We start from the raw sequence: 57,671 nt of genomic DNA on the forward strand, positions 1-57,671 counted from the left end.
CAACAAGCTTTTACTGATCCCCGCATAATTCATCACCGAACCAACCATGATAAAAAAGGGAATAGCCAACAATGGAAATGACTCTGTTGAGCTAATAAAGCGCTGCATTACCAAGCTGACGGGAATCGAGTCATTAATAAAGAGAAAATACACCATTGCCGATGCGATCAATGAAAACGCAATGGGTATATTCAATAGAAACAGAACAAAAAGAATGAGGATTGGAAGATAGCTTTCCATTAATCGTACCTACTTAAAAGAGCGCTTTAGAGAAGCGATATCGCTGACGATGAATCGAACCGTGTGGATTGCCATCAATGAAAAACAAAGTAACAACACACCATTGATAGCAAAATATGACATGCCCATCACTGGCGTTACTTTGTTGGATAACATCAGGTATTGATAACTCAGAACAGCCATCAAGATGTTCAGAGTCAGTAGGAAGAAGGAAACACATAACCTAAATGGTATTTTTGCTTTTTCTGGCAGCATGGCGACCACTACATCCACCCCCATGTGAAGCTTGTGTTTGTAACAGGAGCTAATCCCTAAGTAGACAGCCCAGATAAAGCAAATAACCGACAGCTCTTCACTCCACGGGACAACAAAGCCAAATCCATAACGCAAGACGACGTTAACGATAACAACCAAAACGGTGATCGAAATAGCGATAGATGCGAGGATTTCTTCAATATTTTTCAATAAAAACAAAAGACTTCTCCAATGAAATACCCAACATCACGTCGGTTACTTCAGGAATAAAACGGCCTGAAGGAAATCAGGCCGTCTTCATTAACGAATTAATCTACATTCGCAGAATTACTGTGCCGCTCGAATCGTTTCCAACTCTTTCATGATCGTTGCGTGTATACCTTCGCTCCATGTTGGGAACTGGTTGTACACATCAGCCGTCAACTCATTAAACTCGTCAGAGTTCACTTCATTGAAGGTAACGCCTAGCTCTTCAAGTTTCTGCGTGTATTCAACATCAAGCTTAACCAGTTCTGCAGTATTAGATTCAGCGCCTGCTTCTAACTCTTCATTGATGATTTGCTGTTGCTCTGGCGTAAACTTGTCCCAAAGAGTCGGTGAAATGTAGATACCAACCGTACCTAGGAAGTGTTTAGTCAAAGACATATTCTTCGCTACTTCATAGATTTTGGTTGAGTACATAGTCAAAATCGAACCTTCAAGACCATCAACAACACCTTGCTGAACACCTGCATAGGTTTCAGGGAATGGCAGAGAAGCTGGAGCCGCGCCCATTGCTGAAAGCGTGCTAATAAACAGCTGACTTTGTGGAACACGGATACGCATCCCTTTCATGTCTTCAGAGTTCACGATCTCTTTATTGGTGATCATATGACGGAAACCAAACATGTAGTCGGCATTCAATACTTTGATGCCTTTCTCTTCGGCTTTAGCCTTTAGGCCAGCGACAAATTCAGTGTCCATCATCGCTAAGTATTCATCGTAAGTGTTGTACAACATTGGACCAGCCAGTGCTGCAAAGTCCGGTACGTAATCACCTAGGTAAGTCAAATCTTCTACAGCAATCCAGTTTGCGCCGTTAACCACTTGTTCCAAGTTATCTTTGTAAACAGGTAATTGACCGCCTGGGAAAACTTTAATGTTTACCGAACCATCGGTTCTTTCTCTAATTTTGTCGGTCGCTTTAATGAGCTCTTGCGTTAACAGTTCATTTTGAGTGAACACAAGGCTCATGTTGATATTGATCGGCTCGTCTTTAGCGTCCGTTCCAGCCTTGTCAGCTTCACCACAACCAACAAGCAGCGTTGCCGCCATAATTACTGTACCTAATAGCTTTTTCATTTTTTATCACCTTTTCGTGGCTATCGTTTTCTAAATATAGAGGGTGTTATTAAGTTTTCGTAGAGTATGTAAGTGAATTATTACATTCATATGAACATTATTCTTACCTATTTGAACATTGTGAGTATAAGGTCTCACTATTGTATAAACTCTGTACAACACATTTAAGCTAGCTCTCATTTAAAATAAGTAGATATAGCGGATAGATAATATATCTGTAATAAAGTAGAGCTACTGTTTCCTGAATTTTCAAATGAACATCGAGATTGAATTATGATCACAGGCCACCGCGGTGCCGCTTCTTTAGCACCAGAAAATACGTTAGTGAGTATTGAACAAGCAGCGAAAGCTGGTGCTAAATGGATTGAAATTGATACCCAGTTAAGCGCTGATGGCACCCCTATGGTTTTTCATGATAAGACGGTAAATCGTTGCACCAACGGAACGGGCAATATTGCAGACTTAGGTTTGACCGCACTCAAGGCGTTAGATGCTGGCAGTTGGTTTGGTAGCGAGTTCGCGGGGACAACTATTCCGACGTTGAGTGAAGCGCTCGACAAGTGCCTAGAACTCGATGTGACTTTGAACCTTGAGATCAAAATTTACGACGATAAGGCTATCCAACCTTTAGTTGAGAAAGTTGCCGCACTGATTGAACAAAAGCAGTTCCCTATTGAAAAGCTACTCATCTCAAGCTTCAAAAAAGACGCACTAAGCCTTTGCCAACAGATGATGCCAGAGGTTAGACGTGGTTTTATCTGCGAAGTGTGGAACAATTTCAGTTTGGAGTCCCTTCAATCGCTCGATCTTTACAGCATTCATATTGACCACCGAATTCTTGATGAGAAAACGGCGAAAGCGATCAAAGATTCAGGCGCAGTTCTTAAAATATGGACACTGAACGATCCTCAATTGGCGGCTAAATATTTCAACCTTGGTGTCGATAACATCATCACCGACGTACCAAACCAATTTTAGTGAGCTTCTATGGAACTGAACCATCGTCAGAAAGAAATACTCGCAACGCTTAAGGCTAATCAAGATATACAGATCGACCACTTAGCCGAGTTATTTTCTGTCACCACTCAAACCATTCGTCGTGACGTAAACCACTTGTGTGAGCAAGGCCTAGCGCGAAGAGTACACGGAGGCGTCAGCTTGCCTACTACTCTCACTAATACTAGTTATCGATTCCGTGCTGGTGTTGAATCAGAGACAAAGGACAGTATTGCGATGGCGGTTGCCGACGCGATACCTGAAGGTTCAACCGTCATGATAGGCATTGGTACGACCGTCACTCGTATCGCTCAATATTTATTGGCTAAACCAGCGTTACGAGTGATCACCAATAACCTACAAGTAGCCCGTATACTCGAAGCAAATGAGCAAATTGAAGTGTATTTGGCTGGCGGTTTGTTCAGGCGAGAACACCAAGACATGGTGGGTAGTAGCGTGGTCCACTTCTTTTCCGACTTTGAAGCTGACATTGGCATTTGTGGTTGTGGCTCTGTAACAGACAGTCATTTCGCCATGGAACATGAGCAGGTTGAAGCCGACCTTTCAAAATCAATTATCAAAAACAGCCGTGAAAGCTGGCTCGTCGCCGACGCAAGTAAATGGGGTCGTTTTGCTGCGCTAAAAGTGGCATCACTGGAGCAGTTTGATCGTATATACACCAATAAAAGCCAGTTACCTTCGGAGCTCAATGTAAACTTAGTAGAAGATAACGAAGCAAACGCCTAAATACAACAAAGCCTAGCATCACCACTAGGCTTTGAAGCTTACGCATAGTGGGTATCGGACAAGATTACATCCCAACGAAGAAGCTGATCACCAACGCGTTAATTAAATCGACAAAGAAGCCACACACTAATGGCACCACGATAAATGCTTGTGGGCTTGCACCATAGCGATGAGTCACAGCAGTCATGTTAACAATAGCTGTGGCTGTTGACCCCAGAGTGATACCTCCAAAGCCTGAACATATCACCACCGAGTCGTAGTTTCTTCCCATCAAATAATAAACGACAAACACAGTAAACAGCAGTGAAAGCAAGATCTGAATACTCATGACAACAGAGATATAGCCAAACAGCCCGTCAAGATCCCAGATACGCAGCCCCATCAATGCCATGGTCAAAAACATACCCAAGCAGATGTCAGAGATCATTGCTAAGCCTTTACGGCCTTGTGCAATTTTCTCTTGCGTGCGACGTTTCTTGAACAATGCACGACCAATATTGCCGATTAGGATACCTGCGATTAAACAGCTAACGAATAACGGCAGTTTCAAACCCATTGAGTCAATAACTTCACTTAAGCTATAACCAAGCATGAGAGTTAAGTTTAGGATTAACCACGCCCACAGAACGCCGTAGTGGCTTAGTTCTGTTTTTGTTTCACTCTCTTGGTATGCACCAACCGTCACTTCTTCTTCATTAGAAGGGCTTACTTTGTGTTTATTGAGTAGGTAATTGGCAATCGGGCCACCAATCACACACGCTGCAATCAAACCAACCGTGTTTGAAGCGACACCAAGTTCTAGCGCGTTAGCAATTCCAAATTCTTCCACAAACATTGGCGCCCACGCTAACGTTGTTCCTACACCGCCTATCAAACTAACAGAACCGGATAGCAAACCAGCTTTTGCATCCATTCCAAAGCCAGACGCGACTGCCATTCCGACTAAGTTTTGCAACACGATAAAAATGGCAGCAAGACACAGTAGAATAAACAACGGTCGCCCACCTTTAATCAGTGTTTTAATATCCGCTTGGAGCCCGATACCAGCAAAAAAGTAGAGAAGCAAAAAGTCTCTGACATCGAGGCTAAAGGTAATTTGGATTTCAAAAATATAGTAAAGCGCCGCAACGGTCGCGGCACAAACAAAACCACCAATCACAGGCTCTGGCAGGGAATACTTTCTTAATACTTCAGATCGCTCAATCAAACCTTTACCGATAAACAGTAACGAAATCGCGATCGTAAAAGAGAGCATTGGAGAAACTAGGGTTTCTGTCATGGGGCAATGGATTCCTAATAGTTAGATTATTGATAATATTGCGTACTATTAATAATCTAGATCCACGCCAAAAAATCAAGCATTTATCGGTGACAAAAACGGCTAATATAGATCAATTTACGTAAGTATAAATAGAATAAATAACTACTAAGAAATGATTAAAGAAAGTCATGTTAGGGAAGTATGAAGTTAGTGTGGAATATAGGGGCTCTGAAACGAGAAAACCCCAGCATTTCTGCTAGGGTTTTGAATAGTGGTGGAAGGATGGGGATTTGAACCCCAGATACGCTATAAACGTATACTCGCTTTCCAGGCGAGCGCCTTAAGCCACTCAGCCATCCTTCCACAAATTGTGTGTTGAGCATGTCACTCAACGAGGCGCTACTTTATTGATTCTGCTTGCTTTGGTCAAGGGGCATTCTCAAAAAAAGTGCCTTTTTCGGTTTGTTCGATTACAAATTAACTCATTAGATCAAAAACAAACCAAATTTCATTCTTTAGCTGCACTTACGCTTGTTGCTTTTCTTATGCTTGTTGATAGTAGCCTGGAACTCGAAACCATTTACGACACATATCTAGGAAGTAGCCGTAAAGTACGCCCATACCGCACGAGATAACTGCATTACTGGTTACAGCCGTAACGATTTGGTCGCCTGAAGCACCCACTGCCAATAAAATTCCCGCATACACAGGAGACTGGAATAACACGTATGCCATCAAATCAGACAAGTTTTTCATCAATGAGCTTTGTGAAAGTTTTGCACCATTGCGCAAGAACCAATCACGAAAAACGCCATAAGGCCATGCGATAGCAATGTTTACCGGAATAGATAACGTTCGAGAAGCAAGAGATTGCTCAAACGTCATACCAGAAATAAACACTTCTACGATCATGCCAGAGATAAAACAGAAAACGACCATAGCAAATGTATCCGCAGCTGCGTTTCGAATACAAAATGGACCACGAGACTTCATTGACGACAAACCTAAAATATATCACTGCTTAATTAGTGATTTAGTAACATATAAACAAGGTACTTTCGCACCCGCCCAGATAATGTCGCTATTAAAACACAAGATTAGTAGTCATACATTCCAAATTAAAAATCAAGTTGTAAATTAACAACCAAAAACCACTTAAAAAGCAGTCACTTCCACCAACAAATCACATCAAGGTCAAATAACGGGCAATTCGTCGTTTACTTTCTGTAATTAAACAACAACTAGGCCATAGGCAGATTGACAGTAATGATATTAATAACATCTTGAGTAGGAGGAGCGCCCTGAGAAACCTGCTCTAAAGCCTTATCCACTTGGTAAGTCAGTTCAGCATTGTTCATAGGTTTGACATGAGCACGTAAGCTCTCTAATGCAAGTTGAATTAACTCTAGGTTGTTATCTTCAAGTGCCACATAAAGTGTCACTAACAACTCTTCTGTATTGTCTTTGTTTCGTAGGTCAGGTTTAGGTAATGACTCGCTTTTGCTTTTCGAATCACGTTGTTTTACTTCTTGGCTTTCGAGATTATCCACTTTAACTTCATGGTATTGGTAAAGCTTATTTGAATAGCGAAACAACGCATCATCAAGTTCACGCTCATCAATCGGCTTAGCGATAATATAATCCACACCCGCTCCTAGCATACGCTCACGAGTCTCTTTAAAGACATCAGCCGTACAACCAAACACCAATACCGATGACACATCGCCTATCAAAGCGCGAATCGCAGTAGTTGATTCAACACCATCCATCACAGGCATATGGTTATCCATGAGCACCAAATCAAAGCGCTCAGCAACCACGGCTTGTATCGCAAGCTCACCGTTTTCAACACTCTTACAAGTAAAGCCTTTACTGCTCATGAAGGTTTCAATAATCACAGTATTCGTTCGGTTATCCTCGACGATCAGTACCTTTAAGCCTGAGTAGTCCAACTTTTTATGTGGCAAACTCTCGATTTCGCCTGGCTGACAAGGCTGAATCTTCAGGCGAACATCAAAGCTCGTACCTATCCCTTCTTCACTGGTAACGGTAATACTGCCATCCATCAACTGGGCAATTTTCTTGACAATCGCTAAGCCAAGACCAGTACCACCAAAACGCCTTGTAGTGGAAGACTCCGCTTGTTCAAACGGTTTAAAAATACGCTTTTGAGCTTCTTTAGAGATACCTATTCCGGTGTCACGAACTCGAATACTCAGGTAGGTGTCACTTCCCTCTACGACTTCTTTCAAGTACACCTCAACAAAGCCTCTGGATGTGAACTTCACCGCGTTGTTCAATAAGTTAAACAAAATTTGGCGAAGGCGAGCTTTATCTGAGAAGTACCAACGCCCCGAAGGCACCTCAGAGTACACTTTGAATTGAAGCCCTTTCTCGGAAGACAATGTGTAGTAGACGCTGTTAATACTGCCGATGATCGAATCAAGCGGGAAACGCGTTTCATCAAGATCCAACCTGCCCTGCTCGATTTTCGAGAAATCTAAGATCTCGTTGAGTAAGGTCATCATATGATCGCCGGACTCATACAAACTCTTGAGATGCTTCTCTTGTTCAGAATTTAGAGGCGTTTTTAATAGGATCTGAGCTGTACCCAGCACACCATTCATAGGGGTACGAATTTCATGTGACAGGGTCGCAAGGAAAGCCGTTTTTGCATTGGTGGATGCCTGAGCTTTAACCTTTTCCGCTTCGAGATAAATGGTCTTTTCGTTGAAGGTTTTAATCAAATGGCCGATTTCGTCATCACTCGAGTAATCCACATCAATGATTTCGCCGGCTTTCGAGCTATCAACCTGTGCGGCAATCTTTGTGATTGGACTAATCAAATAACGGTTCAATAAGTAATACCCCGCCATTACACAAAGTAGTAATAGCGGAACAATACCGCCCTCAATACTCATGACCTGACGAAATACTTCGTCTGCCACCCGTGATTTGGAGTTAACCACATCCACTTGCCAGCCGAAATCACCAAATTGATTACTGCTTATGTAGATGCCTTCAACAAGGTTAAAGTTATGCGAAACCAACACTTGATTGAGCTTATCTCTAAGAGTAATGCCAAGGTTGTATTCTTCGGCGTGGTTCTTAATAAAGCCAAGCAGCTCTTCGAGCGAGAGATCCACCGTCGCAATACCAGCAAAGGTTCCGTCGTAGTAATAAGGTGACGAAGCCGTAATCATTCGAACGTGAGTATAGGGGTCGATATAGACATCACTCCAAGAGATGGTTCCCTGTGGCTTGTCTACAACTGAGGTATACCAATACTCTTCGTGATAAGGGGCATTTTTAGGATTGTTGTAAGAGAACAGCTGATCAATCGTACCATCGTCAGCTTTGTTGAAAAAATAGCTATTTAAGAGCTTGTCAGAATCCAGCGCATAAGGTTCAGGCCAAATACCAGCACTGACGATCGTGTCATCGCTCGCGGCTAACATCGACTTAAATAGCGGGATAACATCTTCACCTTTACGATGTGCTTGAGCAAAACCAACTAAACTACCGACAAAGCCTTGAGAGCTGCTGAGTGGCTCTGTAATCAAGGCGGATAACAGTTGCGTACGCAAGTCGAGGTTTTGTTGTAATTTGGCGCGCACAGGGGATTCTACGACGTAATACGTCACACTACCGACAATGGCAATAAACATCGCAAGGTATAATCCAAGCGCTACCATGCTTTTCTTCTTAAGAGACGACCGTATCTGCATAATTCTTTTAATGTTTTCTTTTCTGTTAAACCTAGTGTTTATCATCCATGACATCAAGCCTTTTTAGATTGAAGCTTGATTGGCACAAGTTCATTGGTACTATAAGCGCAAATATGTTCCCTTTTACGGTACCTTACTTTGACTTTACAAGATATTCTTGCGCTTCCAGAGTTGGAAGGAAAGCTAATAACAGAACACAAAACAATGGGCTTTGTCACTGCAATGGCAGCGGCACCGAATGTGTTAACCCCGCATGAGTGGCTACCGTTCTTATGGGGCGGCGAAGAAGTCGCGCCTTTTACGGATGGAGAACAGCTAGAAAGCTACATTGAAGTTATCATCGAGCTTTGGAATAAAACCCGCCCTGAACTGATTGAAGGCACTTGGGTTTGGCCAGAAGCTTGTCAATTAGACGACGAAGAAGTGGTTAACACCGCTGCCCGTGATTTTTGTGAAGGCTTACTTCAAGGTTGGCAGGTTGCCCGTGATGATTGGGAAACACTGATGCCTGAAGACAGCGAAGACAATGCGCTGGTTGGCGGTGTACTGCTTTCATTGAGTATGCTTTACGATCCAGAAACCTCAATCGCAACGCTTGCTGAGCAAGGCATTGAAGGTCTAGAGCAGTTCGAAGAGATCTTTAACGCTGTGCCTGTCATGCTTTGCGGTCTAACTCAGCGTGGTATTGCACTGGCTGAAGCTCAATAACAGTTAGTTTTATGCATACCCAAAAGGCCTCGCTATGAGGCCTTTTCAGTTTTTAGACGAAATGAAAATAGAAGCTTTAGAAGCCTTTCCAATCAAAATGATCGATTCGTTCATCGGCAATATAAAACAACTTAGTCCCACTGCTGACAACTTGATCAAGTTCTGGGTTGAGTTCAATACCACTCCCCGTATCAATCGCGATAAGCGTTGCTTGATACTTCTCTTTAAACACAGAGAAAATGGGCGCAACCGTAACAGGCTCAGAATTCTCTGGGTAATAGGTTGAGTACTGTGTCATGCCCCGTGTTGAGCTCAATAGCTCTTGATGAAGCGCACTTGACCCGGGGTCTACTGCAGCCTTTGCTAGCATCTCTGCACCCACCGCTGGAATACATTCTGAGTTAGGGCAATGCTTGTGCAGCAAGTCGCTCAATGCTTCATCTTTAAAGTAAACAAGAAGGTGTGCCTTAGGGTTTCGGTTTGCACAGTAAAGTGCAGCAGACAGAGTAATGTCGTCTTCTGGGTTATCAATCAAGATGCAACTTGCAGACTCAATGCCCGTTTTCTCCATCTCTTTGCCATCGGTGTAGCTGTTTACTTTAACGAAGTTGATTTCACCGGGTAACGGGTTCTCGATATCTGAACGCGTACATAACACGATTGGTCGCTTACCCGTTTCTTCGTGTTGTAACATGCGTATGAGGTGAATGGTTCTTTGTTCATTCCACCCTAACATCAAAATGTGGTTATCCACTCTAACTCTCCTTTTTCCTAGCAAGCCCGCTCGCCAATATTCAACACCTTCTGTCGCCACTTTACCGAGTAACGCGGCGAAAAGGCTCAACCCGCCTGGAATCACAAATAGAATAACGATCCATTGCCCCGCTACCGTGGTTGGGGATAAATCACCATAACCAACGGTAGAAGCCGTCACCACCAAGTAGTAAGCGAATACAGTAACCGAACTGGTTAAATCTGTTTCACCCGCCAAATACAGCATCGACCACGATAGAGCGATGTAGCCAAGAAAAGTGAACAGTAAGTTTTTGCCATTCAAAACAAAGATGTTTGCTTTGATCCAGCGTTTGAGTTGTAACCAGATTATCATTCGAGCCTCTAATCTTTTCCTCTTACTTACATGCTAGAAAAAATACGCGATATCAACAAGATGTATCATCAGAAAAAGATACATAACCACAGGATTGATATTGGCGGCCTATACTCAGGTACAAAAAAACCAGCACGATTGGCTGGCTTTTTATTGGTTAGATAAAAGAACGGCTTACGCGTTACCTTTTACCTGCACGTTTAACTGCTCTGCAAAATCTAGCATGCGGTTCAATGGAATAAGAGACTTAACGCGTAATTCGTCAGAAACGAAAATTTCGTGTTGCTCACCACCATTCTCAAGCGCGTTTTCAATCGCTTCAAGGCCGTTCATTGCCATCCAAGGACAGTGTGCGCAGCTACGACACGTTGCACCAGCACCCGCTGTCGGCGCTTCAATCAGCTCTTTTTCAGGAACCAATTGCTGCATCTTGAAGAAGATACCTTTGTCTGTCGCAACAATCATCTGTGGATGAGGCAGTTCTTTTGCTTTCTTGATCAGTTGGCTTGTTGAGCCTACAGCATCAGCCAGTTCAACCACGCTTGCTGGTGATTCTGGGTGAACCAAGATAGCCGCTTCTGGGTATACCGATTTCATTTTCTTCAAAGCATCAGCTGAGAACTCATCATGAACGATACACTCGCCTTGCCAAAGCAACATGTCGGCGCCAGTTTGATTTGCGATGTAAGAACCTAGGTGACGGTCTGGACCCCAAATAATGGGTTTGCCTTCAGCGTCTAGGCTTTCAACAATTTCTAAAGCGATGCTCGACGTAACTACCCAGTCTGCACGAGCTTTAACAGCTGCAGAGGTGTTCGCGTATACAACCACGGTGTGGTCAGGGTGCGCATCACAAAATTCTGTAAATTTGTCAGCTGGACAACCAAGATCAAGTGAACATTCAGCTTCAAGCGTTGGCATTAGAATGCGTTTGTCAGGCGTCAGAATCTTCGCAGACTCACCCATAAAACGAACACCAGCGATGATCAAAGTGCTTGCTGAATGACGGTTACCGAACTTAGCCATTTCTAAAGAATCGCCAACGAAACCACCAGTTTCTTCAGCCAGAGCCTGAATTTCAGGATCCGTGTAGTAGTGTGCAATTAGAACTGCATCTTTTTCTTGAAGTAGTTTTTTGATGTTCGCGATGTGGGCCTGTTTCTGAGCGTCGCTCAATGGAACTGGCTTCGGCGGAAACGGGTAAACTGTATCGATTTTATCTAGTATATGACTCATTGCTCTTGCTCTACGCAACTTCTTCCGAGAATCCGAGTATTCTACACAGGACAGCGATTGGGATCAAAAAGGATTGGTTGCAAGCGGTGACTAGCTAATGCTTAAAACGCATAAACAAGGCGGTACGTTGGCATCACTAACAAGATGAATAAACACTAAACGGAAGAAAACAAGTATAAAAAAGAGGCGCATAAGCACCTCTATTTTGTTTTATAAGTGGGTTTTAGCCACTTTAGCCGAAGCACTGTTTGGATGCTCGGTAACGACTTGTTGGTAATATTTTTTAGCCTGCGTCGCATTGTTGTTGCGTGCAGCTATATCACCAAGCTTAACCAGTGCATCTGCTCTCTTGTTTGAGTCTTTGTACGACACAACAGCGGCAAAGCTCTTCACTGCTTCTTTATCTTGCTTCTTAGCGAAATAAAGCTGTCCTAACCAGTAGTGTGAGTTAGGTGTGAAGGTAGAATCTGGGAAGTCTTTTTGAAACTTTTGGAATGCGGCAATCGCACCCGTGTAGTCTCGTTGCTTTAGAATCATATCTACAGCGTTTTGATAAGCGGTTTGCTCATCTACATCAGTACTGAACGTACCAGAAGCATCTTTAGAGCCTTCGCTCGCTGCCACTGCTACCGTTGCGGTTCCTGCTGTTTTCACCTCACCTCTTACGCGGTCTAGTTCAATGAACAGTTCGCGTTGACGCTCTAGCATTTGCTTCATATCGTAACTATTTCGTTCTAACTCACCACGAAGTTCACTGATCTCCAGTGCCATGTCGTCGATTTGCTGTTGCATTTGAAGCTGAACAAGGTTGCGATTTTGAAGCAGGCGTTCTAAACGCTCAATATCTGATTCGTTAGATGCAGATGCTGCTCGAGAGGAAGATGATGAATTGGTTGCGGTGCTATTGAGATCGGATACTGGAGCTGGTGCAGCGAACGCAATGTTCGCTGCACTTGCCAGTAACGAAAGCAAAATGACTCGCTTTGTGTTACTGAACATGAGGCAATTCCTCAATTATATAATCTACTAAAATTAGTAAACTAGTACTGCGCGACGGTTTTTAGCGTACACATCTTCAGATTGACCTAGAAGAAGTGGCTTCTCTTCACCGTAGCTTACGATAGAGATCTGGTCAGCTTGAACACCTAGAGCTTGTAGGTATTTCGCTACAGCTTGTGCACGACGCTCGCCAAGTGCGATGTTGTACTCAGGAGTTCCGCGCTCATCAGCGTGACCTTCGATAGTAACGTTCATGTCAACGTTCTTAACTAGGTAAGCTGCGTGAGCTGCTAGCATTTCTTCGTAGTCGCCAGCGATAGTAGAGTTATCGAATGCGAAGTAGATTGTTTGAGTTTCACGTAGCGCTTGCTCTTTAAGCTCTTGCTCAGACAGTTGACCGTTAGCGTCAATTGGCGTTACAACAGTTGTGTCTACGTTGCCTTCTGAACCTGAAGTTGTTTGGTTGCTTTCTGTACCAGATGTTGCAGATGTTGCTTCATCAGTTGAGCTACATGCCGTTACTGCCATCACTGGTAGTGCAATCATCAAGCCTTTAAGAACTTTGTTAAGTTGCATCTTTTTTTCCTTACGTTATCAAACTTAGTTTCTACAGCCGACTAAGTGCTATAGATAGTTAAATGCCACAATAGTTAACACTATCAATAGCTAATAGAATGTATCACTTTACCTAGAGGAACGGTGACCATGCCGGCGCTCTTACGCGTCCGTTGGTTGCCGGTAATCTAGCTTTAAAACGGCCATCGATAGAAACCATCGATAGTACATTTGTTTTATTGTAAATAGAGCTATAGATAACCATACCTCCATTCGGTGCAATACTTGGAGATTCATCTAACAATGTTTTTGTTAGTACCTGAACCGCACCCGTTTCCAAATCCTGTTTCGCCAAGTTGAAACCTGAATTGCTACGATTGACCATGATCATGAATCGTCCATCAGGGGTGATTTGACCACCTAGGTTTTGGCTACCTTGCCAAGTAATACGAGAAGTCGAATTATTTGACAAATTTACATTATAAATCTGAGGTTTACCACCACGATCCGAGGTAAAAATAAGAGACTTGCCATCTGGGTGCCAGAACGGTTCAGTATTATTTGAACGACCGCGTGTAATCTGGGTCAGCTTACGACTTGCAAGGTCAAGTGTGTATACATGAAGGCTGCCTGTCTTCGATAATACCAATGCTAATGTTTTGCCGTCTGGTGAGAATCTTGGGGCACCATTATGACGAGGGTATGACGTCACCTTTTCACGTTCACCAGTGTAAATATTCATGATGAATATTTCAGCTTGACCATTTTGAAAACTCACATAAGCAAGCTTCTTACCGTCTGGAGACCAAGCTGGTGACATCAGAGGTTGCTTAGAGCGAAGCACTAAGCGCTCATTGAAACCGTCATAATCAGCCACACGAAGTTGGTATGGGTATTGGTCATTGTCATTTACTACTACATAAGAAATTCGGGTTAAAAACGCCCCTTTTTCGCCAGTCAGCTCTTCATAAACTAAGTCAGCTATACGGTGTGCATACTCTCTCAAGCGTTTACCAGGAACCGTCGCTTTCTTATTAAATAGAACGTGGTCTTTAGAAAGTACGAGTTGTCCTTCATCACTCAGCGCGCGGCTTTGCCCTTTGGTTAACTGACCACGAACAATGTCGATCAATTGGTAGTTAACCACATACTGCCCCTCGGCGTTCTTAGTGATACTACCGGTAAGCAATGAATCAACACCTAGATTTGTCCAAGCATCAAAGTCCACCTCAGCTTCACTGTAAGGAGTTTGAGGCATTTTGCTTGTCGCAACTGGGCTGAATTTACCACTGCGTTGTAAGTCAGAAGCAATAACCGCTGATACGTCGTGTGGCAATGGCTCTGCGCCTTCCCAACGGAAAGGTACAATAGCGATAGGTCTTGCAGAGTTAATACCGTCTGTAATAACCAGCTCCAGTGCTGCATGTGCAAACTGGCTGCTTGTAGCTATTAAGAAAACAAAACTCAGTAATAGTTTCTTTAACACAAGTTCGTCCTTTTACTCTGGTGATACAGTTAAGTTAATGTCTTTTAGTGAGTTCACAATGTCTGGGTCTTTAGGCAACGGATAAGATTGCACTTGTGCCACCGCACGTTTGGTTGCTGCACATAAACGGCTATCACCATCTAAGATACTCAAGCTACCCAATATCGCGTTAGATCCGGTTGGAATAAGCTTAAGATTCACTCGACATGAGCGTCCTCGATAGCTGTCTTCCAACAACAGGTTCTGTTGAATCAGTTGGGTATAGATAGCACCGTAACGTTGCGCTTCATCACTAATAAATTGTTGTCTTGCTGAAGAGTTTTGAGTCGCTTCAGTTTCAAGCCCAGCAAAGATATCGTTCAATGCTGCTTCCTGCTGTTTACGCTCTTTTTCTGCTTTTGCTGCAGCTTCTTTTGCCTTACGGGCTTTTTCTGCTGCGGCTGCCGCTTCTTTTTCTTTCGCTATGCGTTGCTTTTCGGCGCGCTCAGCAGCTTCTTTCTCTTTACGAGCTTTGTCTGCTGCTTCTTGCGCGGCTTTTTCTTTTGCCACGCGTTCTTGTTCCGCTTTTGCGATTGCCGCTTCTTTGGCCTTACGCTCGTTTTCTGCTTTCACTAACGCAGCTTCTTTCAGCTTACGATCAGCTTCTGCTTTAGCGGCTTTCTTTTGCTCTTGCTGTAAACGCGCTTCTTCAGCTTGACGTTGTTTCTCTTTCTCAACTCGACGTTTTTCAGCTTCACGAGTCGCTTTTGCTTCTTTCGCCTGCTGTTCTTTCAGCTTGCGAATGTTTTCTTCTTCAGCTTTACGATTCTTTTCCAGTCGTTCACTTTCACGTCTGAGCTTGTCTAGACGTTCTTGCTCTTTCTTGCTCGCGGCTTCTCGTTGTTGACGAATCTGTTGAGCTTGCTGGCGAACCAACTGAGGGTCAATCACCACAGCTTGAACCATCTGCCCTGTCGGCTTAGGTTCTGACATCGTAAAATCCGCTCCCCAAATGAGCGCAACGAATAAAATGACGTGCAGCCCAAGAGAAATAAGAAGCGGTGTTCTGAAATTATTGGATTTTTTATTATTCGCTTTCATGAATGCTACGGAGCTATTCCCTTATATCCGTTAAAAGGCCAACCTTTGGCACACCTGCACGGCTTAATTCATCAAGTAATAAAACCACTTCAGCGTATGGCGTTGCGGCGTCACCACCAACTGCCACGGGAGAATTTGGCTTCAAAGACAACTCGGCCTTCACTCGGACGATAATATCTTCCATAGATAAGCCACGCTGTACTTCCTCGTCATTAACGCTCAAGCCAAGTTCACCGTCTTTATTCACTTCAACGATGATGAAACTCGCGTTGTCGTCACCCAATAGATCTTGTGCCGACTTGGCCGTTGAAGCCTGAGGCAATTCAACGTCTACGCCTTGAGTAACGAATGGCGAAGTCACCATAAAAATGATCAGCAAAACAAGCATAACGTCGATGTAAGGTACAACGTTAATCTCTGCTGTCATTTTGCGTTTTTTAGGTTGGTATCCAGCCATCTATTATTCCCTGCCAGCCATCGCTTGACGGTGAAGAATACTGTGGAACTCTTCAGAGAAAGTCGCGTAGTTATGTTCTAGCTTGCCCACTCGGCTACTGAAGCGGTTGTACGCCATTACTGCTGGAATTGCAGCGAATAGACCCATTGCTGTTGCAATCAGAGCTTCTGCAATACCAGGGGCAACCATTGCGAGTGTCGCCTGCTTCACTTCACCTAATGCGATGAATGAATGCATGATGCCCCAAACTGTACCAAATAGGCCGATGTATGGGCTGATAGAGCCAACGGTCGCCAAGAAAGGTAAGTTAGTTTCTAGTTCATCGACTTCACGAGCAACCGCAACGCGCATCGCACGGCCTGTGCCTTCCATAATGAAGTCAGGTGACGTTGCATTCGATTTACGAAGGCGAGCAAATTCAGTAAAGCCTGCGTAGAAAATTTCTTCAGTACCAGAAAGCTCGTCTTTGCGCTTGTTGCTCTCTTGATACAATTTAGCGAGATCAACGCCTGACCAAAATTTGTCTTCAAACAATTCTGTTTGTTTAGAAGCTTGAGATAATACTTTACTTCTTTTTATGATCATCGCCCAAGAAACAACAGACATGCCCATAAGAATCAGCATGACCATCTTAACTAGTAAGCTAGCTTCTAAAATTAGGCCTAAGATTGAGATTTCAGCAGTCACTATTCGTTAGCTCCGTGAGAATAAATGTTGGCATTGCTTTGGGTTTCATTTTTTGATTATCGATACATGCTACCTTAACCATTGCTTTACACAATGCCTTGCCATCAGGATTTACGATCTCTTGACAGAAGACCAAGCTAGCTCGCTTCAACTCGTAAATATTTGTAATGACTTGTAAAGAATCATCAAGACGCGCGCCTTGAATAAAATCAATGTCCATATGTCGGACTACAAAACCGATGTTTTGTTCTAACAATACTTGCTGAGAAACGCCAATTGAGCGCAACATCTCAGTTCGAGCGCGTTCGAAAAACTTAAGATAGTTTGAATGGTATACAACGCCACCCGCATCGGTGTCTTCGTAATACACTGTCACTGGCCACGAAAATGGCTTAGATAATCCTTGCAATTTGATACCACAATCCAAAACGATAAAGATCTCACTATAACCTAACTCCTTATCATTAATAGTATATCGCTGTGAATTTTTTGATTTAAGAGACGAAAAAAAAGGCCATCTGTATAAGATGACCTCTTTTTGGCTAAAAACCCAACAAGTATATAGGTTCACGTTGTTGTGAACCTAAGTCCATTGCCTTTTATAGAAGGCGCAGCACTGTTAGGTAGAGCAAAATTGTGAGTGAAATATATGGGCTGAACAGTAGTTGCCACATCCAAGCTCTTGGCTTAAATCCAATACCGTAAACCATGCTTGAGCATACTGCCCAAATAAACATTGGCCCGATGATCGCGTTAAAGCCACCGATGCTTGTCGCATACGCTTCAGGATCCCACATCACTAAGCCCACATGCATGAAACCCAATACTAGAGATAAGGCTCTAAGCAGAGTCTTATCCATTGGTTGATGCAGTTTAGCGATTTGCTCTGCGAGATTACTCACTGTCTTTGTCCATCATTTCTGAATGCTCTAGCCATAAAGCATTGATGATGCCGAATGCACATGCTAGAAGTACACCCAAAATCCATGCGAAATACCACATAAAATTTCTCCTAAGTTATTTAACTTCTAGCTTAGTAAGCTGAAACGTCGTTATCTTCGATGTGTTTCTTATCTAGACGACCGAACATTTTGTAGTATGTCCAAGTTGTGTAGCCAAGAATCACAGGAACCATTACCGCCGCAACGACAGTCATAAGACCAAGCGTTAGCTCACTCGCTGTTGAATCCCACATAGTCAAGCTTTGGTTAGGGTTCAGGCTTGATGGCATTACGAATGGGAACATTGCAAAACCAGCCGTTAAAATAACACCAGCGTTCGATAGGCTTGAGAACAGGAATGCGAAACCACCACGCTCAAAGCGAGATGCAATCACAGCAAGCAGTGGCATTGCTACACCAAGAATCGGCGCAGCCCACATTGCTGGATAAGTTTCGAAGTTTGTCATCCAAGCACCAACTTGAAGTGATACTTCTTTGTTTAGTGGGTTTGAGTCAGCAAACGTATCGATAGTGCTTGTGATTACATAGCCTTCGATAGATTGAACCCAGAAGCCACCAATAATAAACAGAGCAATTGCAATGACACCCGTGATCTGAGCAACGTTGCGAGCGCGTCTGTGTAGATCTTCTGTTGTCTTCATTTGAAGCCATGTTGCACCTTGCATCACGAACAACATCAGAGCCAACACACCACAAAGCAATGCAAACGGGTTAAGCAGTGCGAAGAACGTACCATGGTACTTAGACATCATAAATTCGTTCAGTTCAAATGGAACACCTTGCAGTAGGTTACCAAATGCCACACCGAAAATGATTGGCGGAACTGTGCCACTAAAGCAAAGTGCGTAGTCCCATGTTTTACGCCATTTTGGATCTTCAATCTTAGAGCGGTAGTCAAGTGCAAGTGGTCGTAACCAAAGCGCAGCTAACGTCGCATACATCGCGAAGTAGAAACCAGAGAAAGACGTCGCGTAAACCAAAGGCCATGCAGCAAACAATGCACCACCAGCCGTGATCAACCAAACTTGGTTGCCATCCCAGTGAGGGGCAATCGTGTTTAGCATAATACGACGTTCAGTGTCGCTCTTACCGATAACAGGTGAAAGAGCTGCAACACCCATATCGAAGCCATCAGTTACGGCGAAACCAACCAGTAGAACACCGATCAATACCCACCAAATAAGTCGTAAGCTTTCGTAATCAAACATAATATTCCCTCACTTATACTTCAACTGAACGGCTAACTTTGTCTTCAACAGAGTTATCGTTTTGTTCGAAGTGGTAACGGCCTGTCTTCAAGCTACTTGGACCTTTACGTGCGAATTTCAGCATTAGGTAAACTTCAGCAATCAAGAACACTGTGTACAGTGCAAGGATAGCGAATAGAGAAGTCCAAAGCTGTTCAATAGTCAGTGCTGATGCAGCAACGTTAACCGGTAGGATTTCACCAACCGCCCATGGTTGACGACCAAACTCAGCAACGAACCAACCTGCTTCAATCGCAATCCAAGGCAGAGGGATTGAGAATAGCGCAGCTTTAAGTACCCATGGTTTCTGTTCGATTTTCTGACGACACGTTTGAACAAACGCAGCACCGAATACAAACAACATGATGAAGCCACAAGCAACCATCAGACGGAATGACCAGAATAGAGGCCAAACTGTTGGGATAGAATCATCCGCAGCCATTTGGATTTGATCTTCTGTTGCATCAACAACGTCGTCTGTGTAGCGCTTAAGAAGTAGACCGTAACCTAGGTCACCTTTCACTTCGTCGAACGCAGCCATGTTTTCTTCAGACTTGTCGCCTGCACGTAGCTTTTCAAGCAGCTCGTATGCGTACATACCCGTACGGATACGATCAACGTGGTCATCACGTAGGTCACGTAGGCCCGTTACTTCAGTATCAAGCGAACGCGTTGCGATGATACCCATTACGTAAGGGATTTTAATTGCGTAGTCAGTATTCATTGTTTCTTGGTTTGGAATACCAAAAACAGTAAATGCGGCTGGAGCTTCTTCAGTGTGCCACTCTGCTTCTACCGCAGCGAGCTTCACTTTTTGAACTTCACCAAGCTCGTAACCAGATTCATCACCTAGCACGATTACTGACAGGATCGCCGCCATGCCGAAAGATGCAGCAATCGCGAAAGAGCGACGAGCAAAGGCAAGGTCACGACCTTTAAGAATGTAGTATGAGCTGATACCAAGGATGAACATTGCACCCGTTGTGTAACCAGACGCCACTGTGTGTACAAATTTAACTTGTGCTACAGGGTTTAGTACAACTTCAGCGAAGCTCACCATTTCCATACGCATGGTTTCAAAGTTAAATTCTGCACCCACTGGGTTTTGCATCCAGCCGTTTGCTACCAAGATCCATAGCGCTGAGAAGTTAGAGCCTAGTGCTACTAACCACGTTACCGCTAAGTGTTGACGCTTCGACAATCTGTCCCAACCGAAGAAGAAAAGACCAACAAAAGTAGACTCTAGGAAGAATGCAACAAGCGCTTCGATAGCCAGCGGAGCACCAAAGATGTCGCCAACATAGTGAGAATAGTAAGACCAGTTAGTACCGAACTGGAACTCCATGGTTAAGCCTGTCGCTACACCAAGAGCAAAGTTAATACCAAACAATTTACCCCAGAACTTGGTCATGTCCTTGTAAATTTGCTTGCCAGTCATTACATAAACTGACTCCATAATGGCAAGTAGAAATGCCATACCTAGTGTCAGTGGAACAAATAGGAAGTGATACATCGCTGTAAATGCAAATTGCAATCGCGACAGATCAACAACATCAATCATGGTAACTCCTTTGTGTCGGCTGAATGACACTTGTGTGATTATTCACCGCAAAAATCCATGTTAAAACAATTTGTGCAATTGTTATTACAAATTGAAATTTGTAGCAAAAACGTACCGTTATAGTTAGATTATTGTTAAGCATGAGCTAATATAGCTGGCGCTAATATTACTGGTAAAATCAGTATGTTTCAAAAGGTTTATAGGAGAACCTTGCGTTGATTTGTATCAATTTTATTCGAGCAAATTAGAGTTATTTTTGAACAATCATGATTAAAATCACACCAATTTAGCCTCAGTTAATAACAGCACATGATATCTGTGACAAAAGCTCAGCACCGCCTCAACATACGAATTACAACTACCCATAAAGTATTAACAAAAAATATGACAACTTATTTCATTTTTTGTTAGCCAAATCAAACCTGCAATCAAAGTTTTCATTTTTGATGGCCGCTATTCAGTCTTTTTATCGACTCGCTCAAAGAGTTGTTATTCAGTAAAAAGCAAAAAATCCCAGCGCTTATGCAACTGGGATCTTTAAAAATGAATACTTTAACGATTAGACGGCTTATCTATTCCGAAGTGTAAATACGCTCTGTCGGTAGCAATTCGCCCTCTTGGTGTTCTTTGCAGATAACCTTGTTGTATCAAGTAAGGCTCTAACACATCTTCAATGGTGTCTCTCTCTTCACCAATCGCGGCTGCCATGTTGTCGATACCGACCGGGCCACCACCAAACTTCTCCATAATCGCAAGTAGAAGCTTTCTATCCATGTAGTCGAAACCTTTAGCATCGACATCCAACATGTTGAGTGCCTTATCCGCCACGTCTGGGCAAATATGTCCGTCGGCTTTCACTTCCGCGTAATCTCGTACACGGCGTAATAAACGGTTTGCGATACGCGGTGTACCACGAGCACGACGAGCAATTTCTAATGCCCCATCCGACTCCAATGAAAGTCCAAGGCAATCTGCGCTGCGCTGAACGATGTTTTGAAGGTCTTCAACCTTATAGTACTCAAGACGTTGAGTAATACCAAAACGGTCACGTAATGGCGAAGTCAATGAACCAGCACGAGTGGTTGCACCAATCAAAGTAAAAGGAGGAAGGTCAATCTTGATAGAGCGAGCCGCTGGGCCTTCACCAATCATGATATCCAGTTGGTAATCTTCCATTGCTGGATACAACACCTCTTCAACCACAGGGCTTAAACGGTGGATCTCATCAATGAAAAGCACATCGTTTTCTTCGAGGTTGGTTAATAGCGCGGCTAAGTCGCCCGCTTTTTCTAGAACCGGACCAGAAGTCGTACGGATGCTCACATCCATTTCATTGGCAACAATGTTCGCAAGCGTGGTTTTACCCAAGCCGGGAGGACCAAATATCAACAGATGGTCGAGTGCTTCGTTGCGCAGTTGTGCCGCTTTGATGAAAATCTCCATCTGGCCACGAACGTGATCCTGACCTTGATAGTCGGCAAGTGCTTTCGGGCGTATTGCACGATCAATGACATCTTCATCTTTAAAGACCGGATTATCCGGTGCAATCAGGCGATCGGCTTCAATCATAAATTCTGTTATTCCTAACTCTGCTATTGCTGACCCTGCGCTTCTTAGTTCTGTGTAAAGGCAAAGTGAATGAGTCTATTTTGTAGAACAAGTATATGAGGTATTAAACCATCGACTTCAGTGCTTCGCGAATCAATTGTTCGCTGGTCATGCCATCTTTAGCCACTTGAGCAACAACTTTAGAGGCTTGAGTCGGTTTATAACCCAACGCAAGTAGTGCGCTTACTGCTTCTTCTTCAGCATCGTGAACCGCTGGCATCGAGTCCATTGGCGCTGCATCCGTTGCAGGCGTAAACAGGTCGCCCGCGCCCCACCCTTTTAGGCGGTCTTTCATTTCAACAACCAGACGCTCTGCCGTTTTCTTACCAACACCCGGCAATTTAACCAGTGTTGAGATATCTTCACGTTCAACGCTTTGAACGAATTGGCTTGCCGTCATTCCAGAAAGGATACCAAGACCAAGTTTAGGACCGACACCATTCGCTTTAATTACTTCACGGAACAAAGCACGCTCTTTAACCGTGTTAAAACCATAAAGTAGCTGCGCATCTTCACGTACAACAAAGTGCGTGTAGATGATTGCCTCTTCGCCCACGTTTGGTAATTCATAAAAACAGCTCATTGGCATTTGAACTTCATAGCCAACGCCACTCACTTCGATTAGTAATTCTGGTGGCTGTTTTTCTATTAATGTACCGCGGAGACGTCCGATCACAATTCACTCTCTTGATGGAATTTAATTTGAAGGACAGAATATAAAAGAACTGGATACTTATCCAGTTCTTTGTGTTTTTGAAGTGAATTATTTAGGCTTGTTTGGCTTGCGAGACCACGCTGTTCAAGCTCGCGACCAATTTTTTAACCGAAGTCACATGACCTGTTAGCTCAGAACCATAATTCGCGACTAAGCCTGACACCGATTTAGTTTCCGCCACACTTTGCGCCACTTCTGAACTCGCGAGATCGAGCTCTTTTAACGAATTCATCTGCATCGCCATAATATTGGTGAGCTGATTAACATCGGTTGAGATGGTTTGCACCTCTGAGATAATACCGTTCATCTCGCTCGCCGTGGTTTCGATGATTGATCTACCGTGTTCAACTTCTTCTTTACTACGGTCTAACAGAGTTCGAATCTCTATCGCCGAATGACTGCTTTTCGCCGATAGCTCTCTTACCTGATCAGCTACCACAGCAAAGCCTCGTCCCTGTTCACCTGCACGCGCAGCTTCGATTGCCGCGTTGAGTGCTAATAGATTGGTTTGCTCAGCAACCGAAGTGATTAAATCAGCGACCTTCATGATTTCTTGATTACTTTGAATGATCTGGCTGATCGCATCGGTTGAAGCTTCTAATGACTCTGAACTCTTTTGCGCTTTGGTACCAACCGCTTCGCTGCGCTCTTTCAGTTCACCAACAAATGAATTGGATTCTTCGATGCCTTGGGTCATTTGGTGAAGTTGTTGGCTCATCTCTTCTGCGGCGCTCGCTTGAGATTCGCAATTGATATTCAACACTTCGACTTGAGCATGCAAGTCTTGTGACTGCTGATCCAAATGAACCGAAACACCTTGTAGGCTCTCTGAATTCGAATTGGCTTGGTCGAGCACGATAGAGAGTCGACCTTCGCTTTGCGTTGCTTGGTTGGCAACGTGTTGGCTTTCTGAAATCGCTTCTTCCGCCATCTCAATCGCGACCTCTTTTTGTTTGGCCGTAAACGCTTGAGCGATGCAAATCACCACCAAAGGCATGATCACACCAGACCAAGTTTCAACCACCACGGCTTCCGGAGTAAGTACTAACTGTGGAAATTCAAATCCGTTAAGGTGAGCCGACGTCATCACCAATGAAACGCCAATCACTAACCCACTCCATACCAAGGCGACAATACGTGTTCCTGACAAGAAAAAAGCGACCACTAACAAAGGAACCCAATAAGCCTGAGTCGATGCCACCACACCACCACTTTGGTAGATAATATTCAGCGCGTGCACCGCCATCCCCACAAACCCAAAATTGAGTGCAAGGCTGGGTTTACTGGTAACACGCAAGAGCAGTGCGGAGATCAGTTCAAACACGATAAGGAATACAGATGTGGCGATCAGAAGTTGCTCTTCGTGCTTTGTCCATTTGATTAAGCTGTAGACACCCACAAAGAAGGCGATAAAGGTAAAGAGTAATAAGATATCGGCTTGTCTGACTTCGTTGTTACTCCACCCATTACTTTTGGGTAGAAACAGCGCGCGCCACAACTTGATTGGGTTCATCAGTGATCATCCTTGATTAACTTGTAAGACCTCCGACCAATGTTAATAACATGTTAAATGATACGCAATGTTATTATCTGGGTTATGTTCGAAAGATCTCATTTCATCAAGGATTTAGAGGCGTATTGTTTTGATATGAGCCAAACAGGGCGTGAGGCTCATCAATAGAATAGTTTTAAAAGGCAGAATGTTAGGAGCTAACAATAGAATGAGATTTAACGGTAACGCCCTTTTCTTGCTCCTGTTGCTTTACCCGCAAGTGCGACCAAGGTTTTATTGGTGTTAGCGTGAGTGATCGCTACGCCTAGAGCATCGGCTGCATCAGCTTGTGGCTTAGCAGGTAGTTTGAGCATGCTCATCACCATATTCTGAACCATAGACTTATCAGCACCACCATTACCTGTCACCGCTTGTTTGATCAAACGAGCCGCGTATTCATGAACAGGCAAATCAGCATTCACTGCTGCTACAATCGCACTACCACGAGCTTGGCCAAGTTTAAGCGCTGAATCGGCATTCTTCGCCATGAACACTTGTTCGATCGCGAATACGTCAGGCTGAAACTGAGTAATGATCTCACTCACGCCTGCATAGATTTGCTTTAAGCGACCTGGCAGTTCTTTTTCGGAAGTACGAATACAACCACTACCTAAGTAATATAGATGGCGACCATTTTGACGAATCACGCCATAGCCGGTAATGCGAGAACCAGGGTCAATCCCTAAGATAATAGACATAACTTCAAATACTGATTATTTATACATGCTTTATGAGCTTAGTATATCGAACGCAAAAAAAAATGCCCGTCAAATTAACGGGCATTTTATTGTTCTACTGCAAAACTAAGCTCTAAAAAACTAAGCTCTTTAGAAAGTTAGGCTAATCGTTTGATTAGTCTTCTTTCTTCGCTAAGTTAACAGCGATTGCTAGCTCTTCCAGTGATGCTGGGTTTGCTAGGCTTGGCGCGTCTGTTAATAGACATGCTGCAGCTGTTGTTTTCGGGAATGCGATAACGTCACGGATGTTCTCTGTACCACAAAGAAGCATTGCTAAACGGTCAAGACCGAATGCTAGACCTGCGTGCGGTGGCGTACCGTACTTAAGCGCTTCAAGTAGGAAACCGAACTTCTCTTGCTGTTCTTTAGCTTCGATACCTAGGATACCGAATACAGCCGTTTGCATTTCTGCGCTGTGGATACGTACAGAACCGCCGCCTACTTCGTAGCCGTTGATTACCATGTCGTATGCATCAGAGTTAGCTGCTGCTGGGTTTGCTTTTAGCTCTTCCGCGCTCACACCAAGTGGTGATGTGAATGGGTGGTGCATTGCGTGAAGGTTGCCTTCGCCATCTTCTTCGAACATTGGGAAATCAATAACCCAAAGTGGAGCCCACGCTTTCTTGTCTGTTAGCTCTAAGTCATCACCTAGCTTGATACGAAGTGCGCCCATTGCTTCAGCAACGATGTTCGCTTTATCTGCACCAAATAGAATGATGTCGCCAGATTCAGCTTGAGTACGCTCAAGAAGACCGTTAATTACGTCTTCGTTTAGGAACTTAGCAACTGGAGATTGGATACCTTCCATGCCAGCAGCACGGTCGTTAACCTTCATCCAAGCTAGACCTTTCGCGCCGTAGATACCTACGTGCTCTGCGTAACCGTCGATTTGCTTACGAGTCAGCTTAGCGCCACCCGGTACACGGATTACTGCTACGCGACCTTTTTCGTCGTTCGCAGGGCCAGAGAATACTTTGAACTCAACATCTTTCAGTAAGTCAGCAACGTCTACTAGTTCTAGTGGGTTACGTAGATCTGGCTTATCAGAACCGAAACGACGAATCGCTTCAGAGAATGGCATTACTGGGAATTGACCCAGTTCAACATCTAGAAGCTCTTTCCACATATCGTGAACGAGCTTTTCAGTGATGTTACGTACTTCTTGAGAAGACAGGAATGATGTTTCGATATCGATCTGAGTAAATTCAGGCTGACGGTCAGCACGTAAATCTTCATCACGGAAACATTTAACGATTTGGTAGTAACGGTCAAAACCAGACATCATCAGCAGTTGCTTGAACAGCTGAGGAGATTGAGGAAGTGCGTAGAAGCTACCTTTATGAACACGGCTTGGTACTAGGTAGTCACGAGCGCCTTCAGGTGTCGCTTTAGTTAGTACTGGTGTTTCGATATCTAGGAATAGGTTCTCGTCTAGGAAACGACGAACGAAGCTAGAAGCACGTGCACGAAGCTTAATACGATCGCTCATTTCTGGACGACGAAGATCGATGTAACGGTACTTAAGACGCTGTTCTTCAGAGTTCGTTTGGTTGAAATCCAGTGGAAGCGCTTCTGAACGGTTGATGATCTCAAGGCCAGTTGCGTAAAGTTCAACTTCACCCGTCGCCATATCTTTATTTACTTGGCTGTCAGGACGAACACGTACTTCACCAGTAAATTTGATACAGAATTCATTACGCAGTTGGTTAGCGATCGGGAAGATATCTTTCATATCTGGATCGACAACAACCTGAACGACGCCTTCACGATCTCGCATATCGATAAAGATAAGACCGCCTAAATCACGGCGACGGTTTACCCAGCCGCACAATTCTACAGTTTGTCCCGCCAGGGACTTGTTCAGGTTACCACAGTAATGGGTACGCATAATGAATTTCCCAATCTCTTAATTATTTACTAATTTCCAAGCTGTCAGTGGTCATTCCACACAACAGAGCAAAGGAACATTTATACGCGGAAACTCGCTTAAAATCGACCTTCCACATTCGAATTTATTGTGTTTTATCTGGCTTTGCTGCTTTTTAGCCCATCAAGTGCGCAAAGATTCATCAAAACCGAAAAAATTGCGCTAATTATATCTCGAAAGTACCTTAATCGGCAAAAGTCTCGTACAGTAGTTTTTCGTTTCAACTTAAAAACTTTTTTTGATGACTAATGGCATGATGGATAACGGTGTAATAGATGGATGATCGTGTAATAACAACAGAAACTCTACCTCTAAGACTTGGATTAACCATGTGGTCTCACTCTGAGTGGCAAAGTCAGTTCTATGGCAAGGGAACCAAGCCTGCTGAACGCTTAGAAAAGTACACGCAAGTTTTTCATACCGTCGAGGGCAACACGACCTTTTACGCTACGCCAAGTATGTCTACCGTTCATAATTGGAAAGCCGCCAGTCACGATGATTTCAGGTTCACCTTCAAGTTACCCAAATTCATCACCCACCAGCAACAACTCAGACACTGCCAAGCAGAGCTCAAAGAGTTCTTGATGACTATGTCGCCACTCCACGACCGCATTGGTCAATGGACAATTCAACTGCCACACAGTTTTGAACCCAGCATGCTGCCTGCCCTACAAAAGTTTTGTACGTTATTTCCAAAAGACATGCAGCTTGGCGTTGAAGTTCGACACTTGGGTTTCTTTGATAAGGGTGATGCAGAGAAGCGCTTCAATCAGTGGCTAGTTGAGGAAGGCATCAATCGCATCATTATGGACAGTCGCCCTGTGTTCTCAGCGCCACCAACCACGGAAGCGGTGATCGATGCGCATCAGAAAAAGCCGCGTGTTCCCGTTCATGCGATTGCGACGGCCAATAACCCGATGATTCGATTTATTGGCCACCCAGACCAAGAACCTAATATTGAATTTTTTAAGCCTTGGTTTGCCAAAATTCCAAGCTGGCTTAATGAGGGCAAAGAACCCTATTTAATGATCCACACCCCAGACAATAATCACGCACCTGAACTTGCGATAGCTATTTATAAGCGGTTACAAAAGCAAGTGTCTGAAAATACGTCATTATTATTACCCGATCTCGCTCAGTTTCCGGCACAGAAAGGCAATCATCAAATCTCGATGTTTTGATAGTAAACAACCACTAACACACGTTCACTTTCATCAATCTCAGTTTTCGTGACACAAGCGATTTTTTTACGTAAAATACGTCCCCTTTTATTTGGTACGAATTCTGTGCCGATTACGCTGACTGTCGAGAGAGAATGCAATGAGCAACAAAGACAATATCTTTTCCGCTCCCATTGATAAAATTGGTGATTTCACCTTTGATGCAAGGGTTGCTGAAGTATTTCCAGATATGATTCAACGCTCGGTGCCTGGCTATAGCAACATCATCTCCGCTATTGGCATGTTGGCTGAACGCTTCGTAAAACCGCACTCAAACATCTACGACTTGGGTTGTTCTCTTGGCGCCGCTACATTGTCGATGCGCCGCCACATCCAGCAAGAAGGCTGTACGATTTTTGCTGTTGATAATTCAGAAGCGATGGTTGAGCGCTGTAAATTGCACGTTAATGCTTACCGCAGCGATACACCTGTCGAAGTGATTGAAGCGGATATTCGTGAAATCGAAATTAAAGACGCCTCTGTTGTGGTGCTGAACTTCACGCTGCAATTTCTGTCTCCGGACGACCGATACGCTCTGCTTGAAAAGATCCATGCTGGATTACGTCCGGGCGGTATTTTGATTCTGTCAGAAAAGTTTGTGTTTGAAGATGAAAGTTCAAATGAACTGCTTATCGATCTGCACCATGATTTCAAGCGTGCAAACGGATACAGCGAGCTTGAAGTCAGCCAAAAACGCAGTGCTATCGAAAATGTGATGCGTCCAGATTCAATTCCAGTTCATAAGCAGCGTTTTGAAAAGATTGGCTTCTCAAGCAGCGAAGTGTGGTTCCAATGCTTCAACTTCGGTTCGATGTTCGCGATTAAATAGCGCTGAACCACAATTGGCTAAAGTCTGAAGCTCTCATACTTTAGCCCTTAATTTCCTGTGTTATGGCGATAAGGCTGTACACATTATGAATTCCACAACGGTTAATATTATTCATGTTTAATTTTGCTAACTTTTATCAACTCATTGCCCAAGACACTCGCCTACAGCCGTGGCTCAATGTTCTTCCTCAACAGCTGACGGATTGGCAAAATGCAGAGCACGGTGACTTTGACCGTTGGTTACGTGCACTGAATAAGATCCCGCAAGGCGTGCCTGATCAAGTTGATTTAAAGAACTCTGTGACTATCGGCAGCAGCACACCATTTCAAACGGGTGAACTTAAAAAACTAGAGAGCTTATTAAAGACGTTCCACCCTTGGCGTAAAGGTCCTTATACCGTTCATGATATTCATATCGATACAGAATGGCGCAGCGACTGGAAATGGGATCGTGTACTTCCGCATATCTCACCACTTAAAAACCGCTCTGTACTCGATGTAGGTTGCGGTAATGGCTACCACATGTGGCGTATGCTTGGCGAAGGCGCTCGTCTAACCGTGGGTATCGACCCGTCGCACCTTTTCTTGGTTCAGTTTGAAGCGATCCGTAAGTTAATGGGCGATGACCAACGCGCGCACCTGTTACCTCTAGGTATTGAACAGCTACCAAAACTGGAAGCGTACGACACTGTATTCAGCATGGGTGTGCTTTACCACCGCCGTTCACCACTGGACCATTTGATTCAACTAAAAGACCAATTGGTGTCTGGCGGTGAACTGGTTCTTGAAACCTTGGTTATCGAAGGCGACGAAAACGCGGTACTGGTTCCGGTAGACCGTTACGCGCAAATGAGAAACGTCTACTTCTTCCCTTCAGCTCGCGCACTGAAACGCTGGCTAGAACAAGTTGGTTTTGAAAACGTACGCATCGTTGACGAAAATGTTACGACGGTTGGCGAACAACGCACAACAGAATGGATGACACATAACTCTCTTCCAGATTACTTAGACCCGAATGATCCAAGTAAAACAGTTGAAGGTCACCCAGCGCCGAGACGTGCAATTTTGGTAGCAACAAAGCCATAAATTTACTGCCCACAAAGCAGTGACATATTGATAAGATAAAACACAAGCCTATCAAGGCAACAAAACAATTGCTTGCATGGTCAAAAAGTCACCGTTAATTTCGCGGTGAACTTTGCTTCCTGAGCTCACGAATTGAACAAAAATTGACTTATGTTTAATAAGTGAGCTATTCCAAATAGCAATAATTGGCGTAGCGCTCACATTGCGATTCAATATGACCAGACTCTTACAATAGGATGCTTCACGCATCCTTTTTTGTGGGCTAAACTTCTAAATAGTCTGAACTATTCTCAAATTTCCAAAGGTTTTTTTATGTTTAAGCGATTATCGCCTATTATGGCGGTTGGTTTGCTCTCTGGTTGTACCCTTACTAACGGTGCTGCCTACCACCAAGAAACTCTCGATGCTATTGCCCGCTCAGAGACAAACATCGCAAATAAGGTTCAAAATCTTGAACTGCAAGTTAGTAATCAAAGTGATTACATTGAAAGCTTAGAAGACGAAATCATCACCCTTGCAAATCAGTTAGATGTTCATCTAACAAGCATGGAACACAAAGTCATTGAAGAGCTAGAGGAAGAAGAACCTGTCGCTGTTGCCGTTGCTCCTATCGCTACTACATCACAACCGACTATCCTTGGTGGCATCGAAAAAGTGACTATCGACTCAATCAAACAAAGCTTTGATGCTCGTGTTGATACTGGCGCAACCACCTCTTCCTTAAATGCTGTCGATATCAAAGAATTCGAACGTAATGGCAAGAACTGGGTTAAATTTCACCTAGACGACAAAGCCCAAGCTGAAGAAGACCAGAAATGGATTGAAGCGCCTGTTGTACGTTATGTAAAAATCCGTCAATCAACCAATGATCAAGCAGAACGTCGAGCTGTGATCGAATTATGGGTGAAAGTTGGAAAAATCCATGAAAAAGCGCAATTTACATTGGCGGATCGCTCTCAAATGAGTCACCCTGTATTACTAGGGCGCGAATTTATCAAAGACATAGCGCTAGTAGATGTAAGTAAAAAGTACGTACAAACGGAAGTTAAATAACAATAGTAGGGTAAGCTATGACGTCAAGAATTCCATTTTATATCTCTATATTCCTGCTGATCGTGGCAGGTATAACACTAAGTATGTTCAGACATACGACCTACGGTGTACCTTGGACTCCAGGGGAAACCAGGCAGGTTTGGGACGTTGAAGCTCGCATCGAGTTCAACGCAGTAGGCAAAGAAGCAAAAGTTTCTTTAGCGGCTCCTCATACTCAGTCTAACTACACACTTATCGGCGAATCAGCTTCATCACCAGGCTACGGCATTTCATACTTAAATACAGATTCAGGTCGCCGAGCTGAATGGTCAATTCGTCATGCAGATGGTCCGCAAACTATCTACTACAAAACACAATTCCTAGTCGATAACCAAGCGAAAGTTGATGCTATTCCACCAGAAGGTGAAGTCTCGCAACCAAGCTTTGACGGTCCTGAAGAAGCTGCAGCTCTTGCTTTGATTGACAGAGCAACCCAGCGCTCAGCAGACAACATTACCTTTACTCGTGAGTTAATCAAAACGCTTAACGATCCAGACAGTCAAAACTCAGCGCTGATTCTGAATAACATGAGCAAAGTGGAAGCGACACACAAGCTACTTTCAGCAGCAAACATTCACAATAAAGTGGTTGGCGTTATCGAGCTAGAAGATGGACGTCGCCGTCAATCTATCCAGCAAATGAACCAAATTTGGGATAACGATGAGTGGGTTCTATTCTCTCCAGAATCAAGCGAACAACAAGTTCAACCAAACCTGCTGATTTGGGATGAATCAAACGTTTCTCTACTAGATGTTGTTGGCGGTCAGAACAGTAAAGTTCACTTCTCTATGATTGCTCAAGAGGTTTCACCAACGGAAGCAACTAATAGTAAAGTCTCTGCTGATCAACTGTTAAACCTTTCAATTCACAGCCTACCGCTAGAAGAGCAAGCGATGTTTAAAACCATCATGCTGATTCCAATTGGTGCGCTTATCGTTGTGTTCCTGCGAGTTATCATCGGTCTTAAGACTTCTGGTACGTTCATGCCCGTTCTGATTGCCGTGGCATTCGTTCAAACGCAGTTGGTGACAGGTATTGTTGGCTTCCTACTGATTGTTGGTACTGGTCTTGTAATTCGAAGTTACTTATCCAAACTCAACCTCTTGCTCGTGGCCAGGATATCCGCCGTAATTATTACGGTAATTATGATTATCTCGATATTTACTGTGGTCGCATTTAAAATCGGACTCACAGAAGGCCTATCTATTACGTTCTTCCCAATGATTATTTTGTCTTGGACTATCGAACGTATGTCTATCCTTTGGGAAGAAGAAGGCGCGAAAGAAGTTGTACTTCAAGGTGGCGGCTCACTATTTACCGCGGTACTTGTTTACTTAGGTATGACTAACCCGTTCATTCAGCACTTAACGTTTAACTTTATTGGTTTACAACTTGTTATTCTAGCGACCATCTTGCTACTAGGTAACTACACAGGATACCGTCTAACCGAGCTTCGTCGCTTTAAACCGCTAGCGGAGGACTAAGTTATGTTTGATCAATTTACTTCACCGTTTAAGTTGAAAGACAAAGGCATAATGGGGATGAACAAGCGTAACCATAGTTATATTGGTCGCTACAATGATCGTTCCAAGTATCCACTGGTTGATGACAAGCTTAAGACTAAGATCATTGCTGAACAGGCTGGTGCTACTGTACCAAAACTGATTGGCGTGATTGGTCATCAAGCTGAAGTAAAAACAATCCACAAGATGGTAAAAGAATGGCCGGGGTTCGTAATCAAGCCAGCTCAAGGCAGTGGCGGTAAAGGTATCCTTGTTGTAACTTCTCACAAGGACGGCGTTTACACCAAACCATCGGGTTCAACTATCAATGAAGAAGACGTAGAGCGTCACATCAGTAACGCTCTAGCAGGTCTTTTCTCACTTGGTGGTAAGAACGATGTTGCAGTAGTTGAAAACCTCATCAAGTTTGATGAGTGTTTCGATGGCTTCAGTTACGAAGGTGTGCCAGATGTACGAATCATCGTATTCAAGGGCTACCCTGTGATGGCGATGATGCGTTTATCTACTTCGGCTTCAGACGGCAAGGCTAACTTGCACCAGGGCGCTGTGGGTGTAGGTATTTGTATCGCAACCGGCAAGGCCGTTCGTGCAGTTCAGTTTGACCACCCAGTGACTCACCACCCAGATACGGGTAAAGAGTTGGCGCTACTTCAAGTGCCGCATTGGGAAAAACTACTGACTCTTGCATCTAGCGCTTGGGAAATGACGGGGCTTGGCTATATGGGTACGGACATGGTTTTAGACCAAGAAGAAGGCCCTATGGTGCTGGAGCTTAATGCTCGTCCTGGATTAGCAATACAGATTGCCAACGGCGCAGGTTTATTACCTCGCTTGCATCACATTGAAAATCTAGGCATGCCCGCTGAATACCCAAAACCAGCAGAGCGCGTTGCCTACGCTGCTAAGCAATTTGGTGTTCACGGTAGCGAAATTGTCCCAAGCTAATCTAAATAAAAAGCGAAACGACTGAGTAAGTTCATACTGAATATAGCTCGATAAAAAACCGCATAGCTCTAAGAGTTACGCGGTTTTTTAATGCCTGCAATTTAACTTAGCGGATTAGGTTAAGCCTCTGTTACTTCACTCTCTGGCTCACGAATGGGATCAATACGCACAGCCGCCACCTTAAACTCAGGGATCTTGGCATGCGGATCCGTCGCTGTCGTAGTCAAACGGTTCACTGGAGACTCCACGAAATGGAATGGAATAAATACCACGCCTTTTTGCATTCGCTTAGTGACAAACGCCGCGATTTCTATTTCACCACGACGTGTTGATACTTTAAGCATCTGACCATTCGAGATACCTAACGCCTCAGCATCATGAACACTCACCATAGCACCCGGCCCTGCTAAGTTATCCAGTCCTTTAGTTTTACGTGTCATGGTACCGGTATGGAATTGCTCTAAAATACGACCAGTTGTCAGTACTAATGGATATTCTGCGTCTGGAAGTTCTGCAGCGTATCTAAACGGAATCGCCTCCATTTGACCACGCCCACGCGTAAATTGGGTCTGGTGCATGATACGTGTGCCATCTGGGTTGTTCTTATTACTTGGCCATTGCACGCCGTTGACCGTAATGTTCTCCCAACGTAAACCACCATATTGCGGTGTGACGCGAGCAATCTCATTGGTAATGTCGGCAACTGAATCGTAGCTCCAACCGCCGCCCATTGCATTAGCCAGCAATTGGATAATCACCCAATCCTCTTTCGCGTCACCTGGTGGCAATACCGCAGGGTTAATACGCTGAACACGTCGCTCGGTATTGGTAAAGTGACCAGACTTCTCGGCGAACGAGCAAGACGGTAAAACCACATTGGCATACTGTGCCGTTTCGGTTAAGAAGATGTCTTGAACGACAAGGAAATCCAACGCTTCAATTCCTTCAATCACGTGCGCTTGGTTTGGATCACTGAGCACTGGATTTTCGCCCATCACGTATAAACCACGTACATCACGGTGACACGCCGCATCAATAATCTCTGTGAGCGTTAAACCCGTTTCAGCAGGCAAATCAGCAACGCCCCACTCCATCGCAAACTTTTGACGAACCATTGGGTTATACACTTTCTGATAACCCGGCAGATTGTTTGGCAACGCGCCCATATCACATGCACCTTGCACGTTAGATTGACCACGTAATGGGTTGATACCACCACCTTCAATACCAATGTTGCCGCATAAGAGTTGCAGGTTAGCAATTGAGCGAACGTTGTCGTGCCCTGTGGTGTGTTGCGTAATGCCCATTGAGTAATACACCGCAGTGCGTTCCGCAGTACCAATCAAACGCGCCATCGCGAAGATATCTTCCGCTTTCACCCCAGTAACCAGTTCGACCTTATCCAAGGAATAGCTCGGTGACATCACCTCTTGCAACAAGGTATCAAAGCCATCAACTCGATCTTCGATATAATCTTGATCATACCAACCGTGCTTGATGATTTGCTGCATCACACCGTTGATCAACATTACGTCAGTACCCGGTCGATGCGCTAAGTAAAGTTCAGCATGATCGGCAATATCGATCCTTTTTGGATCGGCGACAATAAGACGAGCACCACCATGCCTCACCGCTTGCTTGATATGCGAACCAATAATGGGGTGCGCCGAAGTGGTGTCTGATCCAATAATGAAGATCACATCTGAGTGCTTAATACTCGGAATATCATTGGTCATCGCTCCACTGCCCAGAGAAGCTTCAAGCCCAGTTACGGTTGAAGCGTGGCAAAGACGAGCGCAGTGGTCGACGTTGTTGGTTCCAAGCTCACGGCGGATGAATTTTTGGAAAGCATAGTTGTCTTCGTTGGTGGTTTTAGCCGATGAGAAACCCGCTAGAGCGTTGCTGCCAAAGCCTTGTTTAATCGCAGTAAATTTATCAGCGATCAATTTAATCGCTTCATCCCAACTTGCGGGTTGTAGCCAGCCATCTTTGCGGATTAATGGTGTGGTTAAACGCGCATCGCTGCCCACAAAATCGAAACCAAACCGCCCTTTCACACACAACATCCCCTCATTGACCGGAGAGTCCCCGCCATCGATATAACGGATTTTGTTCTTTGCTTCATCAACATGCATGGTGAGCTTGCAACCCACACCACAATAGGTGCAGATGGTATCGACTTTCTTGAGTAGGTCTGTGTCTCCCTGCTTTCTATCACGAGCATCCACCATCGCGCCGGTTGGGCATGCCTGAACGCATGAACCACATTGAACACAGTTAGAATCGCCCATTAAGGTCTTATCGGCTCCGAAGTTAGGACGACACTCAGGCCTTGACGCAGGTTTACCATCTGATTGGTTCATGAAGCTTAAAACGCCATGAACATTCTGTTCACGACACGCTTGAATACACTGACCGCAACTGATGCAGCGATTGGCATCAAAAATGATGAATTCAGAGCTGTCATCAACCGCGAATTTTTGTCTTGTTAAACCGACCTTAGTTTCTTCCGCGCGAATCGCTTGCCAACTGTCGTTAGAAGCCACATCGATTTTGTATTCTGGATGCGTTTGCGTTGCCTCGTATTCAGTCGAATAGTCTCGTAGGTAGCAATCGGTATTGGCTTGGCAGCCACATTCTAGGCATCTTGCTGCTTCCGCAATTGCATCAGCATTATCAAATCCTGTTTCTACTTCATCGAAGCTTTGCTCACGTTGTTCTGGGGTGAGCTCTGGCATGATTTTACGCGCCATACGTTGTATGGACTGGTATTGCTCAGGATCCACCGCTTTTAGCTGCTTGTGCTTTCTTGAATTAAACGGTTTAGCCGGAATGTTTTCCATATCACCATGGAAAAAGCGGTCGATCGCTTGCGCAGCAACTCGGCCATCCCCCACGGCTTCGACAGCGGTTGCTGGGCCACGTCGGAAGTCGCCAATACTGAAGATATTGCCTGTTCCCGTGTGCATGGTTTGCGGATCGGCATCAGCGGTATTCCAACGAGTAAGAGGAATCTCAATCTCTTCATTGTCCATAAAGCTCAGATCAGGCTTTTGCGACACGGCAGCAATCACGGTATCGAAATCCTCAACAAAAAACTCACCCGTCGGTTTTGGGCTACGACGACCAGAAGCATCCGCGGGGCCAAGCGCCATGCGTTCTAAGCGGATTTCAGATACATGACCATTCTCATCAGCAATATTTTCAGCAGGGTTGGTCAAGAAATGGAATTTGACGCCTTCATGTTCAGCCTCTTCGATTTCGTAATCTTCCGCCGGCATCTCATCTCGTGTTCGTCGATAAATTAGCGTGGTATCAGCACCATCACGAACTGCGGTTCGAGCGCAATCAATCGCGGTATTACCACCGCCAATGACAGCGACCTTTTTACCCGTGATGTATTGTTTATCGGTGACATAGTCCTTTAAATAATCGACGCCAAGGTAACAACCTGCTAAATCACTTCCGGCGTAATTCATCTCAACGGCTTGTGATGCACCAACCGCTAAACAAACCGCATCGAAGTCGTTGCTTAAATCAGACAATGTAAAATCAACGCCCAACTTTTTGTCACACTCTACAGACATCCCGTTACGACACATCAGCTCGATTTCTTTGTCTAGAATCGACTTAGGTAAACGGTATTCAGGGATACCATAACGCAACCAACCACCAGCCTTAGGCATCGATTCATATACACTGACATCGTAACCCTCATTCGACAAGTAATAGCCTGCGGTAAGGCCACCAGGGCCACTACCGACAATTGCAATGCTCTTGCCTTTGTTTGGCTTCTTCGTAGGCATATAGCTTTCTTGAGCGGCTAAGTCCGCATCGGCAGCGTGACGTTTGAGTTGGCGAATCGCGATGGATTCATCGACTAAGTTACGACGACATTCGGTTTCACAGAAAGCAGGACACACACGACCAATTGAAAGCGGCATTGGCAATGTCTTTTTGATCACTTCAATCGCTTTGATGTGATCATTTTGAGCAATATGGTGCAGGTAAGATTGGATATCGACCCCAGCAGGACAGGCAGTTTGGCATGGCGCCTCACAGTCAGCGTAGTGATCGGTCATGATGCGATTCAACGCTTCTTGTCGATGATTCGTTAGCTGTTTTGACTGAGTGGTAATATTCAACCCATTAGACACTTCAAGCTCACAAGAGCGAGTAACACCAACGCCATCAACTTCAACGACACACAAATCACACGGTACTTTATCCGCTGTTTTGTTCAAACCACATAAAGATGGGATCTCCAAACCACATGTTTTTGCCGCTTCAAGAACGGTTTGTCCTTGCTCGACGATTCGATATTTCCCATCAATAACGATTTGAATCATACCTAGGCCCTACCTTTACCTTTCGCACACGCGAGTTATCAATAATTAAAATTTAAGTAATACAATATTATTAATATTATTAAATCTATGTCATTACCATACATTATTTGTGGTTTTGTGCGTGTGACCTCAAACAAGTTCCATTGATAATAACCATAAGGTATGAGTGGTCTTATCACTATCAACGAGAGGATTAAGAGGGAGTTGTTCTGTTGTAGATGTTAGATTCAAGGTACAAAAAAGCCCCTATTGATTAGGGGCTTTGAACAAATATCATTGAATCACTTTCGAGCTTATAGCTGCGCTATCAAGGTTATAGCTCAGCTATCAAAGTTATTGCTCAGCTATCAAGCTTATTACTCAGCTTCTTCAATAAGCTCTTGAACTGGAGATACCGGTCTGTTTTGAGCAAAACCGCGCAAGCCAACAACATGTACGTGCTCGTGATCTTTGAAGACCTTACGAACCAGTTTATACGTTGTACCTTTCTCAGGGCTGATGTTCTCTGGTGCTGCAATCAGAAGTTGCATACCTAAACGGTCACACAGCTCGAACAAAGTAGAGATAGATTTCGCATCCAGACGGGCTGCTTCATCGAGGAACAACAAACGACATGGAACAATGTCTTTGCTACGAAGTCGACGAGACTCTTCTTCCCAGCTCTGAACAACCATCAGTAGGATAGATTGACCGGTACCGATCGCTTCACCGGTAGACAGTGCGCCCGATTCCGCTTGTAACCAACCATCTGAACCACGGTTAACTTCAACACTTAGCTCTAGGTAGTTACGGTAATCGAGTAGCTCTTCACCCAAAACTTGCGGAGAACGTTGACCCATATCGATATGTGGGTTCACACGTTGGAACAACTTCGCCATCGCTTCTGAGAAGGTAAAGCGCGTTGATTCAAACAAGTCTTTATGTTGTTCTTGTTGAGTCGCTAACCCTGATAGCAAGATCTCGTGGCTTTCACGGATCTTAACGTTCAGACGTACGCCCTTAACCTGACCAAAGTAAATGTTCGACAAGCCTTGGTTCAGCATTCGAATACGGTTCTGCTCACGTTGAATCGTCTTCTTAATGATGCTTGCTACCGACTCAGAGCTGATCGCGAGGCGGTTTTCACGCTGGGTCAGCTCTTCAGTTAGTCGAGCTAGTTCAACTTCCATCTCTTCGATTGCTTCAACCGGATCATCCGTATGAATGATGTCTTGGCGAATACGCTCACGAAGGTGCTGGTAAACCGCAATGTAGAACAGAACCTTACGCTCTGGATGTGCGTTGTCTTCCGATAGACGCAGCGAATCACGTAAGTCGTCATTGTCAGCCACTGCTAAACGCAGTGCACCCAGTGATTTATCCGACATTGAGCGAAGTTCGCCAGCCGTTAGATAAGCCAGTTCGCGCTTATGTAGACGACGTTCAACGTCATTCTCACGAGCTAAACGTAGGACTGAACACCAACCTGCTTTTGCTGCAACCACGAAGGTACGAAGCTCGGTGTACTCTTTCTGTACTTTCTTAAGACGCTTAGCTAACGCTTTCATCTCAAGTTCAGTTGAAGTAATAGTACGCTCGTATTCGCTCTTGCGGCTACGAGAAGTGTGCAGACGCTCTTGAAGCTCGTCACGACGACGTACAGCGCGCTCTTCAGCACCTTCATCAGCGTTAACACCGAACTCTTGAAGCTCTTGCTTGAACTCTTGAACAGTCTCTTGCTTCGCTTGGTGCGAGCTCTTCAGTGCTGCCAATACTTGGTTGTATTGGTTCATCTGTTCACGAGCTTGCTTTAAGCCATCACGGCCTTTAGCTCGAGCTTGTTCAGCTTGCACCAATTTCGCTTTTAATTGCTCGCTCAGTTCGCTGCTCTTGTTGAGCAAATCAACAGAGTCTGCGTAAGCAAAATAGTGACGACGCTCAATCAAATCAGACAGCGCGAACACTCTGCCTTTTAGGCTTTGTAGCGCGTTATCTGCTTGACGATATTCTGCTTCCAAAGTTTCGAATTGTTCTGGGTCAGCGTCAAGTGCAGATACAATTTGCTCTAGTGAAGTAAGCGCTTTACCGTGAGTGTTCAAGTAAGACTTAGCTTCGCTTAAACGCTCAAGTTGTGCTTCTAATTCAGCTAAGCGCTCAGCTAATGTTTCGTCTTCAAGAATACGAACCATTGGCGCGAGTTTGTCTAATGCACCTAGTGCCTGCTTGCTTTGTAGAAGTTGGCTACGTTGCTGCTGCTCTTTAGAGTTAAGCTCAGCCAGAGAACGAACAATTTGATTACGCTTATCACGAATCACAGCAAGTGCTTGTTCTGGGTCTGCGTTAAACGCAACATGCAGGTGCTTAGCAACAAAACTGTTGAATGCTTGGTATAGGCGATTCAGTTTCTGAGAATCGAACGCGGCTTTGGCGTGATTTTCCACAACAACATCACGCTCTTCACGCAATATCTCTAGGCGCTGTTCACGAGCCGCACGACCAAACAATGGAATCTCAGGGAAACGAGAATAACGCATTTGACGATCGTTCAACTGAACACAGACCGCACCTTCAAGCTCGTCGGCATTGAATGAGCTGTCATCAAACGCGTCTACATCGCCTTCAAGGATGTAAAGGTCTTCTGGACAATCATCAAGATCCACCAGCTTCTCTTTAATGCCATCCAAATCAGAAACCACAATCGCATGACGAGCTGGGCCGTACATCGCACTGAAGTAAGGTGCATCGCCAATGGTGATGTCGTCGTAGATCTCAGAAAGCAGTACGCCACCAAGAGTGTCAGCTAGGCCTTTCAGGCGAGGATCGTTAGAACCACCAGGAGATGCTAGACGCTCGATCTCTTGCTCAAGTTCAGCTCGGCGGGTTGCCAGTTGATCTTTAGCAACCGCTTGAGACTTTTCGTCTTCAAGTACTTGCTGCATTTGAGTCATTACCGCTTGGCTATCTTCTAGCTCAGCTTCGGTTTGATCTCTCAATGCTTCAAGGGCATCGTTTGCCGTGATCCAAGCAGGAGCAATAGACTCAAGCTTTTGAATCTCTTGATCGTGGTTTTGTTGCACACGACGTTGTTCACTTTTCGCTTCACGTAACTCTTCTTGAGCATACTCAAGCGTTTCAATTTGCATGGCATGACGTTCGCGTTCTTCGTCGAAAACCGCTTCGTCAGTCAGTGAAATGTTGTGTTGCTTTTGGTATTCAGTCGCAAGCTCTTTTGCTTGACGCTGCTGCGCTACATCGCGAGCCATGTCGCGGTGCTGAGCACGCCATTGCTGTTCGTTCTCAACAACGTGTTTTGCGTTACGACCTTTTTCTAGAGCTTGCTTAGCGCTATGAGACGCTTCTTTACGTTCAACGTTACCGACAATGCTCTTAACCAAAGACAGTGCTTTGTCGAACTGTGCAGAAGCTGCAGAAGACATGTCGAGCTTGTGCTTAGTAGACAGTAACGTCTGCGTGCTTGATTCTTCTTGTGCTTTTAGCTCAGAAACCAGAGTTAATGCGCTTTCTGCGGTAATAGACTCATCACCCAGTAGCTGCTTAGTTTTCTCTAATGCTTGAACCGCTTGCTGGTATTGAAGCGCACGAGTCTGCTGAACATCCAACGCTTGTTGGTAATCAGCAAGCTGAGTTTTCAGGCTATCCACTTCTTCTTCAGTAATGGTTGCCTGCTCTTCAGCAAGAAGTACGCGTTCTTGGGCTTCTTCAACCACCATCATCTGCTCTTCTAGACGCTCATTAAGCTCTTCTAGATCTTCGCTGTAGCGAGCAATTTTCTCTTGCTGACGAAGTGCAGTTTGAACCAATTGAAGGTGATCCGAAGCCGCTTGGTAATCTTGCTCTAGCGCTGATTCTTGATCCACCAGCAGTTCGAGTTCTTCTTGAACACGATTCAACAGGTTGTTTTGATCAAGTAAGGTTTCGCGAGAACCAAACAGTTCACCACGGAACTTCATGGTTTGATCTAACTTGTTACGACGATCGTTAGCATGGCGCATGTAGTCCGCAGCCACGTAGTTCGTAGATTCAGTGATCAAGTGTTTGAACAAATCACGATCCGACTGAGTTGTCTTGATCGCTTCTAGCGTCATGCGGTTCTCACGCAGTGCCGATTCCATATCTTGGAATGCTTTCTTCACACCACCATTTTGCGGCAGAAGGTAGTCACGCAGAGAACGCGTAATCGCACTTGAGATACCACCGTAAAGTGATGCTTCAATTAGACGGTAGAACTTAGAACGGTCGCTGCTGTTACGCAGTTTCTTCGGGACGACACCGTACTCAAACATCTGTGAGTGATAATCAACAATCGAAGAGAATGCTTTGAAGTGTGCCCCTTCGTATTGTGCAACTGCGGCTTTCACATCATTCAACTGACATACGCGAGCGTGGCTGTCGGAAACGTTCTGAATCAGTACATCCGTTGGTTTCACATGGCTAGGAAGGCCTTGGATAACGAACGGCTTGATGTCTACTTTCTTGTCACGACCCGCAACTTGCTGCAGTTTTACTGCAAACAACAGGCGTTGATTACGAGAGTTCACAACATCTAGCGCCGCATAACATGCGCCAGGTTGAAGCTTACCGTAAAGGCCTTTATCACGAGATGACTGTGAGCTACCCGCTTCCGTTGTGTTACGGAAATGCAGAAGGCTTTGGTCTGGGATCAATGCTGTGATGAATGCCGCCATTGTGGTCGACTTACCTGCACCGTTACCGCCAGAAAGCGTTGTAACCAATCCATCAATATCAAAAGTACGTGCGAAGAAGCCGTTCCAGTTGACCATGGTTAATGATTGATACTTACCTCTTTCAATCATGCTTCACCTTCTACTTTTGTTTGTTCGCCGTCGTTTGACTCAAGGTCAAAGTCAGCTTGATCGTTAAAAATGTCTTGTTGACCGTTTTCATCTACACCTGCATCGACTTCTGATACAGCTTCTGCTTGCTCTTCATTCAACAAGCTGCCTTGGTTAGGCTCTTGCGTATGCACCACTGCTTCACCATCACGGATAAGACGCAGTTGAGCTTCTTTCATGTCATCGCCAACACGTACGTCAGCGCCAAAACGGAATACCGCTTCGCTGATACGGAACTTGCCCGTCTCGCCAATCGCAATCAACATGCCGATACGACGTAAGCGACGCAGAGAAGTACGTACTTTTTCAAACAGCTTTTCTTTATCTAAGTCAGAACCAGACGCACGGTTTGTTGCGAGCTTCATGAGTTTTTTCTCATCCGCTAACGACATCAACTCATCAAACAGCTCTTGGTTGGTGAAGATACCTTCATGAGCAAGGCGTTCTGGGCTTAGGTATAAGAAACACAACACTTTACCAACCAACATGTCTAGCTCAGACAATACACTACGACCAATCAGAGACGTTGAACGCGGACGCAAGTAAAAGAAACCTTCCGGTGCTTTTACCAGTTCCGTATTGTAGCGTTGATAGAAATGCTGAAGCTCAACTTCAAAATCAGACAGCAACGCGTGGTTATCTAGGTCTTCGGTTGAAACATGCTTGCCTGAACGCAGCATGCTGTCTAGCGCAGGGAACAGTGGGTTCGCTATCGCTTTTACCAGTTTCTCTGGCATGTAATCATCAGTACTTGTTAATGACATTTGCTTGTACCTTTGCACCGAAATCGTTGATTGCCTGCCAATCTGGCTGAATAGCCTGATAGTCAGACTCTGAGTAACCTAAGCGCACGGCTTGGTCGACAACAATTCTGGCTAAATCAAAATGGTGTGTGCGAGGGTGTGCTGCGAGGTAATCGCGTAACACAAGGCCAAGGTCAATTGGCGCGCCTTGCTGTTTGTGAGCTTTTAACATCTCTGCAATTCGTTCTGAAAGCAGATCATTCACTTGCTCAAATTCTTCGTACTCTACGTCGATCGGCGCTTGTCCCATCACTTCGTCATCACGAAGCACAAGCGCTTCATCACGAAGATCGGTCAGCTTATCAGCATCGGCGTAGGTCAATAACCATGGCGCATCGAAGTAATCGGTAACCGACTGACGCAAGCGTTGGCTAAAGGCACGGTTTTTATCCATATCAATCGCGGTACGGATAAACTTGTGAACGTGGCGGTCGTAGCCGATCCACAAATCGATCGCTTGCTGACCCCAACTAGTGATTCGGTCAAGCTTCATCTGCAAGCCGAACAGGGTTTCGCCAACGAACTCGAGTTCATCGTCACCGTAAACAATTTCTTGAATATCGAGGATCTGTGTTTGCAGCTCATCACCCGCCGCTTGCAAGGTGTCTTGCAATTCTTTTAGCGTGGACGAGGTTTCTGAAAGCAAAGTTTCACAGTTGTTAATCGCCTCTCGCCAATCTTTGTTTAAAAGGTCGGCAATTTGCTGCTTAACGGTTTGCTGCTGCTCATCCATAACACGTTGGTTAAGATCGATCTGATCGAAAATTTCACCAACAGAATACTTGAGCACGCCGTAAACGTTCTTTCTCCAATGTCCTGGAGTTCCGCCTTTCTGCGCAGCTTCAATAGCTTTAGCCATCTCGTCCGCAACCATAGAAAGCTGGATAGACAATTTTAATTTAGAGAACTGACGGTGACGTAAGTAATAATCTGAGATACCAATCGCTAATGGCGACAAACGGTAAATGCTCGCACCATCGGTGATTTCGCTAGTAAAGCGGCTAATCAGCTTCTGTTTAACCAACTCATTGATGGCGTTGTTGGCACGAAACGCAGACGCTTCGCCAGTATCTTCAAACAGTCGAGTGACAATAGTAAATGCATCGTGCAATTCACCCTCGCCCAACTCTTCATCGAACCTTTCATTGCTTAATACTGCGATAGCAATCAAAAATGCTAAGCGCTCTGGTGGCAAGTTTAATGAAAAATCATGCTGCTTGACCCAGCCCACCAACTCATCAATTGGCTGCTCTTCGGCAGTTTGAGTCATTTCACTCATTGTGGTTCCTGTTACTGTTTTTCGTAATATCGAACATGTTAGATATTACGCCTATTTCTTTATGACGCGGGCTTCTTACGATTGCATAGCGCATGTTGTGGCTTCTTTTACCACATTCACCGCTGCTATTGCGCAGGTTTTTGAGCCCAAACGTGAATATAACGGCCTAGTGACAGATATGGCTCTTGGCGGCATAGCTGTTTTTCCAGTTCCAATACATCTTCAAATTGGTAATCGCCCATGTACTCCATATTACCTATGTAGTCACTGAAAGAGCGAATGCCTGATTTACCACAGATTTCTAGACCAGCGTCTTCTATCCATTGATAAACCTCTTCCGGCTTCAAGCCTTTTTGTGGTTGCAGCTTAAACCGTTTTCGATGTGGCATCCCATTCAATACATGAGGAATGTTGCCACAAATCACATTTTTCAGGACTAATCCGTGGTGGTTGTAAAACATTATCGAAGCAACACCACCCGGCTTTACTTGTTCCAGTAATAAATCAAGCGCTTCTTTCGGGTTCGCTAACCACTCCATCACAGCATGAAACATCACAACATCGACTTTCTCATCGAGATGTTCTGCCACATTCTGAACAGGAGAATGGATAAAACGATACCGCTCTCGCAAACCTGCTTCGCTGATACTTTCTTCTGCTAGTTTCAGCATTTCAGAAGAGAGATCACACAGAGAAACGTTATGCCCTAACGTCGCAATTTTTTGCGACATCTGTGCAAGACCTCCTCCGGCATCAAGAACATGCAAAGGTGAAGCTGATTGTTCAAATTTGCTCAAAGCTTGTTCTAAATCTTCCCATACGATGATCTGACGGATCTCTCCTTTGTCAGAGCCGTAAATATTTTTTGCAAATTTGTGGGCAATATCGTCGAAATTACGGTCTTCAGTCACGGCTACTTGAGTTATTATGTCCTATCGTGCCTGCTATTCTGTCACAGGAATTTCAGGAATAAAGAGGCGATGTCTCTTTTTACTACTAAGTGATGTTTTTTCGGACTATTCGGATATGTTTGAGCTGAAAAAAGTAGTGTCTTCGCTATTGATGCCACTGCCAGCAATGTTAATTCTCGCTTTTCTGGGTTTAGCCCTAGTGATGTTTACTACCAAAAGGAAGACTGGTTGCCTAATTACCCTTTCAGCCCTCTGTGGTATTTTCCTAATCGCTTTCCAGCCAGTTTCTAGCCAACTTTTAATGCCAATGGAAAGGCAACACACCGCTTTTTTACCAGTCGACGATACTGTCGATTACGTGATGGTGCTTGGAAGTGGTCATGTCGTTGACGACCAGATCCCACCAACATCAGAGCTCAGCCGCACAGGTTTGATGCGTTTGAGTGAAGGGATTCGTATTCTACGTCTTTACCCTGGCGCCAAACTTATTTTGTCTGGCTATGGCGCTGGCACTGAAGTGAGTAACGCAAGAATGATGGCCAAGGTTGCCCTAGCCCTTGGTGTTGCAAAACCAGACATCATTTTACTTGAAACAGCAAAAGACACGTGGGAAGAAGCTCGCCAAGCTGCCGCGTTTGTTAAAAACAAAAAGATGGTGTTGGTGACATCGGCTAGCCACATGACTCGTGCATTGAATGAATTCCACGCTGCTGGCATGAAACCATTACCAGCCCCAACCAACTACCTTGCACAAGAAGGTGTTGTTGAGCCATGGAATAAGTACATGCCAAAAGCGCTTTACCTTGAACAGACTGAGCGGTACTGGCACGAAACCATGGGATTAGTTTGGCAAGATTTGCGTGATTGGCTTGATACAAGCGATGACGTTGTTGAAGAGCTGGTGATTCCAGAGGCTTCCAGCTTAGTTGAAGATGAAGGTGAAGTTTCTGCGGCCCAGCCTCAGTAACCCATCTAATATTTAAACCCATGTTGAGCAGACAGATTCGCCAAGTATTTGTAGATTCTCTGTTCGTTAACAATAAACGCTGAGTAATAAAAAAGCCGAGACATCAATGATGTCTCGGCTTTTTTACGTTTAAATGTCGTTGTTGATTAATTACCCCCTAAAGGAATCAATCACCAGCGAACATGTATCCTTCACCGTGAACCGTCACAAAGATTTGTGGATTCTTAGGATCGAACTCCATTTTTGCACGCATACGACGAATCAGTACGTCGATAGTACGGTCATTAGGCGCGTCCACTCGATGGCTGATCATATTGAGAATACGTTCACGGCTTAATACTTGGTTAGGGTAAGAAGACAAAGCCACTAGCAGTTCGTATTCTGCTTTAGTCAGTTTCACCGGTTCGCCGTTTTTGCTTAACGCGCGACGAGGGATATCAAACGTCCACTCACCAAAACGAACTACAGACTCATCTGATGTTTCTTCTACTGCGCCCGCTGCTGTTTTACGAGCAGCAGAGATACGCCAAAGTAGGTTCTTAACTCGAACTAATAACTCGCGAAGTTCGAAGGGTTTAGTAACGTAATCGTCAGCGCCCATTTCAAGGCCAACGATTTTGTCGATGCTATCCGTGCGTCCAGTAACTAAAATAATTCCAATGTCTGATTGACTGCGTAATTCGCGAGTTAGCATCAATCCATCTTCGCCTGGTAAGTTGATGTCCAGCATAATGAGGTCAACGTTGTTTTCTTCTAACACGTTTCTCATTTGAGCGCCGCTTTCTGCTTCGCTCACTGTGTAACCCTCGTTCTGGAAGTATCCAACCAGTTTACTGCGGGTTACCACATCATCTTCTACGACTAATACGTGATAGCTCATCTACACCACTTTTCTTATTTAATAGTTTCAGTGACTATTCTATTCATAACTAGTAACAATTCTAGTGGTACAGAAGATAAAAGCCAGAAACATGGATTTTTTTTGATACAAGACAATCTTAAACCTTGCTATTTATCGTCCATCGCAATTCAATATAGGCATTACGACTAACGAGTGACTTTGCGTTTCGCAAATAACCTTGTTATTCAGCCTTGGTGTGCTTATGCCCAAGTAGCTTCAAGATGCATATAAGTAACATCACAAGACTAAGTCAGGATCTAACAAATGAAAGATACGAAAGCGTTCAACGAGCAAAGAGCAGAAATTTACTGGTGGTTATCAAGCTTATTCGCCAAAGAGCTCTCTCAAGAAGAACTCGATCACTACCACTCTGTTGAAATTCGTTCTTTCCTTTCTGGTTTAGGTTCGAATGAAGCTCTAAAGCCTTCGATTGATAAGCTTGTTGACGCATTGAACCGTCTACAAACACGTGAAGATGCTCAACTGGAACTGTCCGCTGACTTCTGCGATCTTTTCTTGAAGACAGACAAACATGGTGCTTTACCTTACGCTTCAATGTACATCGGCGAAACAGGTCTATTGAACGATAAGCCAGCTAAAGACATGGAAGACATCATGGCTAAGCACAACTTAATCGTGAACCAAGACTTAAAAGAACCTGCAGATCACATTGCTATCGAACTCGATTTCCTTGGTAACCTAATCATCCGTTCAAATGAAACTGAGCTTGAAGAAGAATTAGAGAAATCGTTCGTCATTCAACAGCAGTTTATCGAGCAGCAACTACTTACTTGGTTGCCTAAGTTTAATGCGAAATGTCATGACGTTGACCAGTTTGGTTTCTACGCTTCGGTCTCGTCTTTGCTACTCGCATTTTGCAATTTAGACACTCAATATTTATCTGGTGAATAAGTTCGCCCAACGACTAGGTAAATAAATTCAGTAGAATGTGACAATTCACCCGGATTTCTGGGTGAATTATATTGCGAGTAATTTCTAGTCAGTCTAAAATTGTGACCGCAAACGATAAAATATGAAACATTCACGAAATGCTATGCTTACTTTAAGTTCAGAGCATTTCGGTGTTAAGACAAGCCGCTCAATAGCGGTTTTTTGTTTTTTAGCACTTTAGTACCCAAAGAGCCCTACAAATTTAAGCTCTTAGTTAAGTAGCTTAACGGCTACTTTATTCCGTACTTTGGGAAAGTAGCTTCTAATAGGATAAAACCATGGCCACTATAAAAGATGTCGCTCGCTTAGCCGGCGTATCAACAACCACCGTTTCTCACGTAATCAATAAAACTCGCTTTGTTGCAGAAGCAACTCAAGAAAAAGTAAACAAAGCCGTAGATGAACTGAACTATGCACCAAGTGCTGTTGCTCGTAGCTTGAAATGTAATACAACACGCACTATCGGCATGCTAGTGACTCAATCAACTAATCTATTCTTCTCTGAAGTTATCGATGGTGTTGAGAGCTACTGCTACCGTCAGGGTTATACTTTGATCCTGTGTAATACGGGTGGTATCTATGAAAAGCAACGTGACTACATTCGAATGCTTGCAGAGAAACGTGTAGATGGCATCTTAGTTATGTGTTCTGACTTAACCGAAGAACTAAGACAGATGTTAGACCGTCACGCTGACATCCCTAAAGTTATCATGGACTGGGGCCCAGAGAGCTCTCAGGCTGATAAGATCATCGATAACTCCGAAGAAGGTGGCTACCTAGCGACCAAATACCTTATTGAACGCGGTCACTCTAAGATTGCATGTTTAAGTGGCCACTTAGACAAAGCAGCATGCGTTGAACGTATTGCCGGTTACAAACGCGCACTTAACGAAGCTAAGATTTCTGCCGATGAGAATATGATCATTGAAGGCAACTTCGAGTGCGATACGGCTGTTCTTGCTGCAGAACAAATCGTTGAGATGGAAGATCGTCCAACGGCGGTATTCTGCTTTAACGATACAATGGCACTTGGCCTAATGAGCCGCCTGCAAGAAAAAGGCATTCGCATTCCTGAAGACATCTCAGTGATCGGTTACGACAACATCGAACTGGCTGAATACTTTTCTCCGCCGTTAACGACCGTTCACCAACCAAAGCGTCGTGTTGGTAAAAATGCATTCGAAATTCTATTAGAGCGCATCAAAGACAAAGACCACGAAAAACGCGTCTTCGAAATGCACCCTGAGATTGTTGAACGAAGTACAGTTAAAACGTTAAATTAATTGAAAATTCGAGTTTAATCTTATCAAGCGCACCTTTAGGTGCGCTTTTTTTATCAGCAACTATAATGAACCTTCATGCATAAATGAAAGATCATTAATTGAAGCAATATCACATTTTGAAATATCAAGTGTGAGCTTCATTCAACAAAAACTTTATTCTATTTAATCAGTCACGCACAGGGCAAACCACTCGAAAGAGTGAGACGCAAAGCTTCCGGCCTAAACCACTCGTTGGTATGGTAGCGGGGTTACCGATGGCAAAATGCAGTAACTACTAATAATTTAGTAATTTACGGCTTATTGACAATTTAATTGCAACATTTTGCTAATCTCTCGGACCTGCTTATTTGGTGGCGTAGTTCAAATACACCGAGATAAATAACATGGATAAACCGATACTAAAGGACTCGATGAAGTTATTTGAGTCCCTAGGAAAAATAAAATCACGCTCAATGTTTGGTGGCTTCGGTCTTTTTGCTGATGACACTATGTTTGCTCTGGTTGTAAATGACCAGTTGCACATACGCGCAGACAAAGGCACAACGAAACAATTCGAACAACAAGGGTTCCAACCGTACGTCTACAAAAAACGTGGTTTCCCTGTCGTTACTAAATATTTCGCTCTACCTGAAGGCCTATGGCAAGACCAAGAGAAAATCTTGCAGCTTGCAACCACGTCTTTAGGTTTTGCTAAAGAAGAAAAAGCTGAGCAGTCTTCTGCTAAGCCGACCCGACTCAAAGATCTGCCTAACCTTCGACTCGCTACCGAGCGTATGTTGAAAAAGGCAGGGATCGATTCTGTAGAACGTTTATATGAATCTGGCTCTGTAAACGCATTTAACGCCATCAAAGAATCGCATGCGTCTTCTGTCAGTATTGAACTACTTTGGGCGCTAGAAGGCGCGATCAATGGTACACATTGGTCTGTTATACCGCAGCAGCGTCGAGAAGAGCTTATCAATCGCGTCAATTAACATTGTCAGTGCAAACTATATACATAACTAAGCCGCATTTATTGCGGCTTTTTTTATATCTGTTGAAAGTTAATCTATGCTTTGCCTGTCTATACTATCGGTATGCATTGAAAATTTAGAGGAAGTATCAATGAGTAAGAAAATGATATTGGGTATTGTGTTGGTCGTGACCATCGTGTTGTTAGGCGTCAATTTCGGCCAGTACTTAACGCTTGAGAATGCTAAAGCCCAACAAGCTGTGTTAAATGACTACATTGACAGTAACTTTATTGCGGCTGCCGCTATCTATTTTGTCGCATATGTAATGATTACGGCTTTCTCTATTCCTGGTGCTGCTGTTGTGACCCTATTAGGCGCCGCACTATTTGGCTTCTGGAACAGTTTGCTACTGGTATCTTTCGCAAGTGCCATCGGTGCTACTTTAGCCTTCTTAAGTAGCCGTTACCTGTTGCGTGACTGGATCCAAACCAAATTTGGTGACAAGTTAGCGACGATTAACAAGGGCGTAGAAAAAGACGGGGCATTTTACTTATTCTCGCTTCGCCTAATTCCTGTATTCCCGTTTTTCCTTATCAATCTACTGATGGGTTTAACCCCAATGTCAGTTTCTCGTTACTACATTACGAGCCAAATAGGCATGCTACCTGGTACGGCTGTTTTCTTGAATGCTGGTACTCAACTCGCAGAAATTGATTCACTTTCGGGCATCGTCTCCCCTTCAGTACTATTGTCATTTGCGTTATTGGGGATATTCCCAATTGTTGCTAAATGGTTGATGAGTAAGTTTCGCTCAGCACCTGTGGCTGACTAACGTATATAACTGAATAATTTATAATAGCTAAATAACACAGTTAGCCGAATAAGGTTCTATTTCAATGAAAATCTTCAGTGCATCGAATCCAACAGAAGCTCATATCATCTGTGGATTGTTAGAAAGCGAGAATATTGCCTGTGAAGTCCGTGGTGAGGGGTTGTTCGGATTGAAAGGGGAAATCCCATTCACTGAAGAAACTGACCCTTACGTATGGTTATATGAGCCAGAATTGGCCAGTAAAGCTCGCATGCTCGTCAATGACTACCAAAAGCAGCAAGATTCGATCATCTATGAAGAGTGGCGTTGTGGTGAGTGTCATGAAGTCAACGAAGCGCAATTCGGCTCTTGTTGGCAGTGCGGCGCTGCTTCACCCGATTAGCAGAGTTTCAGTGACCTTATAAGACAGTTAGGTCAAATACCTCCTCCAAATAAAAACGGGAAGCTAAAATTAGCTTCCCGTTTTTATTTCAATTCGATTCAATCATCATCTTTGTTTTCGCGTTTAGAAAATCACTGAATTTGTTTTTGAATAAACGCAATCGAACGCTGATTAAACTCTTCAGGGTTTTCCACGTTACATACGTGCCCACAATTCGGGATTTCTACTAGCTCGCTCGACTCATGCGCTGCGACCATTTCTTTTACAGGCTTAATAAACATGTAGTCACGTTCACCCATCAAATAGAGAGTCGGTATTGGTAACTCTCTGTCTTTAAAGTATTTCATCAAGGGGTTTACATCTGCCGTTAAGATAAACCAGCGCTTAAACTCTTTCTGGCACAGTTTTTTAGCTTCGCGGATAAACAGGTGACGCGATTCTTTCTGACTCTTTTGCGGCATCACAACATATGCAAAGAGGCTGTATAACCACATATAAGGAATGATGTGCTTGCTGAAGTTACCTAACTTAATTAACACTTGAGAGCGAGTGTTAAGTTTAGTCACGGCACCACCCAGTACCATTGAACGTACACGGCCTGCTGCCAGTTCTGCAACGTTACGCACGATAATCGTCCCCAATGACATGCCAACGAAATGTGCAGAACGGATTTTAAGATGGTCTAACACTTTAAGAATGTCAAGCGTCACCGATTTGAACGTATAACGATTCGAAATCAGCCCTTTAAGTATATTGTCTGATTTACCGTGCCCTCTCAGATCAATGAGAAGCAAGTTGAAATGCTGTTTATACGCTTTGATCTGCTTAAACCAGATGGAAGAACTGCCTCCTGCGCCATGCACAAATACAACCCACTCATCGCTCGTAGGGTGAGTAAATGTTTTATGAAATAGTAAACTATCAGACATACCTATCGCTTTAATTATTGGAATGGAGCTATGCCTCATCACGAGGCGATGACTAAGGATATCACGCTATTAAGAACTTTAAGTGATAATAGTGTCAAACATATCATTAGCCATGTGAATACCTACCCCACCTTTTCTACCTGACTAAAATGAGTTTGCAAGCTTTGTCTTCGTAAACGTGATGTGAACTGACCAGAAAACAAAAAGGCACCCTATTATTAGAGCGCCTCTTTCATTAAAGACAATTGCTGTACATCAGCTAACTTTAGCAGCTAAGACAAAGCGTTAAAAAGCAGAGTGATACATCGCAAGATACTCTTTCGCCGCATCTTCCCAACTGAAATCTTGCTGCATCGCATAAAGCTGAACACGCTTAATCTCAGATGGATTTTGTGCATAAAGCAGTAATGAACGATGCAGTACAGCCAATAGCGCTTGCGGGGTTGGTTCTTCAAAAGCAAAACCAGTCGCGACCTCAGGATCCTCATCGTAATCATTCACGCTGTCTTTTAAACCTCCGACAGAACGAACAATCGGTAAAGTACCGTAAGCCATGCTGTAGATTTGGTTTAAACCACACGGTTCAAATTCCGAAGGCATCAAGAAGAAATCAGAGCCCGCTTCAACTAAGTGCGCAAGTTCATTATTGTACGCTTCTACGAACGAGAACTTGTCTGAGTGAAGCGCTGATAGCTCTTTCAATTGACTCGCCAAAACCGGATCGCCAGTACCGACAATCACGATCTGAAGGTCATTCTTCAAGAATTGCTCGATAATAGGCAGTAAGTAATGAACACCTTTCTGATTCGTCAGGCGACAAACCATGCCATAGACCGCGCAATCGGTAACGGGTAAACCTACGTCTTGTTGCAGTTTTTGCTTACAAGCCGATTTTCCGCGAGCCATGCTGTGCTTCGTCGCTTTGTATTTACGAGGTAGGAAAGCATCCGTTTCCGGATTCCAAGCCCCGTAATCACACCCATTCAAAATGCCGAACAGATCAGCCGATCTGTGTTGGAATTCTGCAGCCATACCATGGCTACCTAATTCCGTTTTCAACTCTTCTGCATAAGTAGGACTGACTGCGTTCACTTTATCCGCGCACATCACGCCAGCTCTTAGCATAGTGACATGAGTGTCACTCACTGAAGCTTCAGGTACATTGTAGCTATGCATTTCAGGTAGAAATTGCAGTTCATCGTATGCGAACACACCTTTGAAAACCGCATTGTGAATCGAGATAACACTGCGCGTATTTTCAAAGAAATCGTGTTGTTGATAACGCGATTTAAGCAAGAAGGGAACGAAACCAGTATGCCAGTCATTTGCATGAATGATATCCGGTTGAAAATCAAGCTTAGGAAGCATATCAAGACAGGCTGCACTGAAGAACGAGAAGCGCTCTCCGTTATCTGCATAAGCTTGATTGTTTTCTGCGTACATTTCCTGGCGGTCGAAATATTTGGCACATTCAATACCAAAAACTGGAACGCCTTCTACGCTCAGTTTTTTAACTTGGTAAGCCGTATGAGGCCAATGATCGAGTTCAGTCGATAAAATAACTTCTGCTGAATCAATGTTTGGAATGTTTCTATATGCGGGGATAGTCACTCGAACGTCCTGTTCGAGTGTTTGCAACGCTTTCGGCAGTGCCTTGGCTACATCAGCCAAGCCACCACTTTTAATCAAGCCTTCAACTTCAGACGCTACAAAAAGTACCGAGAGAGTCTTAGTAACCAACTCGTGCTCCTTTAGAAATCACTACGACACCATCGTCAGATACGTGGTAATGTTTTTTGTCTTCTGTCAGATTTACACCAATCTGTGTACCCGGTGCGATGTCTGCATCTTTATCAATGATAACGCGGCGCAGGATACAACCCTCACCCACTTTTACATCACCGAGTAAGATACTTTCGCTAATATCACACGCTGATGCGATATTACTGCGGAAGCCCAATACACTCTTTTCAATACGCGAACCACGTACATAACTACCGCTACACACAAGGCTATCAATGATCTGAATTCGACCATTTGCCGAATCAGTAAACGTTGCTGGTGGTAGTGGCGGGTAATAAGTGTGTAGAGGCCATTTACGGTTGTATAGCGAGAATGGCGCATCTTTCTTAAGAAGATCCATGTGCGCTTGCCAGTACGCGTCAATCGTACCTACATCGCGCCAGTAAACTTCTTCTTTCTCACCAGTAATACGGTTGGTGCTGAAATCATAAACAAAGACATCGCCACGTGGGAACATGTTTGGAATAATGTCTTTGCCGAAATCGTGTGTCGAACCTTCTCTATCAGCATCTTCCGTTAGTTCCGCAAAAAGCTCTTTCGCTTCGAACACGTAGTTGCCCATTGAAACGAGCGCTGATTCTGGATCGCCCGGAATCGACTTCGGATTTGCAGGTTTCTCTTCAAAGCCAATCATACGGCCGTCAGCATCAACCTCAATAACACCGAATTCTGATGCTTCAGCAAGCGGCATGCGCAATGCTGATACTGTTAGAGCAGCTTTCTTCTCTTTATGGAAATCAAGCATCTGTTTGATGTCCATCTTATAGATATGGTCTGAACCAAAAATACATACTTGATCAGGTTCTTCCAACTCCATAAATCCCATGTTTTGGTAGATAGCATCTGCTGTGCCTTCATACCAACGCTTTCCTTTACGCATTTGCGCAGGGATCGGGTCGATAAAACGGTCTGTTATACCACTGATATTCCAGCCTTTTTTCATATGGTGGAACAGTGACTGTGACTTAAATTGTGTTAATACGTAGATCTTCATTAGATCAGCATTAACGAAGTTGTTCAAAGCGAAATCAATTAAGCGGTAACTACCACCGAAAGGAACCGAGGGTTTGCTGCGAGATTCAGTTAAAGGTCTTAAGCGAGAGCCTTCACCACCAGCAAGAATCATTCCCAATACACCAGCCATTTTATTCTCCATATATCTATAGCTTGTCGATGTTAGTACTCGTAGAGGTATCTTCCTCTGGGGGATGAGCACCAACACTTATTTCGGTATTTAGCGAATATCCATTCACATACAGTGACAATATCCTAAGCCAAACGTTGTTATGTGTGCACTATTCTTTGCACTTGGTTTTATATACGTTATCGACTTTTCGGCCGAATTCAATTTTTAATACGCCATTCTGTGGTACGTAAGCTGATTGCTTTCCTAAGACTTAAAGCAGCTCACATTACACCGTCCAGACGAAACATTACATTAACACCCGACACACATCAGGTATACAACTAAACGCTGATCTTTGAGTTACAATATTTTAATTAAGTTACATTCTCGTTAAAGTTGCATAATCCGATTTGATTAATTATCACCATTTATTTCGCTGTGTGAATTTAACCAAAAATTGTAGACGAAACACCATGTCAACAAGTTGCATACTTAGTCATATTTAGATCAAAAAAAAGCAGCCATTAGGCTGCTTTTTCATCAATAACGTTCAGTTACTTATCTTTAGGCTTTTTACGCTTGTCCGTAACTTCCCACTTACCGTCGATGTACAACGCAGTCCAACCGGACGGTTTTCCATCTACTTCAGTACGAACGTAGTTTTCTTTGGTCTTACGACTAAAACGAACCACAGCCGGCTTACCATCAGGGTCAGCAACTGGCGCTGATGCTAAGTACTGAAACTTAGGTGAGATACGGTCTTTAAAACGAACCAGCTCTTCCACCAATGGTGCACGTGTTTCACGTGATTTAGGGAAGTTGCTTGCTGCCATAAATAGGCCAGAAGCCCCGTCACGGAGAACAAAGTACGCGTCTGAATTTTCACACGGAAGTTCAGGGAAATGTACCGGATCTTCTTTCGGTGGCGCTACTTCGCCATTTTTCAGGATCTTACGAGTGTTCTTACAATCTTCACTCGTACAGTCCATGTATTTACCAAAACGACCGTTCTTCAGAACCATGTCAGAACCACATTTGTCACACTCAACAAGTGGACCATCGTAGCCTTTCACTTTAAATTCGCCGTGCTCAACCACATAACCTTCACAGTTCGGGTTGTTACCACATACGTGCATCTTACGCTTATCATCGATTAGATAAGCATCCATTGCCGTTTCACAAATAGGACAGCGTTTTTTAGCTCGAAGGGCTGCGGTTTCAACGTCTTCTTCAAGTACGTTGATAATGCCTTCTTCATCACCAAGGTTGATTGTTGTCTTACAACGCTCTTTTGGTGGAAGTGCATAACCAGAACAGCCTAGGAATACGCCTGTCGAAGCAGTTCGAATACCCATTTTACGGCTACAAGTCGGACACTCAATATCGGTTTCCACGATATGATTTGGCTTCATGCCACCCGCGTCTTCATCTAAATCTGCTTTTTCCAAATCGCCAGTAAAGT

Annotated in this window: 49 protein-coding genes, 1 tRNA gene and 1 riboswitch (2 of these 51 running past the window's edge); of the genes, 15 read left to right on the forward strand and 35 right to left on the reverse strand. The window is 44.2% G+C overall.

What is annotated here, in order from left to right; genetic code table 11:
- The 3 genes from ITG09_10385 to ITG09_10395 form a co-directional block, all read right to left on the reverse strand.
- A protein-coding gene (locus tag ITG09_10385) for a TRAP transporter large permease (GenBank protein ID UPR51115.1) crosses the window boundary here: on the reverse strand, positions 1-240 show its 5' portion. It extends 1,044 nt beyond the left edge of the window; only the first 240 of its 1,284 coding nucleotides appear in the window; its start codon is at positions 238-240; the stop codon falls past the left edge of the window.
- A 9-nt stretch (positions 241-249) separates the two neighbouring features.
- Positions 250-714, reverse strand: coding sequence for a TRAP transporter small permease (locus tag ITG09_10390; protein UPR51116.1), 465 nt, complete (start codon positions 712-714; stop codon positions 250-252).
- Between the two features lie 108 nt (positions 715-822).
- The gene (locus ITG09_10395; GenBank protein UPR51117.1) at positions 823-1,836 is read right to left on the reverse strand and encodes a C4-dicarboxylate TRAP transporter substrate-binding protein; all 1,014 of its coding nucleotides are present in this window, start codon (positions 1,834-1,836) and stop codon (positions 823-825) included.
- Positions 1,837-2,109: 273 nt separating this feature from the next.
- Between ITG09_10395 and ITG09_10400 the strand changes: the two genes are divergently transcribed.
- Together ITG09_10400 and ITG09_10405 are read left to right on the forward strand one after the other, a co-directional pair.
- The gene (locus ITG09_10400) at positions 2,110-2,814 is read left to right on the forward strand and encodes a glycerophosphoryl diester phosphodiesterase (protein UPR51118.1); all 705 of its coding nucleotides are present in this window, start codon (positions 2,110-2,112) and stop codon (positions 2,812-2,814) included.
- A 9-nt stretch (positions 2,815-2,823) separates the two neighbouring features.
- Positions 2,824-3,579, forward strand: coding sequence for a DeoR/GlpR transcriptional regulator (locus ITG09_10405; protein ID UPR51119.1), 756 nt, complete (start codon positions 2,824-2,826; stop codon positions 3,577-3,579).
- Positions 3,580-3,643: 64 nt separating this feature from the next.
- On the opposite strand, the gene gltS is transcribed toward ITG09_10405, so the two are convergent.
- The 4 genes from gltS to ITG09_10425 all read right to left on the reverse strand — a co-directional run bounded on the left by gltS (position 3,644) and on the right by ITG09_10425 (position 8,535).
- Complete coding sequence (gene gltS / locus ITG09_10410) at positions 3,644-4,858, reverse strand: sodium/glutamate symporter (protein UPR51120.1); 1,215 nt, start codon at positions 4,856-4,858, stop codon at positions 3,644-3,646.
- 254 nt (positions 4,859-5,112) lie between these two features.
- Positions 5,113-5,203 (reverse strand) — tRNA-Ser (locus ITG09_10415).
- A gap of 180 nt (positions 5,204-5,383) precedes the next feature.
- A complete protein-coding gene (locus ITG09_10420) occupies positions 5,384-5,833 on the reverse strand; it encodes an L-alanine exporter AlaE (protein ID UPR51121.1) in 450 nt (149 codons plus the stop codon).
- A 248-nt stretch (positions 5,834-6,081) separates the two neighbouring features.
- Positions 6,082-8,535 (reverse strand): response regulator, encoded by a 2,454-nt coding sequence (locus tag ITG09_10425; protein UPR51122.1) that lies wholly within the window; start codon positions 8,533-8,535, stop codon positions 6,082-6,084.
- A gap of 171 nt (positions 8,536-8,706) precedes the next feature.
- On the opposite strand from ITG09_10425, the gene ITG09_10430 reads away from it, so the two are divergent.
- Positions 8,707-9,276: a UPF0149 family protein gene (locus tag ITG09_10430; GenBank protein ID UPR51123.1), complete on the forward strand. Its 570-nt coding sequence runs from the start codon at positions 8,707-8,709 to the stop codon at positions 9,274-9,276.
- A gap of 76 nt (positions 9,277-9,352) precedes the next feature.
- Here the strand turns inward: ITG09_10430 and ITG09_10435 are convergent, their stop codons facing one another.
- From ITG09_10435 to aspS, 18 genes are all read right to left on the reverse strand, one after another.
- Positions 9,353-10,384, reverse strand: coding sequence for a two pore domain potassium channel family protein (locus ITG09_10435; GenBank protein UPR51124.1), 1,032 nt, complete (start codon positions 10,382-10,384; stop codon positions 9,353-9,355).
- 174 nt (positions 10,385-10,558) lie between these two features.
- Positions 10,559-11,620: a quinolinate synthase NadA gene (nadA, locus tag ITG09_10440; protein UPR51125.1), complete on the reverse strand. Its 1,062-nt coding sequence runs from the start codon at positions 11,618-11,620 to the stop codon at positions 10,559-10,561.
- Between the two features lie 210 nt (positions 11,621-11,830).
- Positions 11,831-12,619 carry a tol-pal system protein YbgF gene (ybgF, locus tag ITG09_10445; GenBank protein UPR51126.1) on the reverse strand — a complete coding sequence of 263 codons (789 nt, stop codon included), beginning with the start codon at positions 12,617-12,619 and terminating at the stop codon, positions 11,831-11,833.
- Positions 12,620-12,652: 33 nt separating this feature from the next.
- Positions 12,653-13,195, reverse strand: coding sequence for a peptidoglycan-associated lipoprotein Pal (pal, locus tag ITG09_10450; GenBank protein UPR51127.1), 543 nt, complete (start codon positions 13,193-13,195; stop codon positions 12,653-12,655).
- A gap of 112 nt (positions 13,196-13,307) precedes the next feature.
- The gene (tolB, locus tag ITG09_10455) at positions 13,308-14,660 is read right to left on the reverse strand and encodes a Tol-Pal system protein TolB (GenBank protein ID UPR51128.1); all 1,353 of its coding nucleotides are present in this window, start codon (positions 14,658-14,660) and stop codon (positions 13,308-13,310) included.
- 12 nt (positions 14,661-14,672) lie between these two features.
- Entirely contained in the window at positions 14,673-15,740 is a 1,068-nt protein-coding gene (gene tolA, locus ITG09_10460) for a cell envelope integrity protein TolA (GenBank protein UPR51129.1), read from the reverse strand.
- Positions 15,741-15,753: 13 nt separating this feature from the next.
- Positions 15,754-16,197 carry a protein TolR gene (gene tolR, locus ITG09_10465; protein UPR51130.1) on the reverse strand — a complete coding sequence of 148 codons (444 nt, stop codon included), beginning with the start codon at positions 16,195-16,197 and terminating at the stop codon, positions 15,754-15,756.
- A 3-nt stretch (positions 16,198-16,200) separates the two neighbouring features.
- Positions 16,201-16,884, reverse strand: a complete 684-nt coding sequence (tolQ, locus tag ITG09_10470) for a protein TolQ (protein UPR51131.1) — start codon at positions 16,882-16,884, stop codon at positions 16,201-16,203.
- A complete protein-coding gene (ybgC, locus tag ITG09_10475; GenBank protein ID UPR53627.1) occupies positions 16,874-17,311 on the reverse strand; it encodes a tol-pal system-associated acyl-CoA thioesterase in 438 nt (145 codons plus the stop codon). The genes tolQ and ybgC overlap by 11 nt, the downstream gene beginning before the upstream one ends.
- Before the next feature lie 172 nt (positions 17,312-17,483).
- A complete protein-coding gene (gene ybgE / locus ITG09_10480; GenBank protein UPR51132.1) occupies positions 17,484-17,786 on the reverse strand; it encodes a cyd operon protein YbgE in 303 nt (100 codons plus the stop codon).
- Entirely contained in the window at positions 17,779-17,886 is a 108-nt protein-coding gene (cydX, locus tag ITG09_10485; protein ID UPR51133.1) for a cytochrome bd-I oxidase subunit CydX, read from the reverse strand. Before cydX ends, ybgE begins: the two co-directional genes overlap by 8 nt.
- 31 nt (positions 17,887-17,917) lie before the next feature.
- A complete protein-coding gene (gene cydB, locus ITG09_10490) occupies positions 17,918-19,054 on the reverse strand; it encodes a cytochrome d ubiquinol oxidase subunit II (protein ID UPR51134.1) in 1,137 nt (378 codons plus the stop codon).
- 13 nt (positions 19,055-19,067) lie between these two features.
- Positions 19,068-20,654, reverse strand: coding sequence for a cytochrome ubiquinol oxidase subunit I (cydA, locus tag ITG09_10495; protein UPR51135.1), 1,587 nt, complete (start codon positions 20,652-20,654; stop codon positions 19,068-19,070).
- 552 nt (positions 20,655-21,206) lie between these two features.
- On the reverse strand, positions 21,207-22,223 hold the full coding sequence (ruvB, locus tag ITG09_10500; GenBank protein ID UPR51136.1) for a Holliday junction branch migration DNA helicase RuvB: 1,017 nt from the start codon (positions 22,221-22,223) through the stop codon (positions 21,207-21,209).
- Between the two features lie 103 nt (positions 22,224-22,326).
- A complete protein-coding gene (gene ruvA / locus ITG09_10505) occupies positions 22,327-22,938 on the reverse strand; it encodes a Holliday junction branch migration protein RuvA (protein ID UPR51137.1) in 612 nt (203 codons plus the stop codon).
- Positions 22,939-23,029: 91 nt separating this feature from the next.
- Positions 23,030-24,490, reverse strand: a complete 1,461-nt coding sequence (locus tag ITG09_10510) for a chemotaxis protein (GenBank protein UPR51138.1) — start codon at positions 24,488-24,490, stop codon at positions 23,030-23,032.
- A gap of 215 nt (positions 24,491-24,705) precedes the next feature.
- Positions 24,706-25,227 carry a crossover junction endodeoxyribonuclease RuvC gene (ruvC, locus tag ITG09_10515; GenBank protein UPR51139.1) on the reverse strand — a complete coding sequence of 174 codons (522 nt, stop codon included), beginning with the start codon at positions 25,225-25,227 and terminating at the stop codon, positions 24,706-24,708.
- Positions 25,228-25,381: 154 nt separating this feature from the next.
- On the reverse strand, positions 25,382-27,154 hold the full coding sequence (gene aspS, locus ITG09_10520; GenBank protein ID UPR51140.1) for an aspartate--tRNA ligase: 1,773 nt from the start codon (positions 27,152-27,154) through the stop codon (positions 25,382-25,384).
- Positions 27,155-27,468: 314 nt separating this feature from the next.
- On the opposite strand from aspS, the gene ITG09_10525 reads away from it, so the two are divergent.
- From ITG09_10525 to ITG09_10550, 6 genes are all read left to right on the forward strand, one after another.
- Positions 27,469-28,374, forward strand: coding sequence for a DUF72 domain-containing protein (locus ITG09_10525; GenBank protein ID UPR51141.1), 906 nt, complete (start codon positions 27,469-27,471; stop codon positions 28,372-28,374).
- Positions 28,375-28,513: 139 nt separating this feature from the next.
- Positions 28,514-29,242, forward strand: a complete 729-nt coding sequence (gene cmoA, locus ITG09_10530; protein ID UPR51142.1) for a carboxy-S-adenosyl-L-methionine synthase CmoA — start codon at positions 28,514-28,516, stop codon at positions 29,240-29,242.
- 113 nt (positions 29,243-29,355) lie between these two features.
- Positions 29,356-30,327: a tRNA 5-methoxyuridine(34)/uridine 5-oxyacetic acid(34) synthase CmoB gene (gene cmoB / locus ITG09_10535; GenBank protein UPR51143.1), complete on the forward strand. Its 972-nt coding sequence runs from the start codon at positions 29,356-29,358 to the stop codon at positions 30,325-30,327.
- 312 nt (positions 30,328-30,639) lie between these two features.
- Positions 30,640-31,380 (forward strand): ATP-dependent zinc protease, encoded by a 741-nt coding sequence (locus ITG09_10540; GenBank protein UPR51144.1) that lies wholly within the window; start codon positions 30,640-30,642, stop codon positions 31,378-31,380.
- 17 nt (positions 31,381-31,397) lie between these two features.
- Positions 31,398-32,903, forward strand: coding sequence for an inactive transglutaminase family protein (locus ITG09_10545; protein UPR51145.1), 1,506 nt, complete (start codon positions 31,398-31,400; stop codon positions 32,901-32,903).
- Positions 32,904-32,906: 3 nt separating this feature from the next.
- Positions 32,907-33,887, forward strand: coding sequence for an alpha-L-glutamate ligase-like protein (locus ITG09_10550; protein UPR51146.1), 981 nt, complete (start codon positions 32,907-32,909; stop codon positions 33,885-33,887).
- Between the two features lie 119 nt (positions 33,888-34,006).
- On the opposite strand, the gene fdhF is transcribed toward ITG09_10550, so the two are convergent.
- The 5 genes from fdhF to cmoM form a co-directional block, all read right to left on the reverse strand.
- Complete coding sequence (gene fdhF, locus ITG09_10555) at positions 34,007-38,236, reverse strand: formate dehydrogenase subunit alpha (protein UPR51147.1); 4,230 nt, start codon at positions 38,234-38,236, stop codon at positions 34,007-34,009.
- Between the two features lie 356 nt (positions 38,237-38,592).
- Positions 38,593-43,050, reverse strand: coding sequence for a chromosome partition protein MukB (gene mukB / locus ITG09_10560; GenBank protein UPR51148.1), 4,458 nt, complete (start codon positions 43,048-43,050; stop codon positions 38,593-38,595).
- Positions 43,047-43,853 carry a chromosome partition protein MukE gene (gene mukE / locus ITG09_10565; GenBank protein ID UPR51149.1) on the reverse strand — a complete coding sequence of 269 codons (807 nt, stop codon included), beginning with the start codon at positions 43,851-43,853 and terminating at the stop codon, positions 43,047-43,049. Before mukE ends, mukB begins: the two co-directional genes overlap by 4 nt.
- Positions 43,834-45,171 (reverse strand): chromosome partition protein MukF, encoded by a 1,338-nt coding sequence (gene mukF / locus ITG09_10570; protein ID UPR51150.1) that lies wholly within the window; start codon positions 45,169-45,171, stop codon positions 43,834-43,836. The genes mukE and mukF overlap by 20 nt, the downstream gene beginning before the upstream one ends.
- Positions 45,172-45,296: 125 nt before the next feature.
- Complete coding sequence (cmoM, locus tag ITG09_10575) at positions 45,297-46,082, reverse strand: tRNA uridine 5-oxyacetic acid(34) methyltransferase CmoM (GenBank protein ID UPR51151.1); 786 nt, start codon at positions 46,080-46,082, stop codon at positions 45,297-45,299.
- Positions 46,083-46,197: 115 nt separating this feature from the next.
- Between cmoM and elyC the strand changes: the two genes are divergently transcribed.
- Positions 46,198-47,049: an envelope biogenesis factor ElyC gene (gene elyC / locus ITG09_10580; GenBank protein UPR51152.1), complete on the forward strand. Its 852-nt coding sequence runs from the start codon at positions 46,198-46,200 to the stop codon at positions 47,047-47,049.
- Positions 47,050-47,215: 166 nt separating this feature from the next.
- Here the strand turns inward: elyC and torR are convergent, their stop codons facing one another.
- Positions 47,216-47,929 (reverse strand): two-component system response regulator TorR, encoded by a 714-nt coding sequence (gene torR, locus ITG09_10585; GenBank protein UPR51153.1) that lies wholly within the window; start codon positions 47,927-47,929, stop codon positions 47,216-47,218.
- Positions 47,930-48,214: 285 nt separating this feature from the next.
- Here torR and torD point away from each other — a divergent pair, with 285 nt between their 5' ends.
- From torD to ITG09_10610, 5 genes are all read left to right on the forward strand, one after another.
- Positions 48,215-48,862 (forward strand): molecular chaperone TorD, encoded by a 648-nt coding sequence (gene torD / locus ITG09_10590; protein UPR51154.1) that lies wholly within the window; start codon positions 48,215-48,217, stop codon positions 48,860-48,862.
- A gap of 317 nt (positions 48,863-49,179) precedes the next feature.
- The gene (gene purR / locus ITG09_10595) at positions 49,180-50,184 is read left to right on the forward strand and encodes an HTH-type transcriptional repressor PurR (GenBank protein UPR51155.1); all 1,005 of its coding nucleotides are present in this window, start codon (positions 49,180-49,182) and stop codon (positions 50,182-50,184) included.
- 170 nt (positions 50,185-50,354) lie between these two features.
- A riboswitch (cyclic di-GMP riboswitch) is annotated at positions 50,355-50,440 on the forward strand.
- Between the two features lie 127 nt (positions 50,441-50,567).
- Positions 50,568-51,158, forward strand: coding sequence for a TfoX/Sxy family DNA transformation protein (locus ITG09_10600; GenBank protein UPR51156.1), 591 nt, complete (start codon positions 50,568-50,570; stop codon positions 51,156-51,158).
- Between the two features lie 130 nt (positions 51,159-51,288).
- Positions 51,289-51,969: a TVP38/TMEM64 family protein gene (locus ITG09_10605; GenBank protein UPR51157.1), complete on the forward strand. Its 681-nt coding sequence runs from the start codon at positions 51,289-51,291 to the stop codon at positions 51,967-51,969.
- Between the two features lie 64 nt (positions 51,970-52,033).
- The gene (locus ITG09_10610; protein ID UPR51158.1) at positions 52,034-52,351 is read left to right on the forward strand and encodes a DUF2007 domain-containing protein; all 318 of its coding nucleotides are present in this window, start codon (positions 52,034-52,036) and stop codon (positions 52,349-52,351) included.
- Between the two features lie 131 nt (positions 52,352-52,482).
- Here ITG09_10610 and ITG09_10615 read toward each other — a convergent pair whose 3' ends face one another.
- The 4 genes from ITG09_10615 to topA form a co-directional block, all read right to left on the reverse strand.
- Entirely contained in the window at positions 52,483-53,280 is a 798-nt protein-coding gene (locus tag ITG09_10615; protein ID UPR51159.1) for an alpha/beta hydrolase, read from the reverse strand.
- 285 nt (positions 53,281-53,565) lie between these two features.
- Positions 53,566-55,020: a glycogen synthase GlgA gene (gene glgA / locus ITG09_10620; GenBank protein UPR51160.1), complete on the reverse strand. Its 1,455-nt coding sequence runs from the start codon at positions 55,018-55,020 to the stop codon at positions 53,566-53,568.
- A complete protein-coding gene (glgC, locus tag ITG09_10625) occupies positions 55,010-56,239 on the reverse strand; it encodes a glucose-1-phosphate adenylyltransferase (protein UPR51161.1) in 1,230 nt (409 codons plus the stop codon). The genes glgA and glgC overlap by 11 nt, the downstream gene beginning before the upstream one ends.
- 524 nt (positions 56,240-56,763) lie before the next feature.
- On the reverse strand, positions 56,764-57,671 hold the 3' end of the coding sequence (gene topA / locus ITG09_10630) for a type I DNA topoisomerase (GenBank protein ID UPR51162.1). It continues 1,723 nt past the right edge of the window; 908 of the gene's 2,631 nt are visible here — the last part of the coding sequence; its start codon lies off the right edge, out of view; its stop codon occupies positions 56,764-56,766.

It is taken from the genome of Vibrio cyclitrophicus, from assembly GCA_023206055.1.
GTDB classification, from domain to species: domain Bacteria; phylum Pseudomonadota; class Gammaproteobacteria; order Enterobacterales; family Vibrionaceae; genus Vibrio; species Vibrio cyclitrophicus_A.

What these genes read in the sequence shown, in the direction of transcription:
- torD (UPR51154.1), top strand. Translation starts at nt 48,215, where the DNA reads ATGAAAGATACGAAAGCGTTCAACGAGCAAAGAGCAGAAATTTACTGG.
- glgC (UPR51161.1), bottom strand. Translation starts at nt 56,239, where the DNA reads ATGGAGAATAAAATGGCTGGTGTATTGGGAATGATTCTTGCTGGTGGT.
- ITG09_10395 (UPR51117.1), bottom strand. Translation starts at nt 1,836, where the DNA reads ATGAAAAAGCTATTAGGTACAGTAATTATGGCGGCAACGCTGCTTGTT.
- ruvB (UPR51136.1), bottom strand. Translation starts at nt 22,223, where the DNA reads ATGATTGAAGCCGATCGCCTGATTGCACCGGATAATCCGGTCTTTAAA.
- ITG09_10615 (UPR51159.1), bottom strand. Translation starts at nt 53,280, where the DNA reads ATGTCTGATAGTTTACTATTTCATAAAACATTTACTCACCCTACGAGC.
- cmoB (UPR51143.1), top strand. Translation starts at nt 29,356, where the DNA reads ATGTTTAATTTTGCTAACTTTTATCAACTCATTGCCCAAGACACTCGC.
- elyC (UPR51152.1), top strand. Translation starts at nt 46,198, where the DNA reads ATGTTTGAGCTGAAAAAAGTAGTGTCTTCGCTATTGATGCCACTGCCA.
- fdhF (UPR51147.1), bottom strand. Translation starts at nt 38,236, where the DNA reads ATGATTCAAATCGTTATTGATGGGAAATATCGAATCGTCGAGCAAGGA.
- nadA (UPR51125.1), bottom strand. Translation starts at nt 11,620, where the DNA reads ATGAGTCATATACTAGATAAAATCGATACAGTTTACCCGTTTCCGCCG.
- ITG09_10550 (UPR51146.1), top strand. Translation starts at nt 32,907, where the DNA reads ATGTTTGATCAATTTACTTCACCGTTTAAGTTGAAAGACAAAGGCATA.
- ITG09_10545 (UPR51145.1), top strand. Translation starts at nt 31,398, where the DNA reads ATGACGTCAAGAATTCCATTTTATATCTCTATATTCCTGCTGATCGTG.
- ITG09_10610 (UPR51158.1), top strand. Translation starts at nt 52,034, where the DNA reads ATGAAAATCTTCAGTGCATCGAATCCAACAGAAGCTCATATCATCTGT.
- ITG09_10420 (UPR51121.1), bottom strand. Translation starts at nt 5,833, where the DNA reads ATGAAGTCTCGTGGTCCATTTTGTATTCGAAACGCAGCTGCGGATACA.
- cydX (UPR51133.1), bottom strand. Translation starts at nt 17,886, where the DNA reads ATGTGGTATTTCGCATGGATTTTGGGTGTACTTCTAGCATGTGCATTC.
- gltS (UPR51120.1), bottom strand. Translation starts at nt 4,858, where the DNA reads ATGACAGAAACCCTAGTTTCTCCAATGCTCTCTTTTACGATCGCGATT.
- ITG09_10600 (UPR51156.1), top strand. Translation starts at nt 50,568, where the DNA reads ATGGATAAACCGATACTAAAGGACTCGATGAAGTTATTTGAGTCCCTA.
- torR (UPR51153.1), bottom strand. Translation starts at nt 47,929, where the DNA reads ATGAGCTATCACGTATTAGTCGTAGAAGATGATGTGGTAACCCGCAGT.
- ITG09_10605 (UPR51157.1), top strand. Translation starts at nt 51,289, where the DNA reads ATGAGTAAGAAAATGATATTGGGTATTGTGTTGGTCGTGACCATCGTG.
- mukF (UPR51150.1), bottom strand. Translation starts at nt 45,171, where the DNA reads ATGAGTGAAATGACTCAAACTGCCGAAGAGCAGCCAATTGATGAGTTG.
- ITG09_10435 (UPR51124.1), bottom strand. Translation starts at nt 10,384, where the DNA reads ATGATAATCTGGTTACAACTCAAACGCTGGATCAAAGCAAACATCTTT.
- ITG09_10525 (UPR51141.1), top strand. Translation starts at nt 27,469, where the DNA reads ATGGATGATCGTGTAATAACAACAGAAACTCTACCTCTAAGACTTGGA.
- tolR (UPR51130.1), bottom strand. Translation starts at nt 16,197, where the DNA reads ATGGCTGGATACCAACCTAAAAAACGCAAAATGACAGCAGAGATTAAC.
- pal (UPR51127.1), bottom strand. Translation starts at nt 13,195, where the DNA reads ATGCAACTTAACAAAGTTCTTAAAGGCTTGATGATTGCACTACCAGTG.
- ruvC (UPR51139.1), bottom strand. Translation starts at nt 25,227, where the DNA reads ATGTCTATTATCTTAGGGATTGACCCTGGTTCTCGCATTACCGGCTAT.
- mukB (UPR51148.1), bottom strand. Translation starts at nt 43,050, where the DNA reads ATGATTGAAAGAGGTAAGTATCAATCATTAACCATGGTCAACTGGAAC.
- ITG09_10405 (UPR51119.1), top strand. Translation starts at nt 2,824, where the DNA reads ATGGAACTGAACCATCGTCAGAAAGAAATACTCGCAACGCTTAAGGCT.
- mukE (UPR51149.1), bottom strand. Translation starts at nt 43,853, where the DNA reads ATGTCATTAACAAGTACTGATGATTACATGCCAGAGAAACTGGTAAAA.
- cydA (UPR51135.1), bottom strand. Translation starts at nt 20,654, where the DNA reads ATGATTGATGTTGTTGATCTGTCGCGATTGCAATTTGCATTTACAGCG.
- cydB (UPR51134.1), bottom strand. Translation starts at nt 19,054, where the DNA reads ATGTTTGATTACGAAAGCTTACGACTTATTTGGTGGGTATTGATCGGT.
- ybgF (UPR51126.1), bottom strand. Translation starts at nt 12,619, where the DNA reads ATGTTCAGTAACACAAAGCGAGTCATTTTGCTTTCGTTACTGGCAAGT.
- ITG09_10425 (UPR51122.1), bottom strand. Translation starts at nt 8,535, where the DNA reads ATGGTAGCGCTTGGATTATACCTTGCGATGTTTATTGCCATTGTCGGT.
- cmoA (UPR51142.1), top strand. Translation starts at nt 28,514, where the DNA reads ATGAGCAACAAAGACAATATCTTTTCCGCTCCCATTGATAAAATTGGT.
- ITG09_10540 (UPR51144.1), top strand. Translation starts at nt 30,640, where the DNA reads ATGTTTAAGCGATTATCGCCTATTATGGCGGTTGGTTTGCTCTCTGGT.
- purR (UPR51155.1), top strand. Translation starts at nt 49,180, where the DNA reads ATGGCCACTATAAAAGATGTCGCTCGCTTAGCCGGCGTATCAACAACC.
- ITG09_10510 (UPR51138.1), bottom strand. Translation starts at nt 24,490, where the DNA reads ATGAACCCAATCAAGTTGTGGCGCGCGCTGTTTCTACCCAAAAGTAAT.
- tolA (UPR51129.1), bottom strand. Translation starts at nt 15,740, where the DNA reads ATGAAAGCGAATAATAAAAAATCCAATAATTTCAGAACACCGCTTCTT.
- ITG09_10400 (UPR51118.1), top strand. Translation starts at nt 2,110, where the DNA reads ATGATCACAGGCCACCGCGGTGCCGCTTCTTTAGCACCAGAAAATACG.
- aspS (UPR51140.1), bottom strand. Translation starts at nt 27,154, where the DNA reads ATGCGTACCCATTACTGTGGTAACCTGAACAAGTCCCTGGCGGGACAA.